Origin of the sequence: Halorhodospira halophila (assembly GCF_016653405.1) — a bacterium.
Lineage (GTDB): Bacteria > Pseudomonadota > Gammaproteobacteria > Nitrococcales > Halorhodospiraceae > Halorhodospira > Halorhodospira halophila_A.
Genome location: NZ_NHSN01000009.1, coordinates 1 through 55,706 on the forward strand (window position 1 = coordinate 1; position 55,706 = coordinate 55,706).

57 protein-coding genes and 1 pseudogene (1 of these 58 running past the window's edge) are annotated in these 55,706 nt (G+C 69.1%); 8 read left to right on the plus strand and 50 right to left on the minus strand.

Annotated elements, in window-relative coordinates:
• The 15 genes and pseudogenes from CCR79_RS02800 to CCR79_RS02870 all read right to left on the minus strand — a co-directional run.
• On the minus strand, positions 1–854 hold an 854-nt coding region (locus tag CCR79_RS02800), incomplete at its 3' end, for an Hpt domain-containing protein (protein WP_201168462.1).
• A 39-nt stretch (positions 855–893) separates the two neighbouring features.
• The gene (locus CCR79_RS02805; RefSeq protein WP_201168690.1) at positions 894–1,679 is read right to left on the minus strand and encodes a protein phosphatase CheZ; all 786 of its coding nucleotides are present in this window, start codon (positions 1,677–1,679) and stop codon (positions 894–896) included.
• Positions 1,680–1,684: 5 nt separating this feature from the next.
• Positions 1,685–2,068 carry a chemotaxis response regulator CheY gene (cheY, locus tag CCR79_RS02810; protein WP_201168465.1) on the minus strand — a complete coding sequence of 128 codons (384 nt, stop codon included), beginning with the start codon at positions 2,066–2,068 and terminating at the stop codon, positions 1,685–1,687.
• Between the two features lie 54 nt (positions 2,069–2,122).
• On the minus strand, positions 2,123–2,866 hold the full coding sequence (locus tag CCR79_RS02815; RefSeq protein ID WP_201168468.1) for an RNA polymerase sigma factor FliA: 744 nt from the start codon (positions 2,864–2,866) through the stop codon (positions 2,123–2,125).
• Positions 2,866–3,699 (minus strand): MinD/ParA family protein, encoded by an 834-nt coding sequence (locus CCR79_RS02820; RefSeq protein WP_274519788.1) that lies wholly within the window; start codon positions 3,697–3,699, stop codon positions 2,866–2,868. Before CCR79_RS02820 ends, CCR79_RS02815 begins: the two co-directional genes overlap by 1 nt.
• 38 nt (positions 3,700–3,737) lie before the next feature.
• The gene (gene flhF, locus CCR79_RS13610; protein WP_242510803.1) at positions 3,738–5,492 is read right to left on the minus strand and encodes a flagellar biosynthesis protein FlhF; all 1,755 of its coding nucleotides are present in this window, start codon (positions 5,490–5,492) and stop codon (positions 3,738–3,740) included.
• A gap of 6 nt (positions 5,493–5,498) precedes the next feature.
• Positions 5,499–7,619 (minus strand): flagellar biosynthesis protein FlhA, encoded by a 2,121-nt coding sequence (gene flhA, locus CCR79_RS02830; protein ID WP_201168471.1) that lies wholly within the window; start codon positions 7,617–7,619, stop codon positions 5,499–5,501.
• Positions 7,616–8,791 (minus strand): flagellar biosynthesis protein FlhB, encoded by a 1,176-nt coding sequence (flhB, locus tag CCR79_RS02835; protein ID WP_201168474.1) that lies wholly within the window; start codon positions 8,789–8,791, stop codon positions 7,616–7,618. Before flhB ends, flhA begins: the two co-directional genes overlap by 4 nt.
• A gap of 3 nt (positions 8,792–8,794) precedes the next feature.
• Positions 8,795–9,586 carry a flagellar biosynthetic protein FliR gene (fliR, locus tag CCR79_RS02840; protein ID WP_201168477.1) on the minus strand — a complete coding sequence of 264 codons (792 nt, stop codon included), beginning with the start codon at positions 9,584–9,586 and terminating at the stop codon, positions 8,795–8,797.
• Positions 9,587–9,856 (minus strand): flagellar biosynthesis protein FliQ, encoded by a 270-nt coding sequence (fliQ, locus tag CCR79_RS02845; protein ID WP_201168480.1) that lies wholly within the window; start codon positions 9,854–9,856, stop codon positions 9,587–9,589.
• Positions 9,857–9,997: 141 nt separating this feature from the next.
• Positions 9,998–10,738, minus strand: coding sequence for a flagellar type III secretion system pore protein FliP (fliP, locus tag CCR79_RS02850; protein ID WP_201168483.1), 741 nt, complete (start codon positions 10,736–10,738; stop codon positions 9,998–10,000).
• A 3-nt stretch (positions 10,739–10,741) separates the two neighbouring features.
• Positions 10,742–11,203: a flagellar biosynthetic protein FliO gene (gene fliO, locus CCR79_RS02855; RefSeq protein ID WP_201168486.1), complete on the minus strand. Its 462-nt coding sequence runs from the start codon at positions 11,201–11,203 to the stop codon at positions 10,742–10,744.
• Entirely contained in the window at positions 11,203–11,742 is a 540-nt protein-coding gene (gene fliN / locus CCR79_RS02860; protein ID WP_201168489.1) for a flagellar motor switch protein FliN, read from the minus strand. Before fliN ends, fliO begins: the two co-directional genes overlap by 1 nt.
• A 179-nt stretch (positions 11,743–11,921) precedes the next feature.
• Positions 11,922–12,884: pseudogene (gene fliM / locus CCR79_RS02865) on the minus strand (flagellar motor switch protein FliM); the annotation flags it as partial.
• A gap of 12 nt (positions 12,885–12,896) precedes the next feature.
• On the minus strand, positions 12,897–13,349 hold the full coding sequence (locus tag CCR79_RS02870; RefSeq protein ID WP_201168495.1) for a flagellar basal body-associated FliL family protein: 453 nt from the start codon (positions 13,347–13,349) through the stop codon (positions 12,897–12,899).
• Positions 13,350–13,613: 264 nt separating this feature from the next.
• Between CCR79_RS02870 and CCR79_RS02875 the strand changes: the two genes are divergently transcribed.
• The 4 genes from CCR79_RS02875 (at position 13,614) to CCR79_RS02890 (ending at position 17,411) form a co-directional block, all read left to right on the plus strand.
• Positions 13,614–14,975: a zinc-regulated TonB-dependent outer membrane receptor gene (locus CCR79_RS02875; protein WP_201168497.1), complete on the plus strand. Its 1,362-nt coding sequence runs from the start codon at positions 13,614–13,616 to the stop codon at positions 14,973–14,975.
• A gap of 35 nt (positions 14,976–15,010) precedes the next feature.
• The gene (locus tag CCR79_RS02880; protein WP_242510804.1) at positions 15,011–15,910 is read left to right on the plus strand and encodes a metal ABC transporter substrate-binding protein; all 900 of its coding nucleotides are present in this window, start codon (positions 15,011–15,013) and stop codon (positions 15,908–15,910) included.
• Positions 15,911–16,023: 113 nt separating this feature from the next.
• Positions 16,024–16,623 carry an ATP-binding cassette domain-containing protein gene (locus tag CCR79_RS02885; RefSeq protein ID WP_304119319.1) on the plus strand — a complete coding sequence of 200 codons (600 nt, stop codon included), beginning with the start codon at positions 16,024–16,026 and terminating at the stop codon, positions 16,621–16,623.
• Positions 16,623–17,411 (plus strand): metal ABC transporter permease, encoded by a 789-nt coding sequence (locus tag CCR79_RS02890; RefSeq protein ID WP_201168504.1) that lies wholly within the window; start codon positions 16,623–16,625, stop codon positions 17,409–17,411. Before CCR79_RS02885 ends, CCR79_RS02890 begins: the two co-directional genes overlap by 1 nt.
• Here CCR79_RS02890 and CCR79_RS02895 read toward each other — a convergent pair.
• The 29 genes from CCR79_RS02895 to CCR79_RS03035 form a co-directional block, all read right to left on the minus strand.
• On the minus strand, positions 17,402–18,820 hold the full coding sequence (locus CCR79_RS02895) for a flagellar hook-length control protein FliK (RefSeq protein ID WP_201168507.1): 1,419 nt from the start codon (positions 18,818–18,820) through the stop codon (positions 17,402–17,404). The genes CCR79_RS02890 and CCR79_RS02895 overlap by 10 nt on opposite strands.
• A 77-nt stretch (positions 18,821–18,897) precedes the next feature.
• Positions 18,898–19,362: a flagellar export protein FliJ gene (gene fliJ / locus CCR79_RS02900; RefSeq protein WP_201168510.1), complete on the minus strand. Its 465-nt coding sequence runs from the start codon at positions 19,360–19,362 to the stop codon at positions 18,898–18,900.
• The gene (gene fliI, locus CCR79_RS02905; RefSeq protein ID WP_201168512.1) at positions 19,359–20,708 is read right to left on the minus strand and encodes a flagellar protein export ATPase FliI; all 1,350 of its coding nucleotides are present in this window, start codon (positions 20,706–20,708) and stop codon (positions 19,359–19,361) included. The genes fliJ and fliI overlap by 4 nt, the downstream gene beginning before the upstream one ends.
• The gene (locus CCR79_RS02910) at positions 20,705–21,625 is read right to left on the minus strand and encodes a flagellar assembly protein FliH (RefSeq protein ID WP_201168515.1); all 921 of its coding nucleotides are present in this window, start codon (positions 21,623–21,625) and stop codon (positions 20,705–20,707) included. The genes fliI and CCR79_RS02910 overlap by 4 nt, the downstream gene beginning before the upstream one ends.
• Before the next feature lie 57 nt (positions 21,626–21,682).
• Positions 21,683–22,672: a flagellar motor switch protein FliG gene (gene fliG / locus CCR79_RS02915; protein ID WP_201168699.1), complete on the minus strand. Its 990-nt coding sequence runs from the start codon at positions 22,670–22,672 to the stop codon at positions 21,683–21,685.
• A gap of 5 nt (positions 22,673–22,677) precedes the next feature.
• Positions 22,678–24,465, minus strand: coding sequence for a flagellar basal-body MS-ring/collar protein FliF (gene fliF / locus CCR79_RS02920; protein ID WP_201168518.1), 1,788 nt, complete (start codon positions 24,463–24,465; stop codon positions 22,678–22,680).
• A 16-nt stretch (positions 24,466–24,481) separates the two neighbouring features.
• On the minus strand, positions 24,482–24,793 hold the full coding sequence (fliE, locus tag CCR79_RS02925) for a flagellar hook-basal body complex protein FliE (RefSeq protein ID WP_201168521.1): 312 nt from the start codon (positions 24,791–24,793) through the stop codon (positions 24,482–24,484).
• Between the two features lie 9 nt (positions 24,794–24,802).
• On the minus strand, positions 24,803–26,245 hold the full coding sequence (locus CCR79_RS02930) for a sigma-54 dependent transcriptional regulator (RefSeq protein ID WP_201168524.1): 1,443 nt from the start codon (positions 26,243–26,245) through the stop codon (positions 24,803–24,805).
• A gap of 240 nt (positions 26,246–26,485) precedes the next feature.
• Positions 26,486–27,886: a sigma-54 dependent transcriptional regulator gene (locus CCR79_RS02935; RefSeq protein WP_201168526.1), complete on the minus strand. Its 1,401-nt coding sequence runs from the start codon at positions 27,884–27,886 to the stop codon at positions 26,486–26,488.
• A gap of 101 nt (positions 27,887–27,987) precedes the next feature.
• Positions 27,988–28,332: a flagellar protein FliT gene (locus CCR79_RS13615; protein WP_201168528.1), complete on the minus strand. Its 345-nt coding sequence runs from the start codon at positions 28,330–28,332 to the stop codon at positions 27,988–27,990.
• Between the two features lie 8 nt (positions 28,333–28,340).
• On the minus strand, positions 28,341–28,763 hold the full coding sequence (fliS, locus tag CCR79_RS02945; protein ID WP_201168702.1) for a flagellar export chaperone FliS: 423 nt from the start codon (positions 28,761–28,763) through the stop codon (positions 28,341–28,343).
• A 112-nt stretch (positions 28,764–28,875) separates the two neighbouring features.
• Complete coding sequence (gene fliD, locus CCR79_RS02950; protein WP_201168531.1) at positions 28,876–30,306, minus strand: flagellar filament capping protein FliD; 1,431 nt, start codon at positions 30,304–30,306, stop codon at positions 28,876–28,878.
• Between the two features lie 77 nt (positions 30,307–30,383).
• Positions 30,384–30,797, minus strand: coding sequence for a flagellar protein FlaG (locus tag CCR79_RS02955; RefSeq protein WP_201168534.1), 414 nt, complete (start codon positions 30,795–30,797; stop codon positions 30,384–30,386).
• 75 nt (positions 30,798–30,872) lie between these two features.
• Positions 30,873–32,351 carry a flagellin gene (locus CCR79_RS02960; protein ID WP_201168537.1) on the minus strand — a complete coding sequence of 493 codons (1,479 nt, stop codon included), beginning with the start codon at positions 32,349–32,351 and terminating at the stop codon, positions 30,873–30,875.
• Between the two features lie 327 nt (positions 32,352–32,678).
• Positions 32,679–34,085, minus strand: a complete 1,407-nt coding sequence (locus CCR79_RS02965) for a flagellin (protein WP_201168540.1) — start codon at positions 34,083–34,085, stop codon at positions 32,679–32,681.
• 451 nt (positions 34,086–34,536) lie between these two features.
• Complete coding sequence (locus tag CCR79_RS02970; RefSeq protein ID WP_201168543.1) at positions 34,537–36,834, minus strand: TonB-dependent receptor family protein; 2,298 nt, start codon at positions 36,832–36,834, stop codon at positions 34,537–34,539.
• A gap of 229 nt (positions 36,835–37,063) precedes the next feature.
• Positions 37,064–38,332, minus strand: a complete 1,269-nt coding sequence (flgL, locus tag CCR79_RS02975) for a flagellar hook-associated protein FlgL (protein WP_201168545.1) — start codon at positions 38,330–38,332, stop codon at positions 37,064–37,066.
• An 11-nt stretch (positions 38,333–38,343) separates the two neighbouring features.
• Complete coding sequence (gene flgK, locus CCR79_RS02980; protein ID WP_201168547.1) at positions 38,344–40,401, minus strand: flagellar hook-associated protein FlgK; 2,058 nt, start codon at positions 40,399–40,401, stop codon at positions 38,344–38,346.
• Between the two features lie 42 nt (positions 40,402–40,443).
• A complete protein-coding gene (gene flgJ, locus CCR79_RS02985) occupies positions 40,444–41,430 on the minus strand; it encodes a flagellar assembly peptidoglycan hydrolase FlgJ (protein ID WP_201168549.1) in 987 nt (328 codons plus the stop codon).
• 10 nt (positions 41,431–41,440) lie between these two features.
• Entirely contained in the window at positions 41,441–42,547 is a 1,107-nt protein-coding gene (locus CCR79_RS02990; protein WP_201168705.1) for a flagellar basal body P-ring protein FlgI, read from the minus strand.
• 55 nt (positions 42,548–42,602) lie between these two features.
• Entirely contained in the window at positions 42,603–43,289 is a 687-nt protein-coding gene (locus CCR79_RS02995) for a flagellar basal body L-ring protein FlgH (protein WP_201168551.1), read from the minus strand.
• 11 nt (positions 43,290–43,300) lie between these two features.
• The gene (flgG, locus tag CCR79_RS03000) at positions 43,301–44,086 is read right to left on the minus strand and encodes a flagellar basal-body rod protein FlgG (RefSeq protein ID WP_201168553.1); all 786 of its coding nucleotides are present in this window, start codon (positions 44,084–44,086) and stop codon (positions 43,301–43,303) included.
• A gap of 53 nt (positions 44,087–44,139) precedes the next feature.
• Complete coding sequence (gene flgF / locus CCR79_RS03005) at positions 44,140–44,880, minus strand: flagellar basal-body rod protein FlgF (RefSeq protein WP_201168555.1); 741 nt, start codon at positions 44,878–44,880, stop codon at positions 44,140–44,142.
• 46 nt (positions 44,881–44,926) lie between these two features.
• The gene (gene flgE, locus CCR79_RS03010; protein ID WP_201168558.1) at positions 44,927–46,186 is read right to left on the minus strand and encodes a flagellar hook protein FlgE; all 1,260 of its coding nucleotides are present in this window, start codon (positions 46,184–46,186) and stop codon (positions 44,927–44,929) included.
• A gap of 36 nt (positions 46,187–46,222) precedes the next feature.
• Positions 46,223–47,107 carry a flagellar hook assembly protein FlgD gene (locus CCR79_RS03015; RefSeq protein WP_201168561.1) on the minus strand — a complete coding sequence of 295 codons (885 nt, stop codon included), beginning with the start codon at positions 47,105–47,107 and terminating at the stop codon, positions 46,223–46,225.
• Between the two features lie 17 nt (positions 47,108–47,124).
• A complete protein-coding gene (flgC, locus tag CCR79_RS03020; protein WP_201168563.1) occupies positions 47,125–47,694 on the minus strand; it encodes a flagellar basal body rod protein FlgC in 570 nt (189 codons plus the stop codon).
• A gap of 6 nt (positions 47,695–47,700) precedes the next feature.
• Positions 47,701–48,108, minus strand: coding sequence for a flagellar basal body rod protein FlgB (gene flgB, locus CCR79_RS03025; RefSeq protein ID WP_201168564.1), 408 nt, complete (start codon positions 48,106–48,108; stop codon positions 47,701–47,703).
• A gap of 141 nt (positions 48,109–48,249) precedes the next feature.
• Positions 48,250–49,077: a CheR family methyltransferase gene (locus CCR79_RS03030; RefSeq protein WP_201168566.1), complete on the minus strand. Its 828-nt coding sequence runs from the start codon at positions 49,075–49,077 to the stop codon at positions 48,250–48,252.
• Positions 49,078–49,095: 18 nt separating this feature from the next.
• The gene (locus CCR79_RS03035; RefSeq protein ID WP_201168568.1) at positions 49,096–50,031 is read right to left on the minus strand and encodes a chemotaxis protein CheV; all 936 of its coding nucleotides are present in this window, start codon (positions 50,029–50,031) and stop codon (positions 49,096–49,098) included.
• A gap of 163 nt (positions 50,032–50,194) precedes the next feature.
• Here CCR79_RS03035 and flgA point away from each other — a divergent pair, with 163 nt between their 5' ends.
• From flgA to CCR79_RS03055, 4 genes are all read left to right on the plus strand, one after another.
• Complete coding sequence (gene flgA / locus CCR79_RS03040) at positions 50,195–50,956, plus strand: flagellar basal body P-ring formation chaperone FlgA (RefSeq protein WP_201168570.1); 762 nt, start codon at positions 50,195–50,197, stop codon at positions 50,954–50,956.
• A 164-nt stretch (positions 50,957–51,120) separates the two neighbouring features.
• On the plus strand, positions 51,121–51,429 hold the full coding sequence (gene flgM, locus CCR79_RS03045; RefSeq protein WP_201168572.1) for a flagellar biosynthesis anti-sigma factor FlgM: 309 nt from the start codon (positions 51,121–51,123) through the stop codon (positions 51,427–51,429).
• Positions 51,429–51,956, plus strand: a complete 528-nt coding sequence (locus CCR79_RS03050) for a flagella synthesis protein FlgN (RefSeq protein WP_201168574.1) — start codon at positions 51,429–51,431, stop codon at positions 51,954–51,956. Before flgM ends, CCR79_RS03050 begins: the two co-directional genes overlap by 1 nt.
• Positions 51,957–52,034: 78 nt before the next feature.
• Positions 52,035–52,427: a hypothetical protein gene (locus CCR79_RS03055; RefSeq protein ID WP_201168576.1), complete on the plus strand. Its 393-nt coding sequence runs from the start codon at positions 52,035–52,037 to the stop codon at positions 52,425–52,427.
• Here the strand turns inward: CCR79_RS03055 and rplS are convergent.
• The 6 genes from rplS to CCR79_RS03085 form a co-directional block, all read right to left on the minus strand.
• Positions 52,420–52,773: a 50S ribosomal protein L19 gene (gene rplS, locus CCR79_RS03060; RefSeq protein WP_201168579.1), complete on the minus strand. Its 354-nt coding sequence runs from the start codon at positions 52,771–52,773 to the stop codon at positions 52,420–52,422. The two genes, CCR79_RS03055 and rplS, sit on opposite strands and share 8 nt — an antisense overlap.
• 17 nt (positions 52,774–52,790) lie before the next feature.
• Positions 52,791–53,585, minus strand: a complete 795-nt coding sequence (gene trmD / locus CCR79_RS03065; protein WP_201168582.1) for a tRNA (guanosine(37)-N1)-methyltransferase TrmD — start codon at positions 53,583–53,585, stop codon at positions 52,791–52,793.
• Positions 53,563–54,075, minus strand: coding sequence for a ribosome maturation factor RimM (rimM, locus tag CCR79_RS03070; RefSeq protein ID WP_201168584.1), 513 nt, complete (start codon positions 54,073–54,075; stop codon positions 53,563–53,565). The genes trmD and rimM overlap by 23 nt, the downstream gene beginning before the upstream one ends.
• Positions 54,076–54,090: 15 nt before the next feature.
• Positions 54,091–54,351, minus strand: coding sequence for a 30S ribosomal protein S16 (gene rpsP, locus CCR79_RS03075; RefSeq protein WP_201168587.1), 261 nt, complete (start codon positions 54,349–54,351; stop codon positions 54,091–54,093).
• Positions 54,352–54,485: 134 nt separating this feature from the next.
• Entirely contained in the window at positions 54,486–54,899 is a 414-nt protein-coding gene (locus CCR79_RS03080; protein WP_201168590.1) for a DnaJ family domain-containing protein, read from the minus strand.
• Positions 54,896–55,706, minus strand: partial view of an ATP-dependent DNA helicase gene (locus tag CCR79_RS03085; protein ID WP_207190278.1) — the 3' end only. The gene runs 1,139 nt beyond the window's last position; the window shows 811 of its 1,950 coding nt (coding positions 1,140–1,950); its start codon lies beyond the right edge, outside the window; the stop codon is at positions 54,896–54,898. The genes CCR79_RS03080 and CCR79_RS03085 overlap by 4 nt, the downstream gene beginning before the upstream one ends.

Genomic DNA, 55,706 nt, shown 5'->3' on the forward strand with positions numbered 1-55,706 from the left:
CCCGGCTCGCCCGCCTGCGGCTCGCCAGCCGCGGCCGCGCCGGGTGGGGGCGGCGCCGAAGCGCTTTGCGCATCGTCGCCCGCGCCTTCGACCGCCGGCGGCGACGCGTCCTTGCCGGGCGCTGCTCCGGGGCCGTAGAGGCTGTCGAGCAGCTGCTCGAACTCCTCCTCGGTGATCTCGTCGTCCCCGCCGCCCGAGGCCGGTTCGGCGGCCTCCGCGGCCGGATCCTCGGCCACCGGCTTGCCCTGGTGCTGACCTTTGCCGTGGAGCTCGTCGAGCAGCTGCTCGAACTCAGCGTCGGTGATCTCGTCGCCGCCTCCGGAGGTGGCGGCCTCGTCGCCGTCGTCCAGGGCGGTGAGCAGCTCATCGAACTCGGCGTCGCTGTCGTCGCCGGTCTGCTCTTGCTGGGAGGCCGGCTGCTGCTCCTGCGCTGCCCCTGCGGCGGCGGCCGGCGGCGCACCGGCATCCGCCTGCTTGAGCCGGTCGAGCTCCTGGAGCAGCTCCGCCGAGGCCGGTTCCGGGTCGCTGCCGTTCTCGATCTGCCCGAACTGCGCGACCACCACATCGAGCGCGCGCAGGACGGTGTCCATCAGCTCCGGCGAGACCTGCTTCTCGCCATTGCGCAGCAGGTTGAAGACGTCCTCGGTGCGGTGGCAGACCTCAACCAGCGGATCGAGCCCGAGGAACCCGGCGCCCCCCTTGATGGTGTGGAAGCCGCGGAAGACCGAATTGAGCAGATCCTGGTCCTCGCCGTGCTGCTCCAGATCCACCAGCTGCTCGCCCAGCCGGTCGAGGATCTCCCGAGACTCGACCAGGAAGTCCTGCACGATGTCGTCGTCGAGGTCGATGGCCATGCTCGGCCTCCGCTGTTGTTGGGCTTCTCGGTGCCCGGGCTAAAACCCCAGGCTCGACAGGAGATCGTCCACTTCGTCCTGCCCGCTGACCACGTCGTCGCCACCCTTGCCGGGCATGGTCGGCCCCTCGCCGCGGCGCATCCGCTCGCTGGCCACCTCGGCGTCCTCGGCCGGCCGGGTGGAGGGCTGCTGGCCTTCCTCCTCGAAGCGCTGCCCGGAGATGCGCACCAGCTGGACCAGGTTCGACTCGACCTCCTCGACCAGGGCGATGACCTTGCGGATGATCTGCCCGGTCAGGTCCTGGTAGTCCTGGGCCATCAACGCCTCGTTGAGCTGATCGCTGATCTGCCGACTGTCTGCCTGGACCCGGTTGAGGAAGCCATCCAGCTCGCGGGAGAGCTCGCGGAAGTCCTCGACATTGAGCTCGCGGCGCTGGAAGGCCTGCCAGCGCTCCGCCAGCCGTGCCCCCTCCTCGGCCAGCTCCTGCGCCAGCGGCGCACTGCCCTCGATCACCGTCAGGGTGCGGTGGGCGGCCTGCTCGGTCATCGTGATGACGTAGTTCAGGCGCTCGCGGGCATCGGGGATCTCCTGGGAGGTGATATCGGCCAGGCGCTCGTCGTAGTTGAACGCCTTGATCGCCTCGTGCAGATCCCGGGTCAGCGTCCCCAGCTCGCGGAAGAGCTCGGTCTCCCGCAGGTGGGTCAGGTCGTCGATGACCGTCTGGGCACCCTCGCTGTCCCCGGCGTCGACGTGCTCCAGTAACTGCTGCGCGGCGCGGCGGTACGCCTCGAGGTCGGCGCCGCTGCTGCCCTGCTCCCGGCGCATGCTGCTCATCCCCCGCCTGCCTGGACCCGCTCGAAGATCTTGTCGATCTTCTCGCGCAGCGTCGCCGCGGTGAAGGGCTTGACGATGTAGCCGTTCACCCCGGCCTGCGCCGCCTCCATGATCTGCTCGCGCTTGGCCTCGGCGGTGACCATCAGCGTGGGCAGGTCCTTGAGATTGGCGTCGGCACGGACGTGCTTGAGCAGTTCCAGACCGGTCATGCCCGGCATGTTCCAGTCGGTGATCAGAAAGTCGATCCCGCCCTTCTGCAGGATGGGCAGCGCCGTGTTGCCGTCGTCGGCCTCGACCACGTTGTTGTAGCCGAGTTCGCGCAACAGGTTCTTGATGATCCGCCTCATCGTGGAGAAATCGTCCACAACGAGGATCTTCATGTTCTTGTCCGCTGCCACATTGCCCCCCTATCTCGAGGCCTTGCCAAAGCCGTGCTACGCCGTTCGTTCCTGCTGCTCGCGCCGCCACTCCCCGAGACGGTTGCGCAGCTTGAGCATGATCCGGCCGTGGATCTGGCTGACCCGCGACTCCGAGACCCCGAGCACCTCGCCGATCTCACGCAGGTTGAGTTCCTCATCGTAGTAGAGCGCCATGACCAGGCGCTCGCGCTCGGGCAGCTCCCGGATCGCCTCGGCCAGCTCGCCCTGGAACGCCTCGTCCTGCAGCATGGCCAGGGGGCCGGGGTCGTGCCCGGCGGGCTCGTGGGGCTCGCCGGTGCCCGGATCCTCCTGGTCGATGCTGAAGACCTTCGCCGAGGACACATCCTGCAGGATATTGTGGTATTCCGCCACCGAGATCCCCAGGGCCTCGGCCACCTCGTGGTCGCGGGCATCCCGCCCGGTCCGGTGCTCGATGCTGCGGATGGCTTCGGCCACCTCGCGGCCCTTGCGGTGGACCGAACGCGGCGTCCAGTCGAGCCGGCGCATCTCGTCGAGCATGGCGCCGCGGATGCGGATGCCGGCGTAGGTCTGGAAGCTCGCCCCCTGGGAGGAGTCGTACTGGCGCGCCGCCTCGAGCAGGCCGATCATACCGGCCTGGATCAGGTCCTCGAGCTGCACGCTCGGCGGCAGGCGGCTGGCCAGATGGTGGGCGATCCGCTTGACCAGCGAGGCGTGGCGGGTGACCAGATCCTCGTCGCCCTGCTGTGCCACCGCGGTGTACATCGCGTGACCATTCATCAGGTCACCTCTCCCCCCATGCTGCTGTATTCGATCAGTCGCTCGACGAAGAACTCCAGGTTCCCGGTGGCCCCCGAGGGGGTCGGCCACGCGTCGATTCGCCGCGCCAGATCACCGAACGCCCGCGCCGAGGGGCTGTTCGGGTAGGTCTCGACCACCGGCTGCTGCTTCTGCACCGCCCGGCGTAGGCGATCATCCTCCGGGATGGCGCCGATGAAGTCCAGGTTCAGGTCGAGGAAGCGCTCGGTGGCCACGGCCAGCTTCTGGTGCAGCATCTGCCCCTCGCGGCGGCTGCGCACGCGGTTGGCGACCAGGTGGAAGCGCTCGACCCCGTAGCGGTTGAGGACCTTGATCAGGGCGTAGGCATCGGTGATCGACGAGGGCTCATTGCAGGCGACGATGACCAGTTCGCGGCAGGCGCGCACGAAGCTGACCACGCTCTCGGAGATGCCCGCCGCGGTGTCGACGAGCAGCACATCCACCTCGCGCTGGAGCTCGCTGAAGCAGCGGATCAGCCCGGCGTGCTCGGCGGCGGTGAGCTCGGCCATGCGCTGGGTGCCCGAAGAGGCGGGCACGATGGTAAAGCCGCCGGGGGCCTCGACGAGGACCTCATCGAGGCTCGCCTCGCCGGCGAGCACGTGGGAGAGGTTGAGCTTGGGCGACAGGCCCAGGGCCACGTCGACGTTGGCCAGCCCCAGATCGGCGTCGAAGAGCATCACCTCCTGGCCCATGCGACTGAGCGCAGTGGCCAGATTCACGGAGACGTTGGTCTTGCCGACCCCGCCTTTGCCGCCGGTGACGGCGACCACCTTGACCGGTCTGGTTTTCGCCATCCTGCGCAACCCCGCCGCCTGATCGAGGCCTGGCTCTGTCAGGAACATGCGCCTCCCCCACCGAGAGCCAATGCCAGGGCTTCCTCGTCGGCCTCCTGAACGTGCTCGTCCAGCAGCGCACACGCCCGGTGCACGAGTGTATCACCCCTGGCCGCCTGAAGGTCTTCCGGCACCCGCTGCCCCACGGCCAGATAGGCGATAGGCAGCTTGGTGCGCAGGGCGCAGGTCATCGCCCCGCCCAGGCTGGAGGCCTCGTCGACCTTGGTGAAGATGCAGCCCACCGGCTCGGCGCCGGCGAAGGCGCTGACCGATTCGGTCAGCGTCGCCATCTGGGTGGCCGCTGAGAGCACCAGGTAGGTCTTCACCAGCCCCTCGGCGCTGCCCAGGGTCTTGAACTGCTCGGCCAGACGCACGTCGCGCTGGCTCATGCCCACGGTGTCGATGAGCACCAGGCCGCGGTCCATCAGATCGTCGACGATGGTCCGCAGCTCATGGCGGTTGGTGGCGGTGTAGACGGGCACATCGAGGATGCGGGCGTAGGTCAGCAGCTGGTCCTGGGCGCCGACCCGGTAGTTGTCGGTGCTCACCAGTGCCACCTGCTCGCGGCCGTGGCGCAGGGCGTAGCGCGCCGCCAGCTTGGCCACCGTGGTGGTCTTGCCGACGCCGGTGGGGCCGACCAGGGCGTAGACCCCGCCGCGGTCGACGATCTCGTCGCCGGCGATGGGCAGGTGCCGGGCGATCAGGGCCAGCGCCTTGCGGAAGGCGGTGTCGGGGTTCTCGTCGCCGCCAATGTGATCGGCCAGCTTGCGGCTGACTTCGGTGCCCATGCCGAGATCCGTGAGCCGTTTGATCACCGTGGCTCGGGCCGGGTGGCGGTGACCCATGCGGTTCCACTCGAGCAGCGAGAGCTGGTTCTCGAAGAGGCTGCGCAGGGTGCGGATCTCCTCGCGCATCTCCTGGAAGGCCGGCTCCTCCTCGACGCGACGGCGGCTCGCACCGGAGCCACCCCCGGTAGACGGGCCCTCCTGGTTGCCGGCGCTGGCCGCCTCGGCGGCGGCCCCCATGGCGGCGGCGTGCTCGACCCCGCCGAGCCCCTGGCCCCGGTCGCCACCGGGCTCGCCGCCGCTGGCCGCCCCGCCCCGACCACGCGCCGGCCGGGAGGCCGGCTCGCGTCGCGGCTGCTCGGCGCGCTTGCGCTCCACCTCCTGGTGCTCGCGGCTGAGGGCGTCGAAGAGTTCGGCGTCCTCGTCGGCGCCGCCGACGCGCAGATCGATACGCGGCTCGCGGCGCTCGCCGCCGCCGGCGCCGCTGCGCTCCTGGCCGGAACTGCGATGGGCGGCCGCGTTGGCACGGGCCCGCTCCGCCGCGCCGGTGTCGATGCGCGGCCGCCCGCGGGACGGGCCGCCCCCCTCACGCTGCGGCAGGGCGTCGTCGGCCACCGCACCACCGGCGCGCAGACTGCGCAGGCGGGCCAGTGCCGCCTCGCGAGCACGGCCGGCCTCATCCTCGGCCGGCTCCGCCTGCCCGGACGGCTCGTCCTCGGCGGCGGGCAGGTCCGGCTCACCGGGGCGCGGGCCCGGCGAGCCGTCCAGGGGCGGGATCTCGGCGGCCCGCGGATCCTGCGCGCGGGCCGCCGCCTGAACGGCGCGCTCGTCGTAGTCCACCGCCGAGATCACCTCGACGCCGCCGTCGACATTGCGCGACGAGATCACCACGGCATCCGGGCCGTGCTGCTCCTTGACCTTGCGCAGCGCCTCGCGGGTATTGGCGGCGAAGATTCGCTTGATTCGCATGGTGCGTTACCCCTGCTTGCCCGATTCCTCCTGCCCCTGACCGACGTTGGCGATGATGCGCACCTGCCGGTCATCCGGGACCTCGTTGTAGGACAGGACGTAAAGCCCCGACGCCACGTTGCGGGACAGCCGCCGCAGCCAGTGGCGCAGCGGCGGTGACGTCAGCAATACGGCGGGCTGACCGGCGGCTTCTTGACGCTCCGCCGCCTGGGCGATCGAGCGCTGCATGCGCTCGGCCAGCCCGGGCTCGATGCCGCCGCCCCCGTCCCCGGCACCCTGCACGGAATTAAGCAAGAGTTGTTCCAGCTGCGGCTCCAGGGTGATCACCGGCACCTCGCGCTGCATGCCGACGATCTCCTGGACGATCATGCGGCTGAGCGCTTCGCGCACGTGCTGAGTCAGCTGCCCCGGGTCCTTGGTCTTCTGCCCGTGCTCGGCCAGCGCCTCGACGATGGAGCGCATGTCCCGGATGGGCACGCCCTCCTCGAGCAGATTCTGCAGCACCTTGACCATCGTGGACAGGCTCAGGGTGTTGGGCACCAGCTCCTCGACCAGCTTGGGCTGGCTCTGGCCGAGCATGTCGAGCAGCTTCTGCGCCTCCTCGTGGCCGAAGAGCTGATGGGCGTTGCGCTGCACCTCCTGGGAGAGATGGGTGGCGATCACCGTGCTGGCGTCCACCACCGTGTAGCCCAGGGTCTGCGCGTAATCGTGCTGCGACGGCTCGATCCACACCGCGTCGAGACCGAAGGCCGGATCCTTGGTCGGCGTCCCGGAGAGCTCGCCGTGGACCGTCCCGGGGTTGATGGCCAGCTCGCGGCCGGGCTGCACGTCGCCCTCGGCCACGGGTACGCCGTGGATGCTGACCCGGTAGACGTTGGGTCCCAGATCGAGGTTGTCGCGGATGTGCACCGGCTGGACCAGGAAACCCAGGTCCTGGGAGAGCTTCTTGCGCACCCCCTTGATCCGGGTCAGCAGCTGCCCGCCCTGATTGCGGTCGACCAGCGGGATCAGGCCGTAACCCACTTCCAGGCCCACCGGGTCCACCGGGGGCACGTCGTCCCAGGTGAGCTCTTTCTGCTCGGGGTCCTCCCGCTCGGCATCGGCCTGCTCGGATGCCGCCGGCTGCTGAGCCGCGGCGGCCGCCTCGGCCTCGCGCCTGCCGGCGTACCACGCCCCCAGCGCGCACAGCCCGGCGAAGAAGAGAAACGGCACCGGCGGCAGCCCCGGCGCCAGACCAAGCAGGCCGATGATCCCGGCGACGACCCAGAGCACCCGCGGGTTGCTGAACAGCTGCTCCATGATGTCGTCGGTCATCCGCCGCGTATCCGAGCGGCGGGTGACCAGGATGGCCGTCGCGCTGGAGAGCACCAGCGAGGGGATCTGCGCCACCAGGCCGTCGCCGATGGTCAGCAGGGTGTAGTTGCGGGCGGCCTCGTCGGCCGGCATGCCGTGCTGGGTCATGCCGATGATCAGCCCGCCGACGATATTGATCAGCAGGATCAGGATGCCGGCGATCGCGTCACCGCGGACGAACTTGGCGGCACCGTCCATGGAGCCGTAGAAGTCGGCCTCCTGCGCCACCTCCTGGCGCCGGTTGCGCGCCTCCTCCTGGCTGATGATCCCGGCGTTGAGGTCGGCGTCGATGGCCATCTGCTTGCCGGGCAGCGCATCCAGGGTGAAGCGCGCCGAGACCTCGGAGATGCGCCCGGCGCCCTTGGTGACCACGACGAAGTTGATGATCACCAGGATGGCGAAGACCACGAAGCCGACCACGTAGTTGGCGCCAACGACGAACTCGCCGAACGACTGGATGACGTTGCCCGCCGCGTCGGTGCCGGTATGACCGTCGAGGAGGATGATCCGCGTCGAGGCGATGTTCAGCGCCAGGCGCAGCAGCGTGGCCACCAGCAGGATCGTCGGGAAAACCGCGAACTCCAGCGGCCGCATGATGTAGACGGTGACCAGGAGGATCGACAGCGACAGGACGATGTTGAAGGTGAACAGCATGTCCAGCGCCAGCGGCGGCAGGGGCACGATCATCATCGCCAACAGGGCAATGACCAGCAGCGGCGTACCCAGCCCCCGGGAGCCGAGGCTGCGGATCTGATCGGCGATGGCCGAATTCATCGGCGGCTATCCCCTCCTGGCTCATCGGATGGTGCACCGCCGCCGGCGTCGTAGCCCGACGGAACCTCCGGCTCGGGCCGCTGCGGCGGCGTCCAGCCGCGGCGCTGCGCGGCCTGGAACTGGTAGACGTAGGCCAGCACCTGGGCGACGGCGAAGTAGAGCGCGCCCGGGATCTCCTGGTCCAGATCGGCGGAATGATACAAGGCCCGTGCCAGCGGCGGGGCCTGGAAGATCAGGATGTCGTTCTCCTCGGCGATCTGGCGGATGCGCGCAGCAAGCAGGTCGGCGCCCTTGGCCACCACCGTGGGCGCACGCATGGACGACTGATCGTATTTGAGCGCCACGGCGTAGTGGGCCGGGTTGGTGATGACCACATCGGCATCGGGGACCTGCTCCATCATGCGCCGGTTGGTCATCTCCCGCTGCTGCTCGCGAACCCGCTGCTTGACCTCCGGCTTGCCCTCGGTCTGCTTGAACTCCTCTTTAACCTCCTGGCGGGTCATGCGGATCTTCTGGGTGTGGTCGTAGATCTGGTAGGGGATGTCGATGGCCACCACCACCAGCATCGACAGTGCCAGCAGGAAGAAGAAGATGTAGAACAGCCGCATGCCCTCGGCCATGGAGGGCTCGAGGGGGGCCCGGCTCATGGTGTAGAAGTTGTCCCAGAAGAGGACAAACAGCCCGACGGCGGTGCCGCCGATGACCAGCACCTTGCCCAGGGCCTTGCCCAGCTCCACCGCCGCCTTGGTCCCGAACATGCGCTGAAACCCCTTGATGGGGCTGAGCTTCTCGGGCTTGGGCTGCATCGGGTGAAAGGAGAAACTCCACCCGCCCAGGGCGGTGGGGGCGATCAGCGCGGCGAGCAGCATCACGGCGATGAACGGCAGCACCGTGAGCAACCCCCGCCCGAGCGCCTCGTGCAGCCGCTCGATGAGGATCCCCGGATCGTAGATGTGGCTACGATCAATGGTGAATGACCACTCGAGCAGCGACGTCAGCTGACCGCCCATGAAGGGACCGAGCGCCAGCAGCGCGCCGGCGGCCACCAGCAGCACCAGCATGGTGGTCAGCTCCCGCGAGCGCGGGATCTGCCCCTTCTTGCGCGATTCCTCGCGCCGTTTCGGGGTCGGATCCTCGGTTTTTTCCTGCCCGTCTTCGCTCTCCTGGGCCACGGCCTACCCCCCGATCCCCGGTGTACCGAGCAACGATCCGATGGTGTTGTACGCCTCGCTCCACATCATGGCCATGCGCGCCGGCAGCGCCGGCAGGACCAGGATGGGCATCAGGACGCCGCCGACCAGGATGGTCAGCGGCAGACCGACGGAGAAGACGTTCATCTGCGGCGCGGCGCGGGTCATCACGCCCAGCGAGAGGTTGATGACCAGCAGGACGGTGACCAGCGGCAGCGCGATGAGTACGGCACCCGCGTACATCTGCGTCCCCCAGGCCGCGACACCCCAGAACACGTCCCGATCCAGGGCGATCTCGCCGATAGGCACCGCCGCGAAGCTGTCTGCCAGCAGCTGGATCAGCATCAGGTGCCCGCCGACGGCGAGGAAGAGCAGCGTGACGATGGTCAGCAGCAGCTGGGAGATCACCGGCACCGACATGCCCGTCTGCGGGTCCACCATGGTGGCAAAACCCAGCCCCATGGCCAGGGCAATGCTCTCACCGGCGATCACCGCCGTGTTCAGCGCCAGGGCCAGGATCATGCCGATGGTCAGCCCCACCAGCACCTCCTGGACGGCGATCAGCAGACCGTCCGCCGAGAGCGGATCCACCGGGGGCACCTCGCCCACCGCCGGAAGCACGGCGATGGTCAGGGCCACGCCGATGAACACCCGCACCTGCAGCGGGATCATGTCGTTGCCGAACACCGGCGCCACCAGGGCCGCCGCCCCGATGCGCATCAGCGGGTACATGAAGGTACCCACCCACGCGGCCGCTTCGGCGCTGCTGATCTCCATTCAGCGCAGGATCTCCGGGATGCTGCGGATGAGCCCCTCGGTGAAGTCGGTCAGGACCTGGGTCATCCACGGCGTGAGCAGGAACAGCACCACCGCCAAGCCGGCGAGCTTGGGCACGAAGGAGAGGGTCTGCTCGTTGATCTGCGTGGCCGCCTGGAACATGCCGACGATCAGGCCGATGATCAGCGCCGCCAACAGGATCGGCCCGGCCAGGAGCGTGGCCACGGTGAGCGCGTCCGTGCCCAGCTGAATCGCCCGCTCGGGTGTCATAGACAACCTCCATTAAAGGCTTGCCGCTAGCGGCCGGCACCGGCCGACCGGCTCCGGCCGGGCCGGCAGCTTTTTGCCGTTCGGCGCCCCGCCATTGCCGCCGGCGGCAAGGTCTTGCCGCCCGGCGGGGCACCCGGGCGGTCACAGGAAGAAACTGGACGCCAGGGTGCCCATCACCAGTGACCAGCCATCGACCAGGACGAAGAGCATGATCTTGAACGGCAGCGAGATGATCATCGGCGAGAGCATCAGCATGCCCATGGACATCAGCGTGCTGGCCACCACCAGGTCGATGACCAGGAACGGCAGATAGAGCACGAAGCCGATGATGAAGGCGGTCTTCAGCTCGCTGGTCATGAATGCCGGGATCAGCACCGACATGGGCACGTCGTCCGGGCTGTCCACCTCGCCGTAGTCGGCGATGCGCAGGAACAGGGCGATGTCGTCCTCGCGGGTCTGGCGGATCATGAACTCGCGCATCGGCTCGCTGGCCTGCTCCAGCGCCTGCTCGGCGTTCATCTCCTCGGCCATGTACGGCTGCAGCGCGGTCTCGTTGATCTCGTCGAAGACCGGCATCATCACGAACAGGGTCAGGAACAGGGCCAGCCCGATGAGCACCTGGTTCGACGGCGTCGAGGCGGTGCCGAGCGCCTGGCGCAGGATGGCAAGGACGACGATGATCCGCGTAAAGGCGGTCATCATCAGCACCATCGCCGGCAGCAGCGTCAGCAGGGTCATGAGGACGAGGACCTGGACGCTGAGGCTCCAGGTCTGCCCGTCCTCGGTCTCCTCGATGGTCAGCGCCTCCAGCCCGGTCTGGCCGTAGGCCAGCACCGGGCAAAGAAACAACGCCACGAGAAGCAGAATACGGAGTGTGGGCATGGACTACTGCTGATTGGATTGCTGCATCAAGCGACGCAGCCGCGCCGCGAACGGGCCGCCCTGCCCGCCGTCGGCCTCGCCGCCGACGCCGGTCACTGGGGTTTCCAGTATATGCAAGGTCTGTACCCGCCCGGGCGCTACACCGAGCAGCAGCTGGGTCTCCCCCACCTGAACCAGCACCACGCGCTCGCGCTGGCCCACCGGCAGCGAGCCGAGCACACGCATGGCCCCGGTGCCGCCCACGGCCCCGCCGCCGAAGCGCCGGAGCAGCCAGGAGAGCCCGACAATCACCGCCAGCACCACCAACAGGGCGACAATCACCCGGACGATGGCCTCGGCCTCGACCCCGGGGACGGTCTCGGCCACCGCCGGCGCCGAGAACGCCAGCAGATTGACGCCCAGCGCCGCCCCCGCCAGGCGCGAGCGCCGGAGGAACGTCACCCACGAGCGCGATCGAGGGGCCATCAGCGCAGCTTCTTCACCCGCTCGGCCGGGCTGATGACGTCGGTCAGGCGGATGCCGAAGCGCTCGTTGACGACCACCACCTCGCCGTGGGCGATCAGCGTGCCGTTGACCATCACGTCCAGGGGCTCGCCGGCCAGGCGGTCGAGCTCCACCACCGAGCCCTGGTTGAGCTGGAGCAGGTGGCGGATGCTGATCTGCGTCCGGCCAATCTCCATGGACAGCGTCACCGGGATGTCGAGGATGACATCGATGTTCTGGTCATCCTCGCCGGCGGCGCGCGTGGCGGCCGGATCGAACTCGTCCAGATCCACCGATCGGCCGCCGCCGCCTTTTTCGGCAGCGCCGGACTGGCCGCTCTCCCGACCGCCCGAACCGGCCGTCTCGGTGGCCTCGGCGCCCTCCTCCATGGCGGCCGCCCACTCCTCGGCCAGGGCCTCGTCGTCGATGTGCTCTCCCTCCTGCTCGCCCTGCCCCTTCTGCTCGGCCAGGGCGTCGGCCCAGTCGTCATCGGCCGACGGCCGGTCGTTCTCGTCACTCATGACTCATCCACCCTCTGGCTGCTCTGGGGGCGCTCCGGCGCCTCGTGGGACTCCTCGGCGCCGCTGCGCTGCTCGGCGGTGAGCCGGTTGATGCGCTGCTGAACCGGCTCCTCGTCCCGTTCGCGCTCCTCGCGGCGGACCTGGTCGCGCTCCGGCAGCAGTGTCTCGCGCTCCGGCGCCTGCACCTTCTCGTCAATGCGCAGCGCCGCATGGCCCTCGCACACCCCATAGGTACCGTAGAAGACCGGCACCTCCTCGACCTCGACCACCACCCGCTCGGGCATCTCGATGGGGATCACATCCCCGGCCTTGAGGTGCATCAGATCGCGCAGGGTGATCTCCGAGCGCGCCAGGGTACTGTGCATGGTCACCGGAGCGGTCTTCATCTCTTCGCGCAGCGCCTTGGCCCAGCGGTCATCGACGTCGTTGCGATCGGACTGCACGCCGGCGTCGAGGATCTCGCGGATCGGCTCGACCATGGTGTACGGCAGGGTCACGTGGATGTCGCCACCGCCGCCGTCGAGCTCGACGTGGAACTTGCTCACGACGACCACCTCGGTGGGGCTGACGATGTTGGCGAACTGCGGGTTGACCTCCATGTTCACGTACTCGAAGTCCACGCCGAGCACCGGGTTCCACGCCTCGCGCAGGTCGTCGAAGGCCTGATCGAGCATCAGCCGGATAACCCGCTGCTCGGTGGGCGTGAACTCGCGCCCCTCCACCTTGAGGTAGAAGTGCCCGCCGCCGCCGAAGAAGTTGTCCACCACCAGGAAGACCAGCTTGGGGTCGATCACGAACAGACCGGAGCCGCGCAGCGGCGGCACGCGGATGATGTTCAGGCTGGTGGGGACGAACAGGGTGTGGACGTACTCGCCGAACTTCATCATCTCCACGCCGGTGACCGAGACCTCCGGCGTGCGGCGGAGCATGTTGAACAGGCCGATGCGAAAGAGCCGCCCGAAGCGCTCGTTGATCATCTCCAGGGTCGGCATCCGGCCCCGGACGATGCGCTCCTCGGCGGTAAAGGTGTACGGCCGGAGTTCGCCGGTATCCTCTTCGTCCTCGGTGTCGACGTCGCCGTCGTCGATCCCGTGGAGGAGCGCGTCGATCTCGTCCTGGCTGAGGATATCCTGCTGCGACATGACGACCGCCCGCTACTGCATTACGAAACTGGTGAAGTAGACCGCTTCGACCTCGCCCTCGATCCCGCGCTCATCGAGGATGTCGTTGATCTCCTCGAGCGAGGCGTGCCGCAGATCCTCGCGCCCGGCCCGGGTGTTGAGCGCCTCGAAGCTCTGATCAGCGAAGAGCATCAGCAGGTTGTTGCGGATCACCGGCATGTGCCGCTCCACGCCCTCGAGCGCCTGGTCGGTGCGCGCCATGACCTCGACCTCGGCCTGCAGGTAGCTGATCCGCTGACCCCGCTCGAAATTGACGGTCAAAGGCGGCTCCAGCTTGAGGTACTGCGGATCCCCCAGGTCGGGCTCTGCGTCCGCATGCATGCCCGGCGGCGTGATGTAGCCGAACGCCAGGGCCCCCACGGTGCCCATGGTCACGACCATCATCAACGCCATGATCCCCATGAATATGTAGACAATCTTCGGCACTGGTATGCCTCCCCGTGCCCTATCAATGCACTGACTGTGCCGTGACGCCGGCGCTGCTGCTGCCGACTCCCCATGCTACCGCATCACCCGCCGGCGACGCCTGTTGACGCCTTGTTGCATTTGCAACTAGATTGCACTGGACGCCGGAGGCGGCCGCTGTGGACTCTCTTGTGCTATCGGCCACCAGCGCCGGGAACTTGACCACAGCAGCGCGACAGCGGCCACAACCGCCCGGCGCGTCACTCAATCCAGGGGAGCCCGAACATGTCACGATACCACGCCCAATGGCGCCGATCGGCCCTGCTGGCCACCGGTTTGGGCGGCGCAGCCCTGCTGCTCGGCAGTGCCCACGCCCAGTCGCCCACCGACGAACCCACCGTCGAGCAGGGACCGGAACCCACCGTCAGCGCCGACCCCGGCCCGATGCAGCGGGCCACCGCCTCCAGCGAGCAGATCGGCGCCGGCACACTGATGAACCCGTCCATCTCCGTGATCTTGGACGGCGTGTACGGCAACGAGTTCTCCGGCCACGTCGATGACCCCGGCGGCTTCGGCATGGGCCACAGCCACGGTCACGGCCACGACCACGCCCACGGGATCGAGGACGGCTTCCAGCTGCGCGAGACGGAGATCGCCTTCGAGGCCTCGGTGGACCCGTATTTCGACGCCTTCGCGATGCTGGTCATCGAGGGCACCGACCACATCGACCTGGAGGAGGCGTACTTCACCACCCGCAGCCTGCCCTGGGGCCTGCAGGTGAAGGCCGGCCGGTTCCTCTCCGACACCGGCTACATCAACAGCCAGCACCCCCACGAGTGGGACTTCGTGGACCGCCCGCTGGTCAGCGAGCACCTCTTCGGCGACCACGGCATCCAGGAGACCGGCGTGCAGCTCAACTGGCTGGCGCCCACCCGCACCTACCTGAAGTTCGGTGTCGAGACTCTGCAAGGTGAGAGCAGCGGAATCGCCCCGTACGAGGGGCACGACCACGGCTTCGACGATGTCTCCGGCCCGCGCCTCGGGACCGCCTTCGCCAAGTGGGGACCGAACCTCGGTTACAATCACAACGCGCAGTTTGGGGCATCCGCAGGCTACGCCCGTGCCTTCCAGAAGGGCGATATCGACGACGAGGAGGACGCCTGGGACGGCGACAGCTGGTTCGCCGGCCTCGACGCGATCTATCGCTACGACGCCGGTGGTTATAAGGGCCAGGGCGACTGGACCGTACAGGGCGAGTACTTCTACCGGAACATCGAAGCCGACTTTTATGACGACGGAGATTTCGAATACGCCGGCACCAGCAAGCAGGACGGCCTCTATCTCCAGGCGGTCTACGGCATCGCCCCGCGCTGGCGGACCGGCCTGCGCGCCGAAGCCCTGGGCATCACCAACGACGCCTTCGGGCACGATGAGATCGAGGCCCTAGACACCAGCTACCGCTACGCGGCCAACGTGACCTTCTACCCGTCGCACTTCTCGTACATCCGGGCTCAGGTCAACTACTCCGACTTCGCCGGTGGCGCTGGGCATGGGCATGGGCACGGACACGACCACGGGGAAGACGCCTGGCAGGCGATGCTCCAGTACAACCTGAGCCTCGGCGCCCACGGCGCCCATCCGTTCTGAGCGCGCCGCGCCGCCATCGAAAAGGGAGTCGAATGATGTTCAAGCGCATCCTTGCCACCGCGGTCCTCGCCACCGCCCTCGCCGCCGGCCCCGCCGCGGCGGAGCGGCTGCAGGTGGCCGCGACCACCACCAACATGGCCATGATCACCCAGCAGGTCGGCGGCGATCATGTGGAGGTCACCAACATGGCCCCGCCGGACCGGGACGCCCACTACCTGGAGGCGCGTCCGTCGATGATGGCCGCCCTGCGCGGGGCCGACCTGGTGGTCTCGGTGGGCGCCGAGTTGGAGGAGGGCTGGCTGCCCGCCGCCATCCGCGGCGCCAACAACCCGGACGTGCAGATCGGTCAGGACGGCTACTTCGAGGCCGCCGCCCAGGTGGAGCTGATCGGCCAGACCGGTCACGCCGACCGCGCCCGGGGTGATGTCCACCCGGCAGGCAACCCCCACGTCTACCTGGACCCCGTCCGCATGGCCGAGGTAGGCCAGGCCCTGGCCTCGCGGCTGGGCGACCTGGCCCCGGAACACGCCGAGCACTTCTACAGCAACGCCGATGACTTCCAGGCCGCCGTCGAAGAGCGGTTGCCCGGCTGGGAGGAGCGCGTCGCCGACGCCCCCGGGGTGCTGGTCTTCCACGCGGACATCGACTATCTGGTGCACCGCCTGGACGTGCCCCTGCACGGCTACCTGGAGCCGCTGCCCGGCGTACCGCCCACCGCCCGCCACCTGCGGCGGCTGGTCAATGAGCTGGCGGACGAGCGGGGCGTAACGCTTTTCGCCGACTTCCAGCCGGCGGACGGGGCCCGGTTCATCGAGCGGGAGCTGGGCTGGTCCTACTACAGTCTGCCCACCCAGGTCCCGGTGGACGGCGATGCCGACGACTACTTCGCGGTCATCGACGAGCTGGTTGAGGCCATCGCCTCGCCGGCCTCCTGAGCCGACCCGGCGGTACCGGCTGGCCAGCCGGTACCGCGCCCCTTACCATGACGCGACCCGGACGGGGCACGGTCCCGCCCGGGTCGTTCTTCCCCACGACAAGGATCCATCTCGTGGCGCAACCGCTTCTCGAGATCGAACAGCTGCGGGCTGGCTACGGCGAGCCGGTGGTCGGCCCGGTTTCTCTGCAGGTCCACCCCGGCGAGGTGATCGGCCTGGCCGGCCCCAACGGCTGCGGCAAGAGCACGGTGCTCAGTGTCCTCACCGGCCAGGCGCAGCGCTTCGGCGGCCAGGCCAAAACGGCTGCCGGCGCCGGCATCGCGTGCCAGTCCCAGGCCCCGTACCAGGGCGGCGAGCTACCGCTGCGCGGCGACGAGCTCCTGACGCTGATGGGCGCCGACCCCGCCACCCTGCCCGAGCCGCTGCAGCCGCTACTGCGCCGGCGCATCGACCGCCTCAGCGGCGGGCAGCGCCAGAGCCTACTGGTCTGGTCCGTCCTCGGCCACCCCGGGGCCCTGGTGCTCCTCGATGAACCCACCAACAACCTGGACGCCCGCGGCCGGCAGCTGCTCATCGAGGGGCTGAATCGCCTGGACGCCGGGCGCGGGGCGCTGGTGATCAGCCACGACGCCGACTTCATCCGCCAGGTCTGCCACCGGGTGGTCACCCTGGAGCCGGGCGGGCATCTGCAGCGAACGGAGACGGCCGCGTAATGGAACTGCTCTTCGACCCCCTGTTCCGTCTGCCGTTCTTCGCCGGGCTGACCGCCGCCGTGGCGGTGGCGGTGGTCGGGCTCTACCTGCGCCTGCGCGGCGAGTGGCTGGCCGCCCTGGGCTTCGCCCACCTGGCCGGCGCCGGCGGCGTGGCGGGCCTGCTGCTCGGCGCCCCGCCGCTGGTCGCGGCCCTGGCGGCGAGCGCCGTGGCGGTGGCGATCAAGGGCGCCCTGCACCGAACCGGCAACGACGTCTACGCCTGGCTGATCCTCTTCGGTTGGGCGGCGATGATGCTCGGCGCCTCGATGACCTACCACGCCAAGCTCCTCGGCGAGAACCTGATGGAGGGGCAGCTCTACTTCGTCGGTGCCGAGGAGTTGTGGGCGACGCTGATCGTCGCCGGTGCCGCCGCCGTGCTCCTGCCGATCATCTCGCGCCGGCTGCTGCGCCACGAGCTCTTCCCCGGCCACGACGCCGCCAACGGCAAGCCGCTGTGGCCGGTGACGCTCGGTTTCGATCTGATCGCCGCGGCGGTAGTGGCGATCACGGCGCTGGTGATGGGGGTGATGGCCGCCTTCGCCCTGGTCTTCATCCCGGCCTGGCTGGCCTTCGCCCTGGCGGGCGGATGGCGGCGCGCCGTGGCCTGGGCGGCGGGGCTGGCCGCTGCGATCTACACCGCGGCGTTCGTCACCGCCATGGCGCTGGATCTGCCCTTTGCCACGGTCCTGGTGGGCATCGCGGCGGCCGTGGCGCCGCTGCGCCTGCTTGCCGGGCGGCTTCAGGCGTAGTGGTCGATCAGCCCGCGGCCGCTACTGCCGGCTGCGGCGGCCTCCCCGGCGTCCTCGCCTTCTGACTCGGCGGCCTGCAGGGACTCACCGCCGTCGGGATCGGTCTCGTCGTCACCGCCGTCGCCCTGGGAGATATTCACGTCCACCTCCCCCTGACCCTGGTCGGCCAGGAACTGCTTGAGCCGCTCCAGGTCCTGCTCCAGGGCCTCGCGGGTGGCCGCGTTGTGCGTGGTGATGTTCACCGTGGTGCGCTCGTCACCGACGTTGACCTGGATGTCCAGCGGGCCGAGGCCGGGCGGATTGAGCTGCAGCCGGGCCTGCTGGACATTCTCGTTGACCATCCACACCACCCGCTCGCCCACAGCGGGGGTGAAACCCTGTTGACCCACCGGCTGCTGCACGGTGAACTGCAGGCCGCCGCCGCGCTGACTGCCCTCCAGCCCCTGGGCGGCAGCCAGCAGTCCGCTGAACTCGCCACGAGCGGCGCCCTCGTCCCGACCGCGCTGGCCCGACTGCAATGCCTGCAGCAGCGCCTCGGCGGCGGCGCCCCGCTCACCGCTGCCGGTCTGCCCGCCCTGGCCACCGGGGCTCTGGCCGCCGGCGGGGTCCAGCCCGCCGGAGACGGCGTTAAGCAAACCGCCGGCGCGCAGCTCCCGGGCGATCTGGTCGCCGAGGGCGCCCTGGCGCGCGCCCTCGGCGTCATCGCTCCCCCCGACTCCGGAGAGCATCGCGGTGGTGGCGGCCGCAATGGCGGCCAGGCCACCCTCCCCGGCCTGCTCTTCGACCTGCTCTTCGGCGGGTTCCGCGGCCAGACCGGCACCGTCGAGATGGGCCAGGCGCTCCTGGAGCGCGGCCACCAGCTCCTTGCCCGAGAGCCCCTCGTCCTCCAGCTCGGCCAGCGCCTGCAGGACCTCGGCACGCTCGGCAGCCAGCTGACGCTGGCCCTCCAGCCACGCCTCAAGGCGCTCGAGCTTGTCCGTCTCGCCCTCCAGCAGCGCCTGGAGCTTGCTGGAACGCTCCTGTGGGTCGGCGTTGCCCAGCTCTTCGAGCAGCGCCGGGTCGAGCTCCGCCAAGGCCTGCTCGGCGTCCCCTTCGCCCATCCCCGCCAGGGCGTCCATGACGGCCTGCAGTTTCTCGGAGAGCTCATCCAGGTCCGGCGCCACCTCCTCCAGCTCGGCCGGCAGTGCCTCGCCGTCCAGCGGCAAGGCCTCGCCGTCAAGCTTGCCGCCGAGGGCATCGAGCAGCCCCTTGAGGTCAGCCTCATCAAGGCCCGCCTCCTTGAGCGCGGGACTCGCCAGCAGCGCCTCAAGGAACCCGCCGGCCTCGCCCCCGCCGTTCAGGGCTGCGCCCTCCGGGCGCTTGCGCACCGAGGCGTCGAGGTCGAGCGTGGCGGGGTCGATGGGTGGCATGCGGCTTCCTCCAGCGATGGCGACGAACGCGTCCCCGGATCAGGTGCAAGATCCGAACCAGCACGGCGCCCCCGGGGCTACCCCCCCTGGCCGGGCAGATCCCCGCGCTGGATGGCCTGGTAGAGCATGCGCGCCACCTCGTCGGACTCCTGGCGCTCGCGCCGCTCAGCCGCCGCCTGCTCGGCCTCGGCGCGGCGCTCGACGACCTTCTCGATGGTGCGGTGCTCGCCCCAGCGGCGCAGCCACTCCTTGTGCAGCTGGGTGACGCGGCGCTGCTGCTGGGCGATCTGCTGGCGCTGCTGGACGATGGCCTCGTCGAGCCGCGTCAGGAAGGCGTTGAAATCGCGCAGGCGGGCCGCTTCGATGGCGTTGTCCTGGGTCAGCTGGCGGCGGTACTCCTGGCGCATCTCGAGGATCTCCTCCAGGCGCGCCTCGCCCTGGCGCAGCTCCCCCTCGGCCCGGGCCAGCTGGCTGGCGGCCTGCTCCTTGCGCTGGTCGGTCAGCCGCTCCACCGGGCGCAGTCGCTCGGCCCCCTTGCTCATCCGCTCACCTCACCGGTCAGTCGTCCCAGGGATGCCAGGGACTCGTCGAAATCCACCGCCTCGCTCACATCCTGCTGCAGGAAGGCGCGCAGCCGGGGCTGGTACTGAATGGCCTGGTCGACCAGCGGGTCCGAGCCGCGCTGGTAGGCGCCCACGCTGATCAGATCCTCGTTCTGGCGGTAGGCGGTATAAAGCTCCCGGAAGCGCTGCGCCGCCTTCTGGTGGGCGCCGTTGGTGATGGCCATCATGGCGCGGCTGATCGAGGCCTCGACGTCCACCGCCGGGTAGACGCCGGAGTCGGCCAGACTGCGCGAGAGCACCAGGTGGCCGTCGAGGATGGCCCGCGCCGAGTCGGCGATGGGCTCCTGCTGGTCGTCGCCCTCGACCAGCACGGTGTAGAAGGCGGTGATCGAGCCGCCCCCGTCGGCGCCGTTGCCGGCGCGCTCGACCAGCCGCGGCAGCAACCCGAAGACCGACGGCGGATAGCCCTTGGTGGTGGGCGGCTCGCCGATGGCCAGACCGATCTCCCGCTGCGCCTGGGCGTAGCGGGTCAGCGAGTCCATCAGCAGCAGGACGTTGTAGCCCTGGTCGCGGAAGTACTCGGCGATGCTGGTCGCGCGCATGGCGCCGTGGAGCCGGAAAAGCGGCGACGTGTCGGCCGGTGCGGCGACCACCACCGCCCGCGCCAGGCCGTGGCGGCCCAGGATCTCGGTGATGAACTCGCGCACCTCGCGCCCCCGCTCGCCGATCAGCCCCACCACCACGACATCGGCGGTGGTGTAGCGGGTCATCATGCCCAGCAGCACGCTCTTGCCCACCCCGGAGCCGGCGAACAGGCCCATGCGCTGGCCTCGGCCAACGGTGAACAGGGCATTGATCGAGCGCACCCCGACGTCCAGCGGCGCGGCGATGGGGGCGCGCTCGAGGGGGTTGATCGGCTCGGCCATGAGCGGTGTGCGCTCCCGGGCCTTAAGCGGACCGCCGCCGTCGATGGGCTGCCCGCCGCCGTCGATGACCCGGCCGAGCAGCTCCTCGCCCACCCGGGCCTGGGCGCCGCTGCCCCGGGGCACGACCCGGGCATTGGGCATGACGCCGCGCAGATCGCCGGTGGGCATAAGGTAGAGGCGGTCTCCGGCGAAACCCACCACCTCGGCCTCGACGCCGCCCTGGCCGTCCTCGATGGTGCAGCGCGCCCCGAGCGGCGCCCGACACCCCTCGGCCTCCAGGGTCAGGCCGACCATGCGCCGCAGCACGCCCTCCACCGGGGGGCGCACGGGCTCGATGTGCTCGACCCGGCGGCGCACGCGGGCGGTCCAGTCCTGGGCCAGACCAGCAACGGTGCTCACCGACCGCCCCCGTCATCGCCGGCCGGGGCCTCGGCACCCTCGCCACCGGCCTCACCCGCCGTATCGTCCTCCTCGGCGCCGGGGGCACGACCGCGATAGCTGCGCTGCACGGCCTCGCCCCCCTCGCCGGCGTGGGCGTCGCCGAGCAGCTGCTCGGCGACGGCGTCCAGGCGCCGCTCCACGGTGGCGTCCACCCGAGAGGTCTCGGTGGTGACGATGCACCCGCCAGGGGTGAGGTGGGCGTCGGCCACCACCGACCAGCCCTTGTCGCCGACCTCGGTGCCCAGCTGCTCGGTGATGAAGCCGTGCTCCTCCGGGTGGACCTGTATGGTCAGGCCGCGCTCCTGCGCCGGTAGCTCGCGCAGCGCCTGGCGCACTGCCGCCAGGGCGTGCTCCGGGTCGGTACGCAGCTCCTCCAGGGCCAGCCGCCGGGCCACGGAGAAGACCAGGTGCAGCAGCTCATCCTCGGCGTCCCGATCGAGCTGCTCCAGCGGCCGGCCCAGGGTATCGAGCAGGGCCCGCAGCCGGCGCACCAGCACCGCCCCGGCCCGCCGGCCGTCGCTCTGCCCGGCCTGCAGGCCCTCGGGGTAGCCGGCGTGGAAGCCTTCGTGACGACCGGCCTCGTAGCCCTCCTGGTGGCCCTGGCGGCGAGCCGTGGCCCGGATCTCCTCGATCTCCTCGACCGTCGGCAGCGAGCGCCGTGCCTCGTCCTCCAGGCGCAGGCGCTCGGCCACTGCCTGGCGGCGGCGCTCGCGACGGCGGCGGCGCTTCTCGCGCTCGATGCGCCGGGCCTGCTCCTGCTCGGCCTGGCGCTGACGGTCGATCTCGGGCTGGTCGAAGTCGGGCGTCTCCCACGCCTCGGCCGTCTCGGCGAACTCTCCAGGGATGATCCGCAGGCGTCGATCGCCACTGTCCATCCGCGCCCTCCCGGCTGCGACACGCCCCCGGGCTCAGCGGCACCGGGGGGGTGGGGTTCAGACGTACTGGTCGGAGCTACTGACCAGGTTGATGGTGCCCTCGTCGGCCATGCGCTTGGCAACGGCGAGGACCTCCTTCTGTGCGGCCTCGACGTCGGACAGACGCGCCGGCCCCATGGCCTCCAGGTCCTCCTGGAGCATCTCGCCGGCACGGCGCGAGAGGTTGTTCATGAACTTGGCCTGCAGGTCCTCGCTGGCGCCCTTCAGGGCCAGGGTCAGCGAGCCGGTGTCGATCTCGCGCAGGACCTGTTGCATGGAGCGGTCGTCCATCTGCTTGAGGTCCTCGAAGACGAACATCAGCTCCTGGATGCGGTCGGCGAGCTCCTCGTCGAGCTCCTTGACGTTGTCCAGAATGGCGGTCTCGGTCTGCCCGTCCATGTTGTTGAGGATGTTCGCCGCCGACTGCAGGCCGCCGATGGTCGAGGACTTCAGGCGCTGCTGACCGGAGAACTGCTTCTCCATGATCTCGTCGAGCTCCTGCAGTGCGCGGGGCTGGATGCCCTCAAGGGTGGCCACGCGCATGACGATGTCGTGGCGAACGCGCTCGGGCATCTCGGCGAGCACCAACCCCGCCTGATCCGCCTCCAGGTAGGAGAGCACGATGGCGATGATCTGCGGGTGCTCGAGGCGGATCATCTCGGCGATGGTCCGCGGATCCAGCCACTTGAGCTGATCCAGCCCGCGGGTGGTGCCGCCCATGACGATGCGGTCGATGATCGAGCCGGCCTTCTCCTCGCCCAGGGCCTTGACCAGGGTGCTGCGGATGAAGTCCGTGGAGCCGATCCCCAGCGAGGTCTGCTCGGCGGCGGTCTGGATGAACTCGTCGAGGACCTCGTCGACCTGCTCGCGGCTGACGTTGCCGATCTGCGTCATGCCCAGGCCGAGCTTCTGTACCTCGCGCGGGCCGAGGTAGCGCATGATCTCGGCGGCAGCGTCCTCGCCGAGGGTGAGCATGAGGACCGCGGCGCGGTCGGTACCCTTCATCATCGCCATCAGCCCTTGCGCTTGTCGTCTTCATCGAGCCAGGCCTTGACGGCGTTGGCCGCCAGCTCCGGTTCGTTCTCGACGAGCTCGAGCACGGCCTGGAGCTTGGCCTCGTAGGGGCGCTCGCGCATGTCGCTGAGCTGCTCGCCGCTGATCCCCGCCAGGCGCATGGCGGCTTCGCTCTCCTGCCCACCGCCGGGACTCTCCAGGCTCTCGCCGGCCGGGCGCTCCAGCCCCTCGGTCTCGGCCCCGCCGCGCTCCTCGTCCATTTCGTCCTCGCCCCCGAGCATACGGTTGACGATCGGGCGGATGGCGACGATGTAGATCAACAATCCGATGGCAGCAAAGACCGCCAGCCGGATCAAGTCGCGCACCCACTCCTGCTCCCAGACCTCCTCGGGCGGATCCGGCGGCTCAACGATCTCGGCGAAGGGCACGGTGGCCACGCTCACGGCATCGCCGCGATCGGCGTCGAAGCCCACCGCGTCCTGGACGAGATTCTCCAGGGTCTGGATCTCGTCGTCGGAGAGGGCCTCGCGGACCACCTCGCCGTCCTCGTTCTCGACGTAGCGGTGATCGACCAGAACCCCGACGGTCAGCCGATCGATCACGCCAATGGCCGGCTGCACCTCGCTCAGCGTCCGGCCTACCTCCCAGTTGCGGGTCTCGTCGGAGCTGAACGGCGTGCCGCCCCCGCCCTCGGGCTCCTCCCCGTCGAGGGTCCCCGGGCCGGGCGGCTGATTGGTCAGCGCACCGGGGATGCCGATGGGCCACTGCCCGCCCCCGCCGCTGCGCTCACTCATCTGCTCGCTGCGGATGGCGCTGCGCTCCGGGTCGAAGAGCTCTTCGATCTGGCGGCGCTCGTCGAAGTTGAGCCGGGCGCTGACCTGGGCGCGGACGCGGTCCGGGCCGATGATTGGCTCGACCATGTCCTCGACGCGGCGCTGGATGCGTTCCTCGAGCCGGCGGGTGAGCTCGAACTGCTGCGCCGAACGGGTCGCCTCGGTGGGCTCATCCTCGGCGGTGAGCAGACGGCCGCGGTGGTCGACCACGCTGACATTGCCGTGCTCGAGATCGGAGACGGCGCTGGCCACCAGGTGGATGATCCCCTCCACCTGACGGTCGGGCAGCTGCCGGTCTTGGTCCAGCTCGAGGACCACCGACGCCTTGGCATCGCGGCGGTCGCGGACGAAGACCGACTCCTCGGGGTCGTCCAGGTGGACGCGGGCGCTGACCACGCCGCGCAGGGTCTCGATGGAGCGCGCCAGCTCCGTCTCCAGCGCGCGGTCGAAGCGGGCGTGCTCCATGAACTCGCTGACGCCGAACCCGGGGTCTTCCTCGAGCATCTCGTAGCCGAACCCGGTCCCGCGCGGCAGCCCCTCGGAGGCGAGGAAAATGCGCGCCCGGTGGACGGCGCCTTCCGCAACCTTGATATCCCCGGTGCGCTCGTCGAACTCGACGCGCACGCCCTGCTCCTCGAGGGCGTTGATGACCTCGGCGGCGTCGTCCGAGGAGAGATCGGCGTAGAGCGTACGCAGCTCGGCGGGCTCCTGCGCCCAGAAGAAGATCGCCACGCCCAGCCCGGCCACCGCCAGCAGCCCGGCGCCGAGACCGAGCTTGCGCAGCGGGTTGTCGCCGAGGACACGGGTCAGCTGCTCACGCCAGTCCTCAGGCACGAACCGGCCCACGCCGGCAAAGCCACCCGCCTCGGCTCCGGCACCGCCCTGGCCGCCGCTGTCCAGCGGCGACGGCGGCGAGGAGCCGCTCGATTCGGTCATGGCCTGGCTATCCGCCATGGCGACCCCTCACGCGTTACACCTGCATGTTGGCGATTTCCTGGTAGGCCTCCAGGAGCTGGTTGCGGACCTCCTTCATGGCCTCGAAGGAGACATCGGCCTTCTGGGCGGCCATCATGACGTCGGTGAGCTGAACGTCCTCACCGCGGAGGAACTGATCCTTGAGCTCACTCGACTGGACCTGACGCTCATTGACCTGCTCGACGGCATCCCGCAGGAGATCCGAGAACTCCTCCACCGGCGGCGCGTCCTGCTCCGGCTGCTGCACCGGCTGCCCGCCGATGGCGCGCATCTCCGCGAGGGCCTGCTCGATACGAAAATCCGACATGGCGCGACCTCAGTTGCCGTAGGCGTAGAGCATCCCGGAGCGCTCGGGAATCTCGACGCCCTCCTGACGCATGCGCGCCAGCTTGTACCGCAGGGTGCGGCTGCTGATCCCCAGCCGCGCCGCGGCCTCCTTGCGGTTGCCACCGACCCGATCGAGCGTCTCGAGGATACGGCGGTACTCGCGGCTCTTGAGATCCTCCTCGAGGGTCGCTGCGGCGTCCTGGCCGGCAGCGGCCTCCGGCCGCACCGCCGGACCGGGGGTGCCCTCCGCCGCGGCGACCCCGGCGACCGGAGCGCTCGCGCCCGCCGACTCCCCGGTGCTCGGAGCGTCGGCGCCAGCGCTGACGGTGACGGGCTCGAAACGGATCGCCTCGGCATCGATGGCGCTGCCCTCGGCGAGGATCAGCGCGCGCTGGACGACGTTCTCGAGCTCGCGGACATTGCCCGGCCACGGGTGCTGGATGAGCAGCCGTTCCGCCTCGGGGGTAAAGTCTGCGCCGCAGCCGCCGCCAAGCTGGGCGTACTTCTGGGCGAAGGAGCGAGCGAGCGGGATGATGTCCGCGGCGCGCTCGCGCAGGGGCGGCAGATGGATCGGGAAGACGTGCAGACGATAGAAGAGGTCCTCGCGGAAGCGCCCGTTGCGCACCGCCTCGCGCAGATCGCGGTTGCTGCTGGCGAGCACGCGGACGTCGAGCGGGATCGGCGTCTGCCCGCAGAGGCGCTCGATCTCCTTCTCCTGCAGGGCCCGGAGCAGCTTGGCCTGGAGCCCCGGCTCGATCTCCGAGACCTCGTCGAGCAGCAGCGTGCCGCCCTGCGCCTGCTCGAACTTGCCGGCGTGGGCCCGGTTGGCCCCGGTGAAAGCGCCCTTCTCGAAGCCGAAGAGCAGGGCCTCGAGCATGTTCTCGGGGATCGCCGCGCAGTTGACGGCGATGAAGGGGCCATCGGCACGGGGCGAGCGCTCGTGGATGTAGCGGGCGAAGATCTCCTTGCCGGTCCCGGACTCACCGGTCAACAGGACGGTGACGTCCTTGCCGGCGACCCGCTGGGCAAGCGCCATCAGCTGACGGCTGCTGCGATCCTCGGCCACCAGCTCGGGACCGGCGTCGGTGACCCGGGCCACGGCGGCAGCCAGCTCGCCGGCCGGGGCCTCCTCGGCGACGTAGTCCGCCGCCCCGTCGCGCATGGCGGCGACGGCGCCGCTGACCTCGGCGCGGGCGGAGATGACGATCACCGGCGGAGCCATGGGGTGCCGGGTAAGCACCCGCCAGTTGTCCCCGTCACCGGCGTCCTCGAAGCAGACGACGGCAGCGATCCCGCCCTGCTCCAGGAGTTCGTGGGCGGAGCCGGTGTCTTCCGCCTCGGCGGTCACGAACCCGGCGTCGTCCAGGCGGCGCCGCTGCTCGCTGCGGCGGCCCGGCTCGCGGGCCACCACGAGCACGCGTTGCTGACCCATATGGATTGTCCCCCTCAGCGCAAATCCGCGCCGCGGTGGTACCCCGCGGCGGCCCCTTCTGAAGCAAGGGGCGTGCCAGGGGTGGGGTGGTGCGCTAAACGCCGGATTCCACGCGGCCGGCGAGGCGCTGCCGCCGCCGCGGGCGGAACCGGCAGTCAAAGTTATGTCGACCGGCAAGACCGGCAACCGCTTGCCGCTTGACGGTCGGTGCTTGCCGACCGGCGGCCCGAGCGTGCCGGCTCAGGCGGGGCGCTCGACGTCGAGCCGGCGCAGCTTCTCGACCAGCGTGGTACGGCGCAACCCGAGCAGCCGGGCAGCCCGACCGACGACCCCATTCGTGGCCTCCAGGGCCTGGCGGATCAGCTCCTGCTCCACCTCGGTCAGGTGGCCCTTGAGATCGATGCCCTCGGACCAGTCCACCGCCGGCAGCGGCACCCCGGCCTGTCCGTTGACGGGCTCCGGGGCGCCCGCAGGTGCGCCGCCATCCTCCAGCTCCTCGCGGGCCGCCTCCCGGATCTTCCGGGGCAGGTCTTCGACCCCCACCTCGCCGTAGGGGCAAAGGATGGCCAGACGCTCGACCACGTTGGCCAGCTCACGCACGTTGCCCGGCCAGTGGTAGGCCGACAGGCAGGACATGGCTGCCGGGCTGACCCGCACCGAACCCCGCCCCTCGTCCTCGATGCGCCGGATGATCTCCTCGACGAGCACCGGGATATCCCCGGGGCGCTCGCGCAGGGCCGGGATCTCGATGGGGAAGACGTTGAGCCGGTAGAACAGATCCTCGCGGAAGCTGCCGTCCCGGATCCCCGTGTCGAGGTTGCGGTGGGTGGCGGCGATGACCCGAACGTCGGCGTGGATGGGCTTGTTGGAGCCGACCCGCTCGAACGTCCGCTCCTGGAGCACGCGCAGCAGCTTGACCTGCATGTGCATGCTCATGTCCCCGATCTCGTCGAGGAAGACCGTGCCGCCCTGGGCCATCTCGAAACGGCCCTGCCGGGCGCTGATGGCGCCGGTAAACGCGCCCTTCTCGTGCCCGAAGAGTTCGCTCTCGAGCAGGTCGGCGGGGATGGCCCCGCAGTTGATCGGCACAAAGGGTCTCGCCCGACGGGAGGAGCGCGCGTGGATGTTGCGCGCCACCACCTCCTTGCCGGTGCCCGACTCACCGAGGATCAGCACGCTGGCGTCGGTGTCGGCCACCTGCTCGATGAGGCTGGTAACCCGCTGCACACCGCGGCTCTCGCCGGCCAGCCGCGGCGCCCGCCCGGCGGCACCGTGCTCGCGGTGGCGGACGTTGTGGCTCAGGGCCTGACGCAGGGCGGCGGTGAGCTGGCCCTGACGCAGCGGCAGATCGAGCACCCCGAGGACACCGTGCTGCGGATCACCGCCACGGCGCCGCGCATCGGCATCCGGCGCAATGAGAAAGACGGGCAGCTCGGGCCGGCTATCGACGACCCGCTGCAGGCAGGCGCGCTCCTGTCCGTCGATGCCCACCAGCGCCGCGGCCAGCCCAGGGTGGCGGGTAGCGGCGCCGCCGGCATCGCCGGCCTCGGCGGGGATGGGTTCGTGTTCAAGGAATTGCAGCACCGTCTCGACACCCGACCGGCGCTCCGCGTCGCTGTCGACCACCAGGACCTGAACCAACGCTCCCCTCCGATGACGGATCGCCTGTCTGCGAGGGGGCGAGTTTACGCCGGGTTAACCAGGCCGTCAAAAAAACGACACAGGCGCCGGCAAGGTGTTTCCTAGCCGGAACAGCGCGAGTAGGCGTCTTGGACCTCGCGGTGGTGCTGCTCGTCGCGCGAGGCGGCGCCGAGGCGATCGCGCTCGGCCTCCATCAGCGCCCGGACCGCGCGGTCGCACTCGAGCGATTGGGCCAGCGCGCGGCGGGCCAGGTCAGCGCCGGGGTGGTCCGGGTCTTCGGGCAACCCGCGGGCGTGCGCCTGGCGCAGTCCATTGCGCTCCATGACCCCGTCCCAGTCCCCGGCCTCTGCGCAACGGCGCATCTGCCGGGACAGCTCCAGCAGGCGTCGGGCCGAGGCGGCCACCGCCGCCCGCCCGTCGCCGCCCTTGGCGCTGCCGCCGCCCACGCGCCCCCCTACTGGCCGCGGGCGGCGGCCGCCTCGGCAGCGTCGCGGGTACGCACCTCCGGCGGGATGGCGTCCCAGGCGCTCTTGATCTCGCGCATCAACGAGGCGACCTCATCAAGGTGCTGGACCTCGTTCTGGGCGTTCGCCTCCACCAGGCGGCGCTGCATGTAGGTGTAGAGCTCCTCGAGGTTGCCGGCGATCTCGGCACCGCGCTCGTGGTCGAGCCCGGAACGCAGGCCGTCCAGGATGGAGATGGACTTGCTGATCAGCTCGCCCTTGAGGGCGATCTCCTGGCGCTCCATGGCGCCGCGGGCCTGGGCGACTCGGTCGAGGAACCCGTCCATGAGCAACTGCACCAACCGGTAAGGGTCGGCGTAGGCCGTGCTGGAGTAGGTCCCGACTTGTTGGTATTGGTTTATGCCGCGATGCATGCTCATATCCCGTTCCTACTCTTGGGGGTAGTTGGTTCGCGCTCTATCCTTTTAGCGGCTGCTACCCATGATCCTTGAGGGCGGAACCTCCGTTCCGGAAGCTTCTGACCGCTTAATCCCGACTGTTCATGGCCGCCAGGCGCTGCTCGAGGAACTCCGAGGTCTGATTGAGTTCAGCGACCCGCGAGTCCATCCGCGAGAACTGGCTGCGCAGCTGCTCCTCGCGCCGCTCCATGCGCCGGTCGAGGCGCTCGCGATCGTCGGCGATACCGTCGAGGCGGCGCTCGACCCCCTCGGTGCGCATGTCGATCACGCTGTCGCGGCCGAGGGCGTTGTCGAGCACCCCCTCCAACCGCGACATCACCCCGCTTTCCGGGTCGGTCATCATGCGCGTGACCAGCTCCGAGTGCTCGCCAACCATCTGTTGCAGGCGCTCGCCACCGAGTTCCAGGGTGCCGTCCCGGTTGGTGCGCACACCGAGATCCCCCAACGATGAAATCGGCGCCCCGTCCAGGGCCTCCACTGGCTCGTTGAGGGACCGGCTCAGCTGCGAGAGGAGGTTGCGCAGGGTGTGGTCCCCCTGCAGCGGGCCAGCCTTCTCGGCCTCGGGGTCGTAGTCCGAGAGCTGGTTGAGCTGCGCCCGGACCTGATTGAACGAGTCGACCAGACGCTGGATGTTCTCTTCGGCCAGCCCGGTCTGCTGTTCGATGGAGATGCGGCTGCGCCCCTCGTCCTGGAGGCTGATGGTGGCGCCCTCGATGGCCCCCTCGATGCGGTTCTCAGGGCGGGTGACGCGCATGCCGTCGATGGTGACTACGGCGTCGCTGGCCGGGCGAATCTCCTGAAAGGCGCCGGCGGGCTCGCCGGTCTGGGGATCGGCGACGTTGTACTGCAGGGCGGAGAGATCGCCCTCGCCCGCTTCCGGATCCTGCTCGGCGCGGATCTGGGTAATGGCATTGGTCTGACCGGTCTGCTCGGTAGCCAGGGCCAGCCGCGGCCCGGCGCCATCATCGACCACCGAGGCGCGCACGCCCTCGGCCTGGGCATTGATGGCGTCGCGGATGCCGAGCAGGGTGGCCGACTCCTCGTCGATGGTGACCGCCTGCTCGTTGCCCTGGCCGTCGGTGATCATCAGCCGGCCGGTGCCGACCGGATCGGCGCTGTCCTCGAACACGCCGCTGGCCGTGGCGATGCGCTGGGTCCGCGCCAGCTGCTCCACCTCCACGTCGTACTGGCCCGGGCGCGCCTCCTCGCTGGCCGAGACCCCGGCCACACTGGTGTTGCTCGATTCCGCATCGATGCCGGAGTAAGCGCCGGGATCGCCCAGCCCCTGGACGGCCTCCTGGAGTTCGCCGATGACCCCTCGCATCTGCCCCAGGGCCTCGAGCTTCTCCTGCAGTTCTTCCTCGCGCCGGCCCAGGCGCTGCTCCGTGGGTGCCCGCTCGGCCTGGACCAGGTCCTGGACCATCTTGTTGGTGTCGATGCCGGAGCCGACGTCCATCTGGCTCGGCATGTTCGGCATCTGATCCAGCGGTGAGACCATATCGGGTCACCTCTCGAGGTATCGCTAGCGGGCCTGCCCGGTGGACCCTTCCGGCGGCGGATGCGTTCCGGCCACGCTCAGGCCTCCCCGTTGAAGAGCAGCCCCTGAACCTCGCGCATGCGCGCGGCGATGGCCAGCATCTCTTCCGGGGGGATCTGACGGACCACGTCGTCGGTGCCGCGGACGTAGACAGTGACCACCGTCTTGCCGGTGTTGTCGTCGACCCGGAACTCCAGGTCCCGGCCGACGCGCTGCATGAATTGCTCCATGCGCTCCACCGCCCGGGCAAGCGCCTGGGGATCCTCCGCCTTGAAGTGATCCAGCGGCTCGAGCTCGGACAACGGCACGCGGGAGCGCTCTTCCGTCTCGGCGGCGGGGACCGGTGCTGCCGTGTCCTGCTCGGGGGCAAGGCGCCCCCCGTCCCCCTGCTCGGTTGGCCGCGACCAGTTGATGCTGCTGGTCACGGAACTCACCTTGTGCATTTCACTCATACAGCCTCCCGACCGGCCCTGCTACCAGGCCCCTGGGCCGGGTTCCGGAAGGCTCCCCGGAGGTCCCGGCCGTCGTTACTGCTGCAACAGCTGTGCCACTTGCTGCGGGATCTCGTTGGCCTGACCCAGCACCGAGGTCCCCGCCTGTTGCAGGATCTGCGTCCTTGTCATCTCGGCCGTCTCCTCGGCGAAGTCGGCATCCAGGATCCGCGAGCGGGATGCGCTCAGGTTCTCCGAGGAGATGTTCAGGTTGTTGATGGTGGCGTCAAACCGGCTCTGGATCGCGCCCAGATCGGCCCGGGTGTTGTTGATCTGCTGCAGGGCGAAGTCCACCGCCACGATGGTATCGGAAGCGGTCTCGCGGGTGCGCACATCAACCGGGTCGACCCCGCCGATGGTGTACGCCTCCGCCTGCAGGTCCTCGTAGTCATCGCCGGGCTGCCAGTTCTTCAGGCCGATCTGCCCCAGGTCTGCATCGTCGTCGCCATCCACCGGTTCGACCCGCAGCTCGCCGCCGATCTCGGTGGAGAGGGTGATGCCGCGCTCGACGATGAGCCCGGTGCTCTCCTCGTCGGCGCGATCCAGCCCCTGGCCGATCTCGGTCCCACCAACACCGATGGCATCTTCGGCGTCGTCCGAGAAGTACTCGAGCTCGAAGTCGCTGTTGGAGACGAAGGACCAGCCGTTTTCCCCGTTCTCCAGGCGCACCCCGGTCTCCGAGGCCCGGTCGTTAACCCGGGCGGCCAGTTCGCCGATGTCCGTGACGCTCTCGTCAAGCTCGATGGCGTGGTCGTTGATACGCAGCTGACCGCGCTCGCCCTCACCCAAGCCGTCAAACTCTACCGCCTGGGTCTCGGCCCGGTCGGCGCGCATGGCGGACACGCCGGTTTCGGCCTGGCGCTCGTTGATCTCGCGCGCCACGTCGTTGAGCCCGCGCGCATCGCCCAGGTCGATCTCGTGACCGTTGACCTGCAGCCCGCCCGGGAGCTCCACACCGGGACCACCGGCGGCCTGATGCACCGCCCGCCCCTCGGCCACATTGGCGCCCAGGTTCTCGGCGCGGACGTCCACGCCGCCGGCGTTGATGGTCTGGCCGCGGTTCGGCCCGACCTGGAAGACCAGCTCGCGCAGGGTGCCGTTGAGCACGTTCTGCTGGTTGAACTGGGTTGTCTCGGCGATCCGGCCGATCTCCTGCACGGCGGCCTGCACCTCGCGGTCGAGCGCGGCGCGATCCGACGGCGAGTTGGTGTCGTTCGCCGCCTGCACCGCCAGCTCGCGGACCCGCTGGAGCAGGTTGCTCATCTCTTCCATGGCGCCTTCCGCGGTCTGGGCGAACGAGATGCCGTCGTTCGCATTGCGGGCGGCCTGATCCATGCCGTTGATCTGGCCGGTGAAGCGCTCGCTGATCGCCAGCCCAGCCGCATCGTCCCGGGCGCTGTTGATGCGCAGCCCCGAGGAGAGCCGCTCCAGGGCCACCTCCTGATCGCCCCGGGAAGAATTCAAGTGCCGTTGCGCGTTCAGCGATGCAACGTTGGTGTTGATCACCTGTGCCATGACCCGTCTCCTCACGTCTGACGCCGTTACGGCGCCGTTTCGCTGACCCCAGCACGAGCGAACCTGTTCGCTTGGGCTCGCGTCTCGCGCTCTTGCCCAAACGTATCGGCGCTCCCTGGCAAAGCTTTAACGGTTCCGTTGTCCACCAACGGTCACCGCCGGGGTCGGCCCGCGTGGGTTCAGGTCATGGCCGGCGTCTCACCTCCTTCTCTTTATCCGCGTCCGTTCACGGAAGAATCCCGAATCTGCTGCGGGTCATGGCACCGGTCTCGGGGTCAGCGAGCCGGTGGCGGAGCCCGGGGGGTCAGCCGGGCTCCGCCTCGGGTCTTACTGCAGCAGGGTCAGGACGTTCTGCGGGGCCTCGTTGGCCTGGGCCAGGACCGAGGTACCGGCCTGCTGCAGCACCTGGGCGCGGGTCATGGCGGCGGTCTCGGCCGCGAAGTCCGCATCCAGGATCCGGGAACGGGAAGCTTCCATGTTCTCGGAGACGTTCTGCAGGTTGCTGGTGGTGGCCTCGAAGCGGTTCTGCACCGCACCCAGGTCGGCCCGGGCGTCGTTGATCTGCCCCAGGGCGAAGTCCACCGTACGGATGGCGTCATCGGCGTCGGTCCGGGTGGCCACGCTCAGCGCATCCGGCCCGCTGACCCGGTGACGGCTCATCTCCATTTGCTCGTCGGACATCCCGAGCGCCCCGAGGGTGTCGGCGTCACCATTGACGTCGATCCGCTGGCCCAGGTCAGTGGAGAGCTGGATGCCGCGCTCGAAGCGCATCCCACTCTCCTCGCCTTCGAGCCCGAGATCGCCGATGGGGCTGTCGTCACCCGGCTCGATGCGGAAATCGGACTCGGAGACGAAGCGCACTTGGTCGCCGTCCATCTCGGCACGGACGCCGGTGTCGCCGGAGGCGGCGTTCACCTCGTCGACGAACTCGCCGACACCGGCATCCTCACCAACGCTGATGGTGGTGCCGTTGATCTCCAGGCTGGCGCCACCGTCATTGTTGAAGTCGAACAACTCGGTGGTGGCCCGGTCAGCGCGGAACGCCGTCACACCGGTGGCACGGGACTGGGCGTTGATGGCGTCCATGGCGTCGGAGACGTTGCGCGAGCCACTGACGTCAATATCCAGCCCGTTGATGTTGATCGAGCCATCCAGGTCCAGATCGCCGTAGTTGCCTTCCTCATCAAGGGCGCGCTGCACCGCCTGCCCCTCGCCGATCTCGGCACCGAGGTTGTGGCCGCGCACGTCCATACCACTGGTGTTGATGCTCTGGGCCCGGTTGGCACCTACTTGGAAGACCAGCTCGTCGAGCGACCCGTCCAGGATGTTCTGGTTGTTGAATTGGGTGTTGGCGGCGATCCGGTCGATTTCCTGCACCGCCTGCTGCACCTCGGCCTCCAGGGCCTGGCGATCCTCGGCGGTGTTGGTGTCGTTGGCCGACTGCACCGCCAGCTCACGAACCCGCTGCAGGAGGTTGCCCATCTCCTCCATGGCGCCCTCGGCGGTCTGGGCGTAGGAGATGCCGTCGTTGGCGTTGCGCTCCGCCTGGTTCATGCCGCCGATCTGCGAGGTGAAGCGCTCGCTGATCGCCAGGCCGGCGGCGTCGTCGGCCGCGGAGTTGATCCGCTTGCCCGAGGAGAGCCGCTCCAGGGCCTGCTGCTGCTCGGCCTGGCTGCTGCTCAGGTGCCGCTGACCGGTCAGGGACGCAATGTTGGTGTTGATGACCTGTGCCATTGCCTTTGCTCCTTGTGCTCCGCTGTTTGGAAGGCCCCGGCGGCGAGCCATTGCCGCCTGCCGGTACCCAGTCTTTCGCCTTCACTTACCGTATCGGCGATCGGCGGCAAGGCTTTACCCCTTTGGCGGCAAAAATTTTCCATACGCGGCAATCCGGTGGCACAGATCGGCAAGCAGGGGCCACATCCTCGTATCTGACTGTTTGGGCAGGGTATTCAGGGGCAGCATGTTGCCACGACAGGCAACCGAGAGCACCACGGAGGGTGACCCGACGGCGGCGGGCGGCAAGCGCAGCGGCAAGAGCGGGTCGCGCCGCGACCCGTGAGGCGGGCAAAAAAGTGCCGGGGAGGATGCCCTCCCCGGCAATCAGGCGCCGATCGTTCGGCTGGAGGAAGCCGCCAAGGCGGCAGGCATGAGCACCCCTAAGCTGCGGGTGACCCGTGACGTGGGATCAGAAGTCGACGCGCATCCCCGCCCAGTAGGTCCGCGGCGCGCCGGGCCGTGCCCCCGCCGGGCGGTGGTGGGCGACATAGGTCTCGTCGGTGAGGTTCTCGATGCTCCCGAGCAACCGCACGTTGTCCATCAGCTGATAGTGGGCGGAGAGATCGAACAGCCAGCGGGAGTCGATCTTCAGATCGTCGTAGTCCCGATCCGCCAGCGCGCGGGTCTCGGAGACGTAGTTGGCGTTCAGGTTGACGCGCCAGTCAGCCTGGCCCACGCCGGCACTGAGGTTCAGCTGGTGCTCGGGGATCTCCGGCAGGCGGTCACCCTTGCGGGCGTTGGCCAGCTGATTGGGGCCATCGTCGATGTCTTGACGAAACTCGCTGTCGGTGAAGGTGTAGCTGACGCTGACCGGGAGCTGGACGGGCAGGTCCTGGCTCTGACCCAGATCGTGCATCCACAGCGCCTCCAGGCCCCAGACGTGAACCTCGCCAGCCGAGACCAGTTCATCATCGGTCTGGCAGGCCCCGCCGACGTTGGTGCACTCGTAATTGATGTTGGAGTAGTCGTTGAAGAAGCCGATGACCTCCGCCTGGGTATACATGTCGCTGAACCGGAAACCGGCCTCGTAGTTGACGCTGCGCTCCTCATCGGCCTGCGGGTCGGCACCCGACGGCGCGAACCCGCGGTGGACCCCGCCAAGGACGCTCCACTGATCATCGATGGCGTAGGTGGCGCCCATGCCAGGGACCCAAACCCGATAGGTGTTGGAGTAGGAACCGTCCGCATCGAGGTTGGCGCTGGTGCGCCCCGGACCATCCCACTGCTTGCGATCCACATCGATGTTCTCGTAACGCACACCAGGAACCAGGGTCCACGACCCGCGCTCCATGGTGTTCTGCACGTGGAACGCATAGGCCTCGGCGGAGGTGACCCGATTGGTGGTCTCACCCGGTTCCTCGTGTTCGTAGAGAACCATCATGCCGTTCTGCATCTCGAACGAGTCCTGCCACTGCTCACGGTCCTCCTCGTCCTCGTGGTAGCGGAAGCCCACCTCCATGTCGTGGTCCCAGCCGAAGGCCTGGAAGAGATGGCCGACCTGCACCTGGATGCCCTGGGCGTAATACTCGCGATTGTTGGCGCGGACGTTGCCGCGGGCGCCGTCCTCAATGCTAAGCCCCGCGTCATAGGCGGTGCCGAAGCCACCGAGGATCCAGGCCAGCTCATCCTCATGGTCACCGGGGTCGCGGAGGATGTCGGAGATGCCCTCAAAATCACTGTTTCCGTCACCACGTACCTCATGCAGCTTGTACCAGTTGCGCACGGTGTCGGTGCGGTAGAGCGTGGTGGTGACGTCGGTATCCACCGTGGGCTGGAAGTAGTGGCGGACCTGGTAGAGGTCGTTCTCGGTGTTGATCTCGTCGAGCTGCGAACCGGCGTAACGCCGGTGCGGGTTGTCGTCGAAGTCGTCGGGCAGCAGGCCCAGGTAGGTGTCGTGGATGGTCCGCCGGTCGCGGGCGTATTTGAACTCCACTTCCTGGTAGACCTCGGCGGTGGGGTCGCTGGCCCACATCCCCTTGGCGACGAAGTTGTTGCGGTCGAAGCCGGTGTTCGGCACCGGATTGTTGGGCTTGTTGGACTGATCCCCGGAGAGCGGATGGTCGAGTTCCTTGAAGCCGTCGCTCTGCTCCGTGTAGCTCTCCAGCAGCCAGCCGAACTGCCCCTCGCGGCCGCCGATGTGGGCGTGGGCGCGCCGCCCGTTGTCCGAGCCCAGGCGCCCCTCCACCTTGCCGGAGCGCTCCTGGGGGATCGGCGTGGAGGTCATGTTCAGGGCGCCGCCGACGGTGTAGGGGCCGTGCTTGATGGCGCTCGAGCCCTTGCGCACCTCGACGTTGTCCATGCGCCCCATGGGCGGGAAGTAGTAGGCCGCCGGTGCGGCGTAGGGCGCCGGCGAAGCCGTCAGCACCCCGTCTTCCATGACCGTGATGCGCGCGTTCCGCTCCGGGTTCACGCCGCGCATGCTGATGTGCGGGAACTGGCCATAGCCCTCCTCCTCCGCGACATTGACCCCGGGGATCTGGCGCAGGATGCGGTGCGGATCGGTGTACCCCTGCCGATCGATATCCTCCCGGCTGAGCACCTGCGCCGAGCCGGCGGTATCCTGCACCCGGTCCGGGCCACCGGTGATCATGATGCGATCGAGCAGGCGGGTCTCCGCATCGCCGGATTCCGCGTGCGCCGCGCTCAGGGCGCCCCCTGCCAGGACCGCAGCAGCCGCAACCCCCCAAGGCCTTACTGTCTGACTCATAATCCCCTCGTTCTGTTATCCGTGCCGATGTGCGCAATACGTATACTAGTGATAACGATTCGCGTTTCCAAGAGACGGCCATGCCGCCGGCAGGCCTTTCCCATCGGCGTTTTCGATAACCGGAACCCCAAGGGATTGACTTTGCGCAAACCCGGGCGGCCACGGCACCCCTCGGACCGGCACCAGCGCGGCACGCCGGCCCGGCCAGGCAACGCATTGGCGGGAGAGACTAGATGTAGTCGAACAGGGAGAGGTTCTGCACGCGGCCGAAGGTGGATTGGGCCGCCTCGAGCCCGGTGAGCTCCTGGTTGAAGCGGCCGGTGGCCTCGGCGTAATCCAGGTCGCGCTCGTCGGAGGTGGCCTGCTTGAGGTCGATGATCGCCGCCTCGTTGCTGGCCTTCTCGCTATCGAGGGTGGACAGGCGGGCGCCGATCTCCGCCCGCACCCGGAAGGTGTTCTCCATGGCCAGGTCCAGATCGCCCAGGGCGCGGTCGGCGGCGTTGCGGAAGTCGGGCCCCTCACCCTCCTTAAGGGCGCCGATGAGCTCATTGACGGTGGCGAAGATCGACTGGGATCGGCTACCGGTGACCGTGAACCGGTCGCCGTCCTCGAAACCCCCCTGGCCCGGATCGGGGTTGCCCTCGATCTTCACCCGGACGCCGTCGTCCACCTCGATGGTCGCCCCCGGCTCATACAGCGGGGCGTCCTCCACCGCCGGCGGCCCGCCGTTCTCGCCGTTCACCCACTCCCAGGCGTTCTCGTCCTCGGGGTTGTGGGTGCGTTGGATGGCGTAGCGGGTGTTTCCGTCCGCGTCCTCGGCGAAGCGCACGCGGTACTGCTCGGCATCCAGGCCCCGGACCTTGCCGTCGACCACGCTGACCACGCCGGTGCCGCGGTTCTCCTCGCCCTGGAAGGCCTGGTACTGGCCGTTGCCGTCGGGGACCTTCATGAAGGCGTCGAAGCCGGAGTGATCCACGCCGATCTGGCGTCCGGGCCCGATGCGCACCTCGCGGCTGTTCTGGTCGCCGTGGTAGGTCACGTGGCCATCGGTGCCCATATTGAACGGCTGGGTGCGGGTGCGCGAGCCGGAGAAGAGATACTCCCCATTGCCGTCGCGGCTGTTGCCGAGTTCCACCAGCTGCTTGTAGCGCTCCTCGATCTCCGCGGCGATGTAGCTGCGGGTGTCGGCGTCTTGGCTGCCGTTGGCCGCCTGGACGGTGAGTTCGCGGATGCGCTGGAGCTCGTTGCCGGCCTGCTCCAGGGCGGACTCGGACATGGACAGCCGGGTCCGCGCCAGATCGCCGTTGCGGTTGAACCGCTCCACCGACTCGGTGGCCCGTTTGAGATCCAGGGTGCGCGCAGCCGAGGTGGGATCATCCGACGGCCGCAGCACCCGGCGCCCGCTGGAGAGCTGGGTCTGCGTGTCGTTGATCTCGCTCTGCTGGCCGGTCATGTTCTGAACGGCCGTGTTCTGCATGTGGCTCGTGGATACGCGCACGGCTCACCCCCTTAGCGACGCACCGCGTTGAGCATCTCCTGGAAGACCTCGTCGGCACTGGTGATGATCTGGGCGGCGGCCTGGTAGGCCTGCTGATACTCCATCATGTTGGCCGCCTCCTCATCCAGGTTGACGCCGGAGAGCTCCTCCCACTGCTCCTTGGCCTGGTTGAGCAGGGCCTCCTGGGCATCGCGATTGGTCTGCACCCGCTGGCTGAAGCCGCCGAGCTCGCCGACCATGGCGCTGTAGGCCTCCTGGAAGGTGCTGTTGCCGTTGTCCATGACGGTCTCTTCCATCAGCTCGGCCATGCGCAGGGCGTTGGTGTTGTCGCCCACGCCCTCGTAGTTGCCATAGAGCCCGAAGCGATCCCCGTCATCCGGCACGCCGGAGATGCGCACCGAGACATCCAGCGCCGCCAGCGTCTCGGCCTGGGCGCTGCCGGCCGGCTCCACGTCCTCGGCCAGGTTCACCACCTGGCCGCGCTCGATGTCCTCGGGGGCGTAGTCGAAGGTGCCCGCCGTCTCGCCACCGATGGTCACGGTGAACGTGCCGTCATCGGCGTAGGTCATCTCGACTCCCTGCTGCAGGGCACCCCCCTCCTCCAGGGCTGCCATGACGCCTTCGGCCCGCCCGACATCCGGCGGACCGATCTGCGCGCGCCCGGTGTTCTCGGTCTGACCGTCGGCGCGCGGCGCCTCGCCGGTGACCACCGGTGCGGCCGCCGCCACCTGGGTCGGCCGCGCGAGCCGGCCCTCGATCCCCTGAGCCGCGTCCCGGGTGGGCTGGATCAGGAAGCGGTCGCCCTCCTCGACGGCGCCGTCGCCGGACTCCGGCGGATAGAGGATCAGCCCGTCGAAGCGGTAGCCGCCGTCCGCGTCGGGCTGGATGTCGGCATCCCCGCCCTGGCCGAGGGTACGCACCTCGTTGGCGTCCTGAGTGGCCACCTGCCACTGCCCGTCAACGAGGCGCACCTGGTAGTTCTCGCGGCGCAGCTCACCGATACGCTCCTCGTCGACGATCACCTGCGGCTGGCCCTCGCCGGCGTTGCCGCGGTGGGCGGAGACCCCGGCCTCTCGGGCGTAGTCGAAGAAGTCGTCACCGGCCTCGGGGTAACCGCTGTCGAACTGGATGCCGCTGCGGTGCTGCTCGTTCATGGCCCCGGCCAGGGAGGTGGCCACCCGGCCGATCTCATCGCGGGTCTCGTCCAGCACACCGTTGCGGAACTCCAGCAGCCCGCCCAGCGAACCGCCCTGAACGGCGTCGGTGATCTGAACGGCGCGATCGCCCCGGCGGACAGCCAGCTCCGGGCGCTCCGGCTCGAAGGCGTTGCGCGTGACTTCCAGGGTGTTGGCGCGGTCGCCGGTGACCAGCGGCTGGCCATTGCCAATGCCCACGTTCAGCGACCGGTCGTCCTGCTCGGTCACCCGGACCGTGACGTGCTCGGAGAGCTCGCGGATCTTCTCGTCGCGCTGGTCGAGCAGGTCGTTGGGCGGGCGCTGCGGGTTGGTCCAGCGGCTGCGGATCTCGCCATTGAGCTCGGCGATGGACTCGGCCAGGCCGTTGACCTTGTCGGTCTCGGCCCGCACCCGCTTGTTGACGTCCTCTTCCAGGGTCAGCAGTCGGTTGTCCAGGGTCTGGAAGCGATCGGCCAGGGCCTGCCCCTGGGTGAGCAGCTGCTGCCGGGCAACGGTGTTCGAGGGGTCGTTGGCCACCTCCTCGACGGCGTCGAAGAACTGACGCAGCGCCGGGCTCAGCCCGGCGTCCTGGTCGGCAACCAGGTTGTCGATGCGCCCGGTCATCTCCGCGAGTCGATCCAGGCGCTCATATTCAGCGTGGTTGTTGCGCAGGGCGTCGACGCGGTGATCCTCGGTCAGGCGCTGGATGGTCTGCACCTGCGTGCCGGTGCCGACGGCCCCGCGGGAGTGGTAGTGCGGGATGCTCGTATCCTGCTCCACCCGTTGGCGGCTGTAGCCGTCGGTGTTGACGTTGGAGATGTTGTGCGACGTGGTCGCCAGCCCGCGCTGGGATGCGCGCAGCCCGGAGATGCCCGTCTGCAACAGATCAACCATAGACTCCGCCTCGCTGGGGCCCGCAGGCCCACCCTGCCCTGTCTAACCTCTCGGCACGGAATCGGAAATCTTGAGGGTCTCACCGCCGATCCGCACCCCCTGCCCGTCGTCACCAAGCTCCATGATCCGCTGCAGCTTCTCCGCGTACTGCGGATCGGTGGCGTACCCAGCCCGCTGGAGGGCCTCGACATACCGCTCCGGATCGTCGCCGACCTCCAGGGCCTCACGGTAGCGCGGGTTGCGCTCGAGGAAGTCGGCGTAATCGGCAAAGCTCTCGGCCACCGAGTCGTAAGCGCGGAAGTCGGCCATCTCGCGCTGCGGGATACCATCCCGGTACTCCAGGGTGGGCACGCGCACGGCATCGCCCTGCCAGTCCGCGGAGTGGGCCTTGATATTGAACAGATTGTTGGCGCTGCGCCCGTCCCCGTCGGCCACCATGTGCTGGCCCCACCCGGTCTCCAGAGCAGCCTGGGCCACCAGGGCCACCGCTGGCACCCCGAGGCGCTCGGCGGTCTCCCTGGCCGCCGGGGTGATGTCCTCGACGAAGTCCTGCGGGCTCGACCAGCCGGCCCCCTTGCCGCCGAGGCCGCCACTGCGGCCTTGCGCGCCGTCGCCCGCGTCCGCCGCCGCGAGCTCCCCGGCATCGGGCTGCACCGGCACCGCCGAGTGGCGGTAGTCCGAGATCTCCTGCGGCAGCCCCTGCATCCGGTCGGTCTCGAAGCCCGCATTCTCGCGCAGCTGTTCTTCGATCATCGGGGCCAGCCCCAAGCCCTCGCCGTCACGGGACATCTGCACCGCCATCTGCCGGTCGAAGAGGTCGCGGTACGTCTCCTCGGCGTTGCCGCCGAAGATCTCATCGCCCGGGGTGGCCTGGCGCATCTGGCCGAGCATCATCTCGACGAACACCGCCTCGAACTGCCGCGCCACCTCGGCGAGGTCCTCCTCGCTGGGGTTGCGCGTCATCGAGCGCAGCTGCTGCAGACCCTGGGGCTCGAGGGCGTTACCGAGGGCACCGCTGCTGTTGTGCATGGTCGCCTCCCTAGATGATGGTCAGCTCGGCACGCAGCGCACCGGCGCGCTTGAGGGCCTCGAGGATAGCCACCAGGTCGCCGGGGGCGGCGCCCACGGCGTTGATGGCGTCGACGATCTCGTTGAGATCGGCGCCGGCTTCGAAGACGAAGGCCGGATTCTCACCCTCGAGGCCCTCCATGTCCTCGTCGGGGACGATCAGCGGCTCATCCAACCCGAAGGGGTCGTCGGCCACCTGTTCCGGGCCGCCGGCGCCAATGGCCACGGTCATGTTGCCGTGGCTGACCGCCGCCGGGCGGACGCGGACATTGGAGCCCATGACGATGGTCCCGGTGCGGGCGTTGACGATGACCTCCGCCGGCGCCTCACCGGGCTCGACACGCAGCTCCTCGAGGAAGGAGATGAAGCTCACCCGCTGATCCGAATCCCGCGGCGCGCGGACCCGCACCGAGCCGGCATCACGGGCACGGGCGGTGTTCGGCCCGAGGTTGTGGTTGATCACCTCGGCGGTACGGCGGGCGGTGGTGAAATCCGGCTCGTGGAGGTTGAGCACCACCTCGTCGCGATCCTGGAAACCGGTCTCGATGCGCCGCTCGACCATCGCGCCGTTGGGGATGGAGCCGCCAAGCTGGTTGTCCACGGGGATCTCGGTGTCCTCGGCGCCGAAGCCGCCGATGACCACACGCCCCTGGGCCACCGCGTAGACCTCGCCGTCGGCGGCACGCAGCGGCGTCATCAGCAGCTCGCCGCCCTGCAGGCTGTCGGCATCGCCCAGCGACGAGACACTGACATCGATCTGCTGCCCGGGACGGGTGAAGGCCGGCAGCTCGGCGGTGATCATCACCGCCGCGGTGTTGTCCGCGTCCGGATCCACGTCGTGGGGGATGTTGACGCCCTGGCTGGCGAGCATGGAGCGCACGCTCTGCTCGGTGAACGGCGTGTCGTCGCCGGTCCCGTCCAGACCCACCACCAAGCCGTAGCCAACCAGCTGGTTGCTGCGCACCCCGGCCACCGAGGCGATGTCCTTGATCCGCTCGGCCGCTGAGACACTCGCCGCGAGCATCACCAGGAGCACCCCCGCGGCGACCTGGATCCAGCGTGTGTCGATCCTGCGCATTCTCATCACCTTGCGTCCTCCCGAGCGCGCCGTCCATCGCGGCGGCACCCGCCGTTCAGTAGCGCCTCATCAGAAAACGCGTCAGCCACCCCGGTTGGGCGGAGTCGCTGAGCGCCTCTTCGCCGGTGTAACCGACCTGCATGTTCGCCACCCGGTTGGACGAGACCTCGTTGTTGGCCCCCACGTCGTCGGTGCGCACGATCCCGGAGATGCGCAGCGTCTCCTGGCCCTGACTGACCCGTACGTTCTTCTCGCCGCGGATGACCAGATGTCCGTTGGGGGTGGTGTCCACCACCACGGCATTGATCGTGCCGGTGAGGTTCGTCTCCTGGTCCGCGCTCCCGCCGCCCTCGAAGCTGGCCTCGCCCTCCTGCTCGAAGGCGAAGGGGCGGCCGAAGATCTCCAGGTCCTCGCCGCCGATCTGCGGCGCCGGGATATCCGCCTCCTGCTGGCGCGCCATCTCGGAGTTGATCGAGCGATCGCCGGCGGTCTCCTCCTCGATGACCACGGTGATCAGATCCCCGGTGCGCCGCGCGCTGCGGTCCTCGAACAGCCGCATGCTGCGCTGTTCATCAAAGACCGAGCCGGTCCGCTCGTCCGGGTCATCGGGGATGTCGACCCGCGGCGCGGTGATCGGCGACGGATCCGGCGCCTCCTGCGGCATCGGGGTACACGCCGCTGCCGCCACCCCGGCCACCATGGCCGCGGCACAGCCGCGTACCCACCGATGCCAGCGCATCATCTCAGCCGCCCTCAGACGTTCTGGTTGAGGAACTGGAGCATCTCATCGGTGGTCGAGATGGCCCGGGTGTTGGTCTCGAAGCCGCGCTGGTTCTCGATCATGTTCACCAGCTCCTCGGCGATGTTCACGTTGGAGGTCTCCAGGGCCCCCTGCATGACGTTGCCCAGGGCCCCCTCCCCCGGGGCACCCACCTCGGGGGCGCCGCTCGAGGCGGTCTCAAGGAACATGTTCTCGCCCACCGGCTCGAGGCCGGAGGGGTTGATGAAGTCGGCGAGCTCGATCTGGCCGATCTCCTCGGGCTCCTCGTCGCCGGGGATCTTGGCGCTGACCGTACCGTCGCTGCCGATGCTGATGGTCTCGGCCTCCTCGGGGACCTGGATGGCCGGCTCGAGCAGGTAACCGCCGGAGGTGACGATCTCACCGTTCTCGTTGAGCTGGAAGGCGCCGTCCCGGGTATAACCCACCTGCCCGTCGGGACGGAGGATCTGGAAGAAGCCCTTGCCCTCGATGGCGACATCAAGACTCCGCTCGGTCTGCTGCACATTGCCCTGGGAGTGGATCTTCTCCGTACCCATGACCCGCGAGCCGGTGCCGAGCATCAGCCCCGAGGGCAGCAGGTTGTCCTGGCTGGCTCGGGAGCCGGGCTGGCGGACGGTCTGATAGAACAGGTCCTCGAAGTTGGCCCGGTCCTTCTTGAAACCGTTGGTGTTCACGTTGGCCAGGTTGTTCGACGTCACCTGCATACTCTTCTGCTGGGCGTCGAGTCCGGTCTTGGCTACCCAGAGGGCGGGATCCATGGCGTCACCTCATTGTTGTTCGTTTGTCACGGCAGTGGACAGCTCGCGCCACCTCAGCCCGGGTGGTTGAGCAGCTGGGCGCTGGTCTGCTCGTTCTCCTCGGCGGCGGTCAGCATCTTGATGTGCGTCTCGAACTGCCGCGCGTGATCGATCATGTTCACCAGCGATTCCGCCATGTTCACGTTGCTGCCCTCGAGCGCGCCGCCGCGGACCTTCACTTGCGCGTCGTCAGCGGCCGGTTCGCCCTCGGCGTGGCGGATCAGCCCGTCCTCGCCCTTGACCAGCTGCGTCGGGTCCGGATTGACCAGGCGCAGCCGGTCGAGCTCGATGGGCGCCCCGGCTCCGTCCTGCGGGGTGGCCGTGATCACCCCGTCGTCGGCGATGTCCACCTTGGTGTCCGGCGGGATCGAGATGGGCCCGGCCTCGCCCATGACCAGGTGGCCATCGCCGGTGGTCAGCAGCCCCTCGGGCGTCGTCTGGAAATCGCCGCGCCGGGTGTACGCCTCGTCGCCGTCCGGGGCCTGGACCACGAACCAGCCCTCGTCCTGGATGGCCACATCCAGGTCGCGCCCGGTGGTCTCGATCGGCCCCGGGTTGAAGTCGGTCCCGGCACGCAGCTCCTCGGCGTAGGCCCGGGTGGCGAAGCCGGGCCCGTAGACCGGCGCCTGGTAGAAGCTGTCCAGGTCGGCGCGGAAGCCCGGGGTGCTGGCGTTGGCCAGATTCTGGTTGTTGTGGTGCTGCGCCTCCAGGGAGTGCTTCGCCCCGGTCATGGCCACATACAGTTGACGATCCATACGCCTCTACCCGTTCTGCCCCGCTGCGGCGGGAGGGGACACCCCGTTAGCGGATGTTGAGGATCTCCTGGGTCACCTGATCCTGGGTGCTGACCATCTGCGCATTGGCGGAGAAGTTGCGCTGCGCGGTGATCATGTTCACCAGCTGATCGGAGACCTCCACGTTGGACTGCTCCAGGGCGCCGTTCTCGATGCGGCCAAACTGGCCCTGACCGGCCACGCCGATCAGCGGATCCCCGGCATCGCGGGTCGCCTGCCAGGAGGTCTCGCCCACGGACTGCAGGTTCTCCTCCGACGGGAAGCTGGTCAGCGCCACCTGACCGACGGCCTGGGCCTCGCCGTTGCTGTAGCGGGCCAGGATGGTGCCATCGCCCTCGACGTTGATGTTCTCGAACTCGCCGGCGGTGTAGCCGTCCTGGGAGACGTTGGTGACGTTGAACGGCCGAGCGAACTGGGTCATCTCGCCGAAGTCGATGTCGATGTCCAGGTCGTCCACCTCGGCGAGCAGCGGGATCTCCTCGAGGCTGGCGATCCGGCCTTCATCATCGCCCTCGGCATCGACCAGCGAACCGGAGGTGTCGAAGGTGAGACGGTGCGGGCCAAAGAAATCCTCACCCTCGGCACCCGCCGCGTCGTAGTCCACCCCGTCGATCTGGGTGTAGACATCCCACTCGTTGTTGCCCGCCTTGCGGAAGTAGAAGGTCGCGTCCCGGGCCGAGCCCTGGGAGTCGTAGAGGGTGGTCGTCGTCGACTCGGTGAAGGTCTCGCTGTCGTCCGGATCGAACGCCACACCCTCATCGATCACCTCGGCATCGGCGCTGAGGTTGGCGGCGATCTCGACGTTCTCGCTGGCACGCGCCGGGATCCCGTCGGTGGGCAGCTGGAGTTGGTCGCGACCGTCGCCGATGCGGCTGCCGTCCTCGTCGGTCTGGAAGCCGGTCAGGCGCTTGCCGGTGTTGTTGACGATGTAGCCGTCGCGATCCACCTCGAACTGACCGGCCCGGGTGTAGCTGACCTCGCCGTCGTCCTCAAGGCGGAAGAAGCCGCGCCCCTCGATACCCAGATCCAGGCTGCGCTCGGTGAACTCGAAGGACCCCTGGCTGAACATCTGGCCGACGTTGGCCAGCCGCGACCCCTGCCCCACGGCCAGCTGCGGGATGCCCATCGGGCCCATGGCGAAGAGGTCGTTGAACTCCGCCCGCGACTCCTTGAAGCCCGTAGTGCCGGCGTTGGCCAGGTTGTTGCTGGTGGTCTCCAGGTCCTTGGAGGCGGAGTTGATCCCGGTTAGCGAGATGTTGAATGACATGGCTGATCTCCTCGATCCCCGCTGCTCTTGTTCGTCTTATCGGATGCGCTTGACGTCGGATAGCGACATCTCACCGAGCCCGGCCACGCTGAGCTCCGGCGGCCGGCCGTCCATCCCCACCGAGACACTGGTCACCGGCGCACCCACCAGGGTGGGCACCGGCTCGCGCTCATCACCGTCCTCAACGTAGGCGTTGACCTGGTACGTGCCCTGGGGCATGGGCTGGCCGTCGTTGTCGGTACCGTCCCAGGTGAAGGGGTGTTCGCCCTCTTCCATCTCGCCAAGCTGCTCACGATGGACCCGCTCTCCGGCCTCGTTCTCGATCTCGACGGTCAGATTGGGGGCCGAGCGCTCGAGCTGGAGCAGCGCCTCCATCTCTCCATCCTCGGGCAGATAGGCCTCGCGGCTCTCGGTGACCACCTCACGGCCGACCAGCTGCGAGGCGCGCAGCGACTGATCCGAGCGCATGTGCTCGAAGAACTCGCGGAAGTCCGACTGCAGCTGCTCGATCCCCGAGGCCGTGGTGAACTGGGCGATCTGCCCCATCATCTGCTCGGTGTCCTGCGGGTCGGTCGGATCCTGGTTCTCGAGCTGGACCATCATCAGCTCCAGGAAGTCCTCGTGGCCGATGCTCTGCGGGTCGCCGTCGTCCTTCTCGTCGGGGATGCTGCGCAGGTCCTCGGGCAGCGCCTCATAGCCCGACCGGGCGACCGAACCGGACGGCTCGCCGCGCGAACCGCCGGCGGGGCCACTGCCCACGGGCTTCTCGGCCGCCTTCTGCGCCGCCTGCACACCCTCGGCGACGCCCTGCGTGGCCCCGCCGCCCGGCTTACCGGATCCGCCGTCACCGGCGTTCGGCGGTTTGGGGGCCTTCTGGCCGCCACCGGCGGCCCCGCCCATCAGTTGGCTCGGATCGAGCATGGTCGCTCCTCCCGGATTCAGCGGCCGAGGCGCAGGGTCTCGAGCATGAGATCCCGCGAGGTGTTCATGACTTCGACGTTGTTCTGGAACGACCGCGAGGCGGAGATCATGTTGGTCATCTCCTCGACGGAGTTCACGTTGGAGCGGTAGACGTAGCCGTCGTCATCCGCCTGCGGATGGTGCGGCTTGTACAGCGGCTCAATCTCGGCGTCGCTCTCCACCACCCCCGGCATGAAGACCGGCACGCTGGGCGACGGGCTGGCCCAAGGGTCGCCGGCCGCCGGCACACCGGCGGGCTCGCCGCCAAAGAACTGACGCTGGAAGCTCACCGGGCTGACCCGATCCACCGGCCCGCCGGATTCGGCCCAGCCGGGGGTTTGCGCCGGCTGCGGTCCGCCACCCTGCGGATAGCCGCCCTGGGCCTGGTGGAGCGCCGCGGCGAAAACCGGCTGCCGGGCGCGGTACGCCTCCTCGGGGCTGGAGGCGACCGTCTCGGCGTTGGCCAGGTTGCTGGCCACGGTGTTCAGGCGCAGCTGCTGGGCGTTCATCCCGGTGCCGGCGACGTCGATGGCGTGCATCAAGGACATGTTCGCTTACTCCCCTCGGATGGCGCCGGTGAGCTTCTGGATCCGGCCGTTGAGGAAGTCCACGGCGGCCTGGTAGTTCACGGCGTTCTCGGCGAACTTGGCCTGCTCGACGTGCATCTCGACGGTGTTGCCGTCGAGCGAGGCGGCGTGGGGCTCCCGGTATAAAGATTTCGGATCGCCTGCCGCCATGGTGGGTGACGGCGGCGGTTGCACGTGCTGCGCATGCGTCGCCTGCAACGGCTGGGGCTGCGGTTCGCTGGCCTGGCGCATGGCCTCGCGGAAATCCATATCACGCGCCTTGTAGCCGGGCGTGTCCGCGTTGGCGATGTTCGAGGCGAGCAGCTCGTGCCGCTCGCCGCGCAGGCGCATGGCCTGCTCGGGTACCGAGAAGGCCTGATCGAAGCCGATCCGCATGGCGGGCTCCCGTGGTGTTCGTTCACGGGACTTTTATGCAGATCGCGTGCCAGGCACGCGGGGTTGGCGGATCAACGACTAAGCCGGAAGAAGGCGGCAACGGGCGGCAAGCGCTTGCCGCCCGGCGGCAGGGTCTGTCCGTCAGCCGCGGCGCCGGTAGACCACACCGCCATCGAGGCGGACCAGCTCGAACTCGTCGGAATGCCGGGCGAGGGACTCCGACGCCCCGACGATCAGGTACCCGCCCGGGCGGGTCACCTCGGCGATGCGCTGGACGATATCCCGCCGCGATTCCCAGCCGAAGTAGATGAGCACGTTGCGGCAGTAAACGATGTCGAATCGACCCAGACCGGCGTAGCTCTCCAGCAGGTTGTGGACGCGGAAGCTGGTCCGCCGGCGCACGGCGGGCTTGACCTCCCAGGTGTTCTCGCCCACGGCATCGAAGAACCGCTGCTGGCGTTCCGGCGCCAGCCCGCGGCGCGCCACGTTGGCGGTATAACGCCCCCGCCGCGCCTCCTCGACCATCGCGATGGAGATGTCGGTCCCGAGGATCTCGGCCTCCATACGCCCGCCGCTGTCGTTGTACTCGTCGACGGTCATGCTGATCGAGTACGCCTCCTGCCCGGAGGAGCAGGCCGCGGACCAGATGCGCACCGGCCAGACGCGGCGGCGCTCCATCTCGGGGAGCAGGTGCCGACGCAGGACGTCGAAGGGGAAGCGGTCGCGGAACCACTGGGTCTCGTTGGTGGTCATCGCCTCGATAACCCGCCCCTTGAGATCGGCGGTGGGGCGCTGCTCGAGCCGCTGGACCAGGGTGGCCAGATCCGGGATGCGCTCGGCCTCGAGCAGCGGCCCGAGCCGGCTGGCCACCAGGTACTGCTTGCTCGGCCCAAGGACGATCCCGCAGGCGCGCTCCAGGAACCGTGCGAACGCCTGGTACTCCTCTTCACCCACGGAAAGCGCGGCCAAACCGTCCTCCTTGCATGCTCATCCCCCTCGCTCGGCCAGCCGGGCGCCGACCCGCTCGGCCAACTCCCGGGAGTGGAACTTGGCCAGGAACTCGTCGGCCCCCACGCGACGCACCATCTCGGTGTTGAAGACACCGCTGAGCGAGGAGTGGAGCAGGACGTGGACCCCGGCAAGCCCCGGATCCTGCCGGATCGATCGGGTCAGGGTGTAGCCGTCGAGCACCGGCATCTCGATGTCCGAGACCACCATCAGCAGATCGTCGAGCCCGGAGGGATCCTGATCCTTCCAGGTGCGCAGCTGCTCCAGCGCCTCGCGGCCGTTGTTCTTGGTGACCACGCGCACACCGATCTCCTCGAGCGTGCGCTTGATCTGCCCCCGGGCGACCGCCGAGTCGTCCACCACCAGGACCTTGTAAGCCTCGGAGCCCTCGGCGTGATCCACGCCACCGCCCTCGGTGACCTCCGGATCGGCGCCGCCGGCACGCTGAACCTCGGCGAGGACCTTCTCGACGTCGACGATCTGGATCATCTGCCCGTCGTAGCGCGCCACGGCGGTCAGGTAGCTGCCGGCGCTACCCCCGCTCGGCGGCGGCAGCACGTCCTGCCAGTTGATGTTGACGATCCGGTCCACCCCGCCGACCAGGAACCCCTGGACCTGACGGTTGTACTCGGTGACGATGATGTAGTTGCCTTCTTCCTTGGTGATGGCGCCGTTGCCGGTGGCGTAGCTCAGATCGAGCACCGAGAGGGTGTGGCCGCGGACGTAGGCGATGCCGAGTGAGGCCGGATGGGCATGCGGCACGTAACTGAGCTCCGGGGCCGGTATGACCTCGCGGACCTTGAACACGTTGATCCCGTAGCGCTGCCGCCCCTCGAAACGGAACAGCAGCAGCTCCATGCGGTTATGGCCAGCCAGCTGGGTCCGCTGGTCGACGGAGCTCATGATTCCGGCCATCGCTGACGGCTCCCTTATCGGCGTGCGTCCCGGGGGCTGGCCCCCGCCCGTTGGCGTCATGTTAATCCGGTAGCCGGATCAGGGAAAGCGGCCGACGCCGCGGCACACCCTTTGCATAGTTCTCCGGAGGATCACCAACCGAATGGAGGTTGCGCGCGGACCGATGAGCAGACCCGCCGGCGCCACCCCCGCCCGCAGGGTCGGGCGCAGTGCGCGACCGTCGCCCGCCTGGCGCCTGGCCGTCGTATTGTTGGCGCTGACGGTCCTGGCCCCGGCGGCGGCGCAGGCCAGCACCCAGTCGCCGGAGGCCATCCGTGAGACGGCGGAGGTGTTCCTGCGCGAGGCGCTGGCCGGCGAGTACGACGAGGTGGAGGTCGAGGCCCGCGGGGTGGACGGCCGGTTGAAACTGCGTGCGTGTGACGGCGAGCTGGAGGGGTTCATCCCCCGCGGGCGCAGCCCCCACCAAGCCGGTACCGTGGGGGTGCGCTGCAGCGGAGAGGCACCCTGGACCGTTTACGTGCGCATGGAAACCACCTTGAAGACGGAGATGGTGGTGGCCGCACGCAGCTTGCGCCGCGGACAGCGGCTCGCGGCGGCGGATCTGCGCACCGCTACGCGGGATGCGCGCCGGGTCCGCGGCGAGTTCTACCGCGACGCCGGCGATCTGGTCGGCCAGGAGGTACGCCGGAGCCTGCGCGAGGGGGTGGCCGTGACCGGCAACCACGTGCAGCCCCCGACGCTGGTCGAGCGCAACGACCGGGTCACCATCGCCGCCGGCCGGGGCGATGCCATCCAGATCAGCAGCCGTGGCCGCGCCCTGGAGCACGGCCAGAAAGGCGACCGGATCCGGGTGGAGAACCTGGACTCCGGACGGGAGATCCAGGCACGGGTCGTCGGCGAGGGCCAGGTCCGGGTCGGCGATTAGGCCGCAGGCGGCGGGAGTTGCCGTCAGTGGCAACCTGGGTCACAGTAACCGGAACCAGGACTCAAGTTCCTGCCCGGGCCGCCGATAGATACGGATAGCACGGGTCCATGCAGGCCAGGGAGCGGCGCTGCAGCCCGCATAGGAAAGGTTTTGAGGAGAGCCCGATGTCCAATCCGATCGAAGGAGGGGGTCCGCGCCCCGTCGGACCCGCGACCGCCCAGCCGGGCAAGGGCCCGAAGAGCGGCGGCGCCGACGAGGCGTCGAACGCCCCGCCCCGGGGCGCAGGCGGCGCCGACGAGGCCGAGACCTCGGAACGACTGCAGACGGTCCGCGAACGCATCGACCAAACCCCGGAAGTCGACCGGGATCGGGTCGAAGCCATCAAGGAGCGGATCGCCAACGGCGACTACCCGGTGGACGCCGAGAAAGTCGCCAAGAAGTTCGCTGAGCTTGAGGCGCTGGTCGAGTCGTGATGACGCCGGCGGAGCACGGCCGCTCTGACCGCTTTCCGCGCCAGACGCTGGACGCGGAGCTGGCGCAGCGCCTGGCCGTGCGCGTCGAGCGCTGCCAGGCGCGCGCCGGGGAACTCGCCGCCACCCTCGAGGCCGAGGCCCGGCAACTGATCGACCGGGACCTGAACGGCTTCGACGAGCTCCTGCGCCGCAAGGGCGCCCAGGTCGAGGCCCTGGAAGAGGCCGAGCAGCAGCTGCGGCGGGTTCTCACCGAAGCCGGCTATCCGCCGGGGACCGCTGGCGTGCGGGCGGTGTTGCGTACTGCACCGGAGTCGCTGCGCTCCGCCTGGGGCGAGCTGGAGCAGTTGCTGCGCACCATCCAGGCCCGCAACGAGGCCAATGGCCGCCTCATCCACCGCAACCTCGACCATACCCGGCGCCTGCTCGACCTGGCCACCGGCGCCCACGAGCGGGCCGATGAACTCACCTACGGCACCCACGGCCGCTACACCGCCAGCGACCGCTCCCGGCGCATCACGCGCGCCTGACAATACCCGCTCCGGCAACCTCCGAACCGGGCCGCTGCCCGCGTGCTATCTTCAGGGGATGGAACGACGGAGGCAGCCATGACCGAGATCGACCCTGCCACGGCCAGCCACGAAGCGATCCGCTCCCACCACGCCGAGCACGCTGCCGAGCAGCGTCGCCAGGAGGCCCTGCGCCCGGAACGGGACGGGGAGACAACGGGGACGGAACGGATCCGGGAGGAGCGCACCGAGGCGGCCGGCAACCGGGATGCGGAGTCGGTGCGCGCCAGCGACCCGGTGGCGGTCAACGCCTCGGGGCCGGATTCGGCCACCGGCGAGGTGCCACGAGATCGGGAGGAAGCCCGCGCCCTGGCCGAGGAGACCCGGGAACGGATCCTGGACAATCCGGAGCGGGCGGCGGAGTCCGTGCGCGATACCGCCCACGAGCCCGCCGCCAGCCGGATGAGCCGGGCAATCGAAGCCCTTAGTTGATCTTCTCCTTGATGCGCGCCGCCTTGCCGCTGAGCTCGCGCAGGTGGTAGAGCTTGGCCTGGCGCACGTCGCCGCGGCGCTTGACCTTGATGCTCTCGATCTGCGGGCTGTAGGTCTGGAAGACCCGCTCGACGCCCTCGCCGTGCGAGGTCTTGCGCAGGGTGAACGAGGAGTTCAGGCCGCGCTTGCGCTTGGCGATGACGACACCCTCGAAGGGCTGGACGCGCTCGCGACCGCCCTCACGCACCCACACCTGCACCAGCACGGTGTCGCCCGGGGCGAACTCCGGCACCGTGTGCTTGCACGCCTCGATCTGCTCGCGCTCCAGTTCGTCGATGACGTTCATGACGATTCCCCTCGGTTCTACGTTTCTTCGTGATCGTTGCCGGCCCGCGCCCCTGCGCGGTGCTCGACGATGAATTCATCCAGCAAGCGGCGCTGCCGCTCGTCCAGCTCCCGCCCGGCGAGCAGATCCGGGCGACGCAGCCACGTCCGCCCCAGGGCCTGCTTGAGCCGCCAGGTATCCACCGCCCCGTGATCCCCGGAGCGCAGCACCTCCGGCACCCCCTGCCCTTCGTAGACCTCCGGGCGGGTGTAGTGCGGATGGTCGAGCAGCCCGGTGGCGAAGGAGTCCTCGGCCGCCGAGTCCTCGTGCCCGAGCGCCCCCGGGACCAGCCGCGTAGTGGCGTCGATGGCGACCATGGCGGCGAGCTCGCCGCCGCTGAGTACGTAGTCGCCGATGGACAGCTCCTCGTCCACCTCGGCCTCGAGCAGCCGCTCGTCGATGCCCTCGTAGCGGCCACAGAGGTAGATCACCCGCTCGCGGGCCGCCAGGCGCGCCACCCCGTCCTGATCCAGCCGCGCCCCCTGGGGGCTGAGGTGAATCACCCGGGCCGGGCGCGGATCCGCTGCCCGAGCCGCTTGGATGACCCGGCGCAGCGGCTCCACCTTCATCACCATGCCGGGACCACCGCCGTAGGGCCGGTCGTCCACGGTGGCGTGCCGATCGGTTGCGTAGTCCCGCGGGTTCCACGCAGCCAGCTCGATCAGGCCCCGCTCGGCCGCCCGGCCGACCACCCCGAACCGGGCCACCTGCTCGACCATCTCCGGGAAGACGGTGACGACGTCGATGCGCCTAGAATTCGGGGTCCCAGTCAACCTCGATGACGCCTTCCTGCTGATCGACCCGCTGAACGACGTGGTCGAGGGTAAACGGGATCAGCCGCTCTCGCTCGCCGCGCACGACCATGACGTCGTTGGCGCCGGTCTCGAACAGGTGGCTGACAGCCCCCAGCTCGACGCCGTCGACGGTGCGCACCGCCAGCCCCTGCAGATCGACCCAGTAGTATTCGCCGGGATCCGGCTCCGGCAGCAGCTCCCGCGCTACCGCGATGTCGCTGCCAACCCACTGCCGCGCTTCGTCGCGATCATCGATGCCGGCGACCCGGGCGATCAGGCCTTTGCCCTGCTCCTGCCCCGCCTCGAGCCGAACAGCCCGCCAGCCGTCGGCGGTGGCCAGCTCCCAGTCGGCGTAAGCGAACAGGTTGGTTTTCGGCTGGGTGTAGGAGTAGACCTTGACCCACCCCGCCACACCGAACAGCCCGACGATCCGGCCGACGACGACCCGCCTGGGCTCACGATCCGGCATGGACCGCGGACCGGCTTACTGAGCCGGTTGCTCGGCGCGCTCGGCCTGCCGGATCAGCTGAGCCGCACGCTCCGTCGGCTGCGCACCCTTGGCGATCCACGCCTTCGAGCGCTCGACGTCCAGCTTCAGCGGCGCCTCCTGCCCCGAGGCCACGGGGTTGAAGTAGCCCAGGCGCTCGATGAAGGCGCCGTCCCGCGGCTTTTTCGCCTCGGTAACTACGATGTGGTAGAAGGGCCGCTTCTTCGCGCCCGCCCTTGCCAGTCGAATGGTAACCATATGCGCCCTTGCGATTCCCGTTACGTTGAGTCATCGGCCCCGCGGCGGGGCTTCTGATACGTACTTGAGTAAACCGGGCATTGTACTCGCTTTGTCACTGAAGGGAAGGGTCTGCACGGAGAAAAGCGCCTCGCTCAGTCGGCGCCGTCCTCCGGATCGGCGTTGCTGAAACGCCTCAGCAACCGATCCCGGTAGCCCTGCTCGGCGACGTACAGGGCATCGGCGTCGTGGCCGCTGCGCTCGAGCCGGGCGCGCAGCAGCGACAGCCGCCGCTCGGCCTGGCTGCGCTGCTCCGCCGCCTCGGCGGAGGCATCGGCGTAGAGGGCGTCGATGAGGTCCTCGAGGCTGCGGATCTCCTGGCGCTCGGCCAACTCCGGTGGGATGCAGTTGGCGTTCTTGAGCACCCGGTAGGCGGTGCGCAGATGCTCGGGGATCATGGAGTCGTCATCGAGCTCCAGCGGCTGCCCGGCGCCGGGCAGGTCCTGGAGCTCGCCCTGCTCCACGGCCTCTTCCAGTCGGCGTTCGGCAATCCGGTCGATGAGGCTCATAACACGCCCTCCCAGAAGGCCTTCACATCCTCGACACGGCGGGTCAGCGGCATCGCCGGCAGGCTGTTGCGGAACAGTCGGCCGTAGGGTTTGCCCAGCAGGCGCGGGTCCGCAATCATCAGCACGCCGCGGTCGGCGTCGTCGCGGATCAGGCGCCCGGCCCCCTGTTTCAGGGCGATGACCGCCTCGGGTAAGAGGATATCGCGAAACGCCACCCCGCCGGCATCCTCTACCGCGCGCTGCCGGGCGGCGGTCACCGGATCTCCCGGGGCGGCGAACGGCAGGCGGTCGATGATCACCGCCGAGAGCGCCGCCCCGCGGATGTCCACCCCCTGCCAGAAGCTCGCCGTACCCAGCAGGACGGCGTCGCCGGCTTGGGCGAAGGCCTCCAGCAGCCGCCCCTGCGGGGCATCGCCCTGGACCAGCAGCGGTCGCCTCAGGGCCGTCTCCAGCTGCTCGCGGGCCAGGCGCAGCGCCCGATGACTGGTGAACAGCAGGAAAACCCCGCCCGGCGTGCAGTCGATCACCTCGCGGGCCCGCGCCACCACCGCCTGATCGTACCCCGCCTGGTTGGGCAACGGGAGCCCGCTGGGGCAGTAGAGCAGGGACTGGCCGGCGTAGTCGAACGGACTGGGCAGCTGCTCGGTGCGCACCGTATCGGCCAGCCCGAGGCGGCCCCGGAACGCAGCGAAGGAGCTACCCACCGCCAGCGTGGCCGAGAGCAGAACCCAGGCATCGGCCTCCCGCTCCATGTGCCGGCGAAAACTGCCGCCCACATCCAGGGGTGTCCGGTGCAGGGCGAAACCC

Excerpts from the sequence above, each read along its gene's own strand:
- CCR79_RS02930 (WP_201168524.1), bottom strand. The coding sequence starts at position 26,245 with ATGGGTCAGCAACGCGTGCTCGTGGTGGCCCGCGAGCCGGGCCGCCGC.
- fliF (WP_201168518.1), bottom strand. The coding sequence starts at position 24,465 with ATGGCGGATAGCCAGGCCATGACCGAATCGAGCGGCTCCTCGCCGCCG.
- CCR79_RS02990 (WP_201168705.1), bottom strand. The coding sequence starts at position 42,547 with ATGCGCAGGATCGACACACGCTGGATCCAGGTCGCCGCGGGGGTGCTC.
- CCR79_RS02960 (WP_201168537.1), bottom strand. The coding sequence starts at position 32,351 with ATGGCACAGGTGATCAACACCAACGTTGCATCGCTGAACGCGCAACGG.
- CCR79_RS02890 (WP_201168504.1), top strand. The coding sequence starts at position 16,623 with ATGGAACTGCTCTTCGACCCCCTGTTCCGTCTGCCGTTCTTCGCCGGG.
- CCR79_RS03015 (WP_201168561.1), bottom strand. The coding sequence starts at position 47,107 with ATGCTCGATCCGAGCCAACTGATGGGCGGGGCCGCCGGTGGCGGCCAG.
- flhF (WP_242510803.1), bottom strand. The coding sequence starts at position 5,492 with ATGCGAATCAAGCGAATCTTCGCCGCCAATACCCGCGAGGCGCTGCGC.
- cheY (WP_201168465.1), bottom strand. The coding sequence starts at position 2,068 with ATGAAGATCCTCGTTGTGGACGATTTCTCCACGATGAGGCGGATCATC.
- CCR79_RS03055 (WP_201168576.1), top strand. The coding sequence starts at position 52,035 with ATGACCGAGATCGACCCTGCCACGGCCAGCCACGAAGCGATCCGCTCC.
- fliO (WP_201168486.1), bottom strand. The coding sequence starts at position 11,203 with ATGGCCCCTCGATCGCGCTCGTGGGTGACGTTCCTCCGGCGCTCGCGC.
- CCR79_RS02965 (WP_201168540.1), bottom strand. The coding sequence starts at position 34,085 with ATGGCACAGGTCATCAACACCAACATTGCGTCCCTGACCGGTCAGCGG.
- flhA (WP_201168471.1), bottom strand. The coding sequence starts at position 7,619 with ATGAATTCGGCCATCGCCGATCAGATCCGCAGCCTCGGCTCCCGGGGG.
- CCR79_RS02970 (WP_201168543.1), bottom strand. The coding sequence starts at position 36,834 with ATGAGTCAGACAGTAAGGCCTTGGGGGGTTGCGGCTGCTGCGGTCCTG.
- CCR79_RS03080 (WP_201168590.1), bottom strand. The coding sequence starts at position 54,899 with ATGAGCCTCATCGACCGGATTGCCGAACGCCGACTGGAAGAGGCCGTG.
- CCR79_RS02910 (WP_201168515.1), bottom strand. The coding sequence starts at position 21,625 with ATGGACAGTGGCGATCGACGCCTGCGGATCATCCCTGGAGAGTTCGCC.
- flgJ (WP_201168549.1), bottom strand. The coding sequence starts at position 41,430 with ATGCACAACAGCAGCGGTGCCCTCGGTAACGCCCTCGAGCCCCAGGGT.
- flgA (WP_201168570.1), top strand. The coding sequence starts at position 50,195 with ATGAGCAGACCCGCCGGCGCCACCCCCGCCCGCAGGGTCGGGCGCAGT.
- CCR79_RS02820 (WP_274519788.1), bottom strand. The coding sequence starts at position 3,699 with ATGGCGAAAACCAGACCGGTCAAGGTGGTCGCCGTCACCGGCGGCAAA.
- CCR79_RS02875 (WP_201168497.1), top strand. The coding sequence starts at position 13,614 with ATGTCACGATACCACGCCCAATGGCGCCGATCGGCCCTGCTGGCCACC.
- fliE (WP_201168521.1), bottom strand. The coding sequence starts at position 24,793 with ATGTCGGATTTTCGTATCGAGCAGGCCCTCGCGGAGATGCGCGCCATC.
- flgM (WP_201168572.1), top strand. The coding sequence starts at position 51,121 with ATGTCCAATCCGATCGAAGGAGGGGGTCCGCGCCCCGTCGGACCCGCG.
- fliG (WP_201168699.1), bottom strand. The coding sequence starts at position 22,672 with ATGATGAAGGGTACCGACCGCGCCGCGGTCCTCATGCTCACCCTCGGC.
- CCR79_RS02880 (WP_242510804.1), top strand. The coding sequence starts at position 15,011 with ATGTTCAAGCGCATCCTTGCCACCGCGGTCCTCGCCACCGCCCTCGCC.
- rpsP (WP_201168587.1), bottom strand. The coding sequence starts at position 54,351 with ATGGTTACCATTCGACTGGCAAGGGCGGGCGCGAAGAAGCGGCCCTTC.
- CCR79_RS02955 (WP_201168534.1), bottom strand. The coding sequence starts at position 30,797 with ATGAGTGAAATGCACAAGGTGAGTTCCGTGACCAGCAGCATCAACTGG.
- fliJ (WP_201168510.1), bottom strand. The coding sequence starts at position 19,362 with ATGAGCAAGGGGGCCGAGCGACTGCGCCCGGTGGAGCGGCTGACCGAC.
- CCR79_RS02895 (WP_201168507.1), bottom strand. The coding sequence starts at position 18,820 with ATGCCACCCATCGACCCCGCCACGCTCGACCTCGACGCCTCGGTGCGC.
- fliN (WP_201168489.1), bottom strand. The coding sequence starts at position 11,742 with ATGAGTGACGAGAACGACCGGCCGTCGGCCGATGACGACTGGGCCGAC.
- fliD (WP_201168531.1), bottom strand. The coding sequence starts at position 30,306 with ATGGTCTCACCGCTGGATCAGATGCCGAACATGCCGAGCCAGATGGAC.
- CCR79_RS03035 (WP_201168568.1), bottom strand. The coding sequence starts at position 50,031 with ATGGCCGGAATCATGAGCTCCGTCGACCAGCGGACCCAGCTGGCTGGC.
- fliR (WP_201168477.1), bottom strand. The coding sequence starts at position 9,586 with ATGGAGATCAGCAGCGCCGAAGCGGCCGCGTGGGTGGGTACCTTCATG.
- CCR79_RS03050 (WP_201168574.1), top strand. The coding sequence starts at position 51,429 with ATGACGCCGGCGGAGCACGGCCGCTCTGACCGCTTTCCGCGCCAGACG.
- CCR79_RS02995 (WP_201168551.1), bottom strand. The coding sequence starts at position 43,289 with ATGATGCGCTGGCATCGGTGGGTACGCGGCTGTGCCGCGGCCATGGTG.
- flgF (WP_201168555.1), bottom strand. The coding sequence starts at position 44,880 with ATGGATCGTCAACTGTATGTGGCCATGACCGGGGCGAAGCACTCCCTG.
- CCR79_RS02815 (WP_201168468.1), bottom strand. The coding sequence starts at position 2,866 with ATGAATGGTCACGCGATGTACACCGCGGTGGCACAGCAGGGCGACGAG.
- flgC (WP_201168563.1), bottom strand. The coding sequence starts at position 47,694 with ATGTCCTTGATGCACGCCATCGACGTCGCCGGCACCGGGATGAACGCC.
- rplS (WP_201168579.1), bottom strand. The coding sequence starts at position 52,773 with ATGAACGTCATCGACGAACTGGAGCGCGAGCAGATCGAGGCGTGCAAG.
- flgK (WP_201168547.1), bottom strand. The coding sequence starts at position 40,401 with ATGGTTGATCTGTTGCAGACGGGCATCTCCGGGCTGCGCGCATCCCAG.
- flgG (WP_201168553.1), bottom strand. The coding sequence starts at position 44,086 with ATGGATCCCGCCCTCTGGGTAGCCAAGACCGGACTCGACGCCCAGCAG.
- flgB (WP_201168564.1), bottom strand. The coding sequence starts at position 48,108 with ATGCGGATCGGCTTCGATCAGGCCTTCTCGGTACCCGAGCAGGCCATG.
- flgE (WP_201168558.1), bottom strand. The coding sequence starts at position 46,186 with ATGTCATTCAACATCTCGCTAACCGGGATCAACTCCGCCTCCAAGGAC.
- fliS (WP_201168702.1), bottom strand. The coding sequence starts at position 28,763 with ATGCATCGCGGCATAAACCAATACCAACAAGTCGGGACCTACTCCAGC.
- rimM (WP_201168584.1), bottom strand. The coding sequence starts at position 54,075 with ATGCCGGATCGTGAGCCCAGGCGGGTCGTCGTCGGCCGGATCGTCGGG.
- fliP (WP_201168483.1), bottom strand. The coding sequence starts at position 10,738 with ATGCCCACACTCCGTATTCTGCTTCTCGTGGCGTTGTTTCTTTGCCCG.
- CCR79_RS02805 (WP_201168690.1), bottom strand. The coding sequence starts at position 1,679 with ATGCGCCGGGAGCAGGGCAGCAGCGGCGCCGACCTCGAGGCGTACCGC.
- fliQ (WP_201168480.1), bottom strand. The coding sequence starts at position 9,856 with ATGACACCCGAGCGGGCGATTCAGCTGGGCACGGACGCGCTCACCGTG.